This is a genomic window from Myxococcales bacterium, assembly GCA_022184915.1.
Lineage (GTDB): Bacteria > Myxococcota_A > Polyangia > Fen-1088 > Fen-1088 > JAGTJU01.
Window position 1 is genome coordinate 173,015 of sequence record JAGTJU010000003.1, and the last position, 57,671, is coordinate 230,685.

General features: G+C 64.3%; 45 protein-coding genes (1 of these 45 cut by a window edge). 12 read left to right on the plus strand and 33 right to left on the minus strand.

Features of this window, described 5'->3' with window-relative positions:
• The 3 genes from KA712_12205 to KA712_12215 form a co-directional block, all read left to right on the plus strand.
• Nucleotides 1-825, plus strand: the 3' portion of a protein-coding gene (locus tag KA712_12205) for a glycosyltransferase (protein MCG5053716.1). Its footprint begins 162 nt before the window's first position; the window shows 825 of its 987 coding nt (coding positions 163-987); its start codon lies off the left edge, out of view; it ends in the stop codon at nt 823-825.
• 230 nt (nt 826-1,055) lie between these two features.
• Nucleotides 1,056-3,083 (plus strand): bi-domain-containing oxidoreductase, encoded by a 2,028-nt coding sequence (locus KA712_12210; GenBank protein ID MCG5053717.1) that lies wholly within the window; start codon nt 1,056-1,058, stop codon nt 3,081-3,083.
• 240 nt (nt 3,084-3,323) lie between these two features.
• The gene (locus KA712_12215) at nt 3,324-4,067 is read left to right on the plus strand and encodes an FkbM family methyltransferase (GenBank protein ID MCG5053718.1); all 744 of its coding nucleotides are present in this window, start codon (nt 3,324-3,326) and stop codon (nt 4,065-4,067) included.
• Here the strand turns inward: KA712_12215 and KA712_12220 are convergent.
• From KA712_12220 to KA712_12260, 9 genes are all read right to left on the minus strand, one after another.
• On the minus strand, nt 4,008-5,492 hold the full coding sequence (locus KA712_12220; protein MCG5053719.1) for a hypothetical protein: 1,485 nt from the start codon (nt 5,490-5,492) through the stop codon (nt 4,008-4,010). The two genes, KA712_12215 and KA712_12220, sit on opposite strands and share 60 nt — an antisense overlap.
• A 115-nt stretch (nt 5,493-5,607) precedes the next feature.
• Nucleotides 5,608-7,722 (minus strand): polysaccharide biosynthesis tyrosine autokinase, encoded by a 2,115-nt coding sequence (locus KA712_12225; protein ID MCG5053720.1) that lies wholly within the window; start codon nt 7,720-7,722, stop codon nt 5,608-5,610.
• A 580-nt stretch (nt 7,723-8,302) separates the two neighbouring features.
• Nucleotides 8,303-9,091: a DUF268 domain-containing protein gene (locus tag KA712_12230; GenBank protein MCG5053721.1), complete on the minus strand. Its 789-nt coding sequence runs from the start codon at nt 9,089-9,091 to the stop codon at nt 8,303-8,305.
• A gap of 28 nt (nt 9,092-9,119) precedes the next feature.
• A complete protein-coding gene (locus KA712_12235) occupies nt 9,120-9,755 on the minus strand; it encodes an alpha-1,2-fucosyltransferase (GenBank protein MCG5053722.1) in 636 nt (211 codons plus the stop codon).
• A gap of 266 nt (nt 9,756-10,021) precedes the next feature.
• On the minus strand, nt 10,022-11,374 hold the full coding sequence (locus KA712_12240) for a hypothetical protein (GenBank protein ID MCG5053723.1): 1,353 nt from the start codon (nt 11,372-11,374) through the stop codon (nt 10,022-10,024).
• Nucleotides 11,375-11,476: 102 nt separating this feature from the next.
• Entirely contained in the window at nt 11,477-12,385 is a 909-nt protein-coding gene (locus tag KA712_12245) for a glycosyltransferase (protein MCG5053724.1), read from the minus strand.
• Nucleotides 12,386-12,400: 15 nt separating this feature from the next.
• A complete protein-coding gene (locus KA712_12250; GenBank protein MCG5053725.1) occupies nt 12,401-13,336 on the minus strand; it encodes an NAD-dependent epimerase/dehydratase family protein in 936 nt (311 codons plus the stop codon).
• Nucleotides 13,333-13,905 (minus strand): acyltransferase, encoded by a 573-nt coding sequence (locus KA712_12255; GenBank protein ID MCG5053726.1) that lies wholly within the window; start codon nt 13,903-13,905, stop codon nt 13,333-13,335. The genes KA712_12250 and KA712_12255 overlap by 4 nt, the downstream gene beginning before the upstream one ends.
• A complete protein-coding gene (locus KA712_12260; protein ID MCG5053727.1) occupies nt 13,905-15,002 on the minus strand; it encodes a DegT/DnrJ/EryC1/StrS family aminotransferase in 1,098 nt (365 codons plus the stop codon). The genes KA712_12255 and KA712_12260 overlap by 1 nt, the downstream gene beginning before the upstream one ends.
• Before the next feature lie 255 nt (nt 15,003-15,257).
• Here KA712_12260 and KA712_12265 point away from each other — a divergent pair, with 255 nt between their 5' ends.
• Complete coding sequence (locus KA712_12265) at nt 15,258-16,949, plus strand: heparinase II/III-family protein (GenBank protein ID MCG5053728.1); 1,692 nt, start codon at nt 15,258-15,260, stop codon at nt 16,947-16,949.
• On the opposite strand, the gene KA712_12270 is transcribed toward KA712_12265, so the two are convergent.
• Nucleotides 16,946-17,557, minus strand: coding sequence for a hypothetical protein (locus KA712_12270; protein MCG5053729.1), 612 nt, complete (start codon nt 17,555-17,557; stop codon nt 16,946-16,948). The two genes, KA712_12265 and KA712_12270, sit on opposite strands and share 4 nt — an antisense overlap.
• Nucleotides 17,554-17,940 (minus strand): hypothetical protein, encoded by a 387-nt coding sequence (locus KA712_12275; protein MCG5053730.1) that lies wholly within the window; start codon nt 17,938-17,940, stop codon nt 17,554-17,556. Before KA712_12275 ends, KA712_12270 begins: the two co-directional genes overlap by 4 nt.
• 442 nt (nt 17,941-18,382) lie before the next feature.
• Here KA712_12275 and KA712_12280 point away from each other — a divergent pair, with 442 nt between their 5' ends.
• Both KA712_12280 and KA712_12285 read left to right on the plus strand, forming a co-directional pair.
• Entirely contained in the window at nt 18,383-19,615 is a 1,233-nt protein-coding gene (locus KA712_12280; protein ID MCG5053731.1) for a glycosyltransferase family 4 protein, read from the plus strand.
• 158 nt (nt 19,616-19,773) lie between these two features.
• Complete coding sequence (locus KA712_12285; GenBank protein MCG5053732.1) at nt 19,774-21,267, plus strand: undecaprenyl/decaprenyl-phosphate alpha-N-acetylglucosaminyl 1-phosphate transferase; 1,494 nt, start codon at nt 19,774-19,776, stop codon at nt 21,265-21,267.
• Between the two features lie 20 nt (nt 21,268-21,287).
• Here the strand turns inward: KA712_12285 and KA712_12290 are convergent, their stop codons facing one another.
• From KA712_12290 to hisD, 15 genes are all read right to left on the minus strand, one after another.
• The gene (locus tag KA712_12290) at nt 21,288-23,804 is read right to left on the minus strand and encodes an O-antigen ligase family protein (GenBank protein ID MCG5053733.1); all 2,517 of its coding nucleotides are present in this window, start codon (nt 23,802-23,804) and stop codon (nt 21,288-21,290) included.
• A 111-nt stretch (nt 23,805-23,915) separates the two neighbouring features.
• Nucleotides 23,916-24,611 (minus strand): polysaccharide export protein, encoded by a 696-nt coding sequence (locus tag KA712_12295; GenBank protein ID MCG5053734.1) that lies wholly within the window; start codon nt 24,609-24,611, stop codon nt 23,916-23,918.
• A 13-nt stretch (nt 24,612-24,624) separates the two neighbouring features.
• Entirely contained in the window at nt 24,625-25,884 is a 1,260-nt protein-coding gene (locus KA712_12300) for an outer membrane beta-barrel protein (GenBank protein ID MCG5053735.1), read from the minus strand.
• 123 nt (nt 25,885-26,007) lie between these two features.
• On the minus strand, nt 26,008-26,586 hold the full coding sequence (locus KA712_12305) for a hypothetical protein (protein ID MCG5053736.1): 579 nt from the start codon (nt 26,584-26,586) through the stop codon (nt 26,008-26,010).
• A gap of 297 nt (nt 26,587-26,883) precedes the next feature.
• Nucleotides 26,884-28,290, minus strand: coding sequence for an AgmX/PglI C-terminal domain-containing protein (locus KA712_12310; GenBank protein ID MCG5053737.1), 1,407 nt, complete (start codon nt 28,288-28,290; stop codon nt 26,884-26,886).
• A 17-nt stretch (nt 28,291-28,307) separates the two neighbouring features.
• Nucleotides 28,308-28,697 (minus strand): hypothetical protein, encoded by a 390-nt coding sequence (locus KA712_12315; protein ID MCG5053738.1) that lies wholly within the window; start codon nt 28,695-28,697, stop codon nt 28,308-28,310.
• Nucleotides 28,694-29,533, minus strand: a complete 840-nt coding sequence (locus tag KA712_12320; protein ID MCG5053739.1) for a tetratricopeptide repeat protein — start codon at nt 29,531-29,533, stop codon at nt 28,694-28,696. Before KA712_12320 ends, KA712_12315 begins: the two co-directional genes overlap by 4 nt.
• Nucleotides 29,534-29,696: 163 nt before the next feature.
• On the minus strand, nt 29,697-33,350 hold the full coding sequence (locus KA712_12325) for a tetratricopeptide repeat protein (protein ID MCG5053740.1): 3,654 nt from the start codon (nt 33,348-33,350) through the stop codon (nt 29,697-29,699).
• Nucleotides 33,347-34,687: a hypothetical protein gene (locus KA712_12330; protein MCG5053741.1), complete on the minus strand. Its 1,341-nt coding sequence runs from the start codon at nt 34,685-34,687 to the stop codon at nt 33,347-33,349. The genes KA712_12325 and KA712_12330 overlap by 4 nt, the downstream gene beginning before the upstream one ends.
• A complete protein-coding gene (locus KA712_12335) occupies nt 34,681-35,691 on the minus strand; it encodes a tetratricopeptide repeat protein (GenBank protein MCG5053742.1) in 1,011 nt (336 codons plus the stop codon). Before KA712_12335 ends, KA712_12330 begins: the two co-directional genes overlap by 7 nt.
• Nucleotides 35,692-35,755: 64 nt before the next feature.
• On the minus strand, nt 35,756-36,520 hold the full coding sequence (locus KA712_12340; protein MCG5053743.1) for a dihydrolipoamide acetyltransferase: 765 nt from the start codon (nt 36,518-36,520) through the stop codon (nt 35,756-35,758).
• Nucleotides 36,521-36,962: 442 nt separating this feature from the next.
• On the minus strand, nt 36,963-38,108 hold the full coding sequence (gene obgE / locus KA712_12345) for a GTPase ObgE (GenBank protein ID MCG5053744.1): 1,146 nt from the start codon (nt 38,106-38,108) through the stop codon (nt 36,963-36,965).
• A 143-nt stretch (nt 38,109-38,251) separates the two neighbouring features.
• Entirely contained in the window at nt 38,252-38,515 is a 264-nt protein-coding gene (gene rpmA / locus KA712_12350; GenBank protein ID MCG5053745.1) for a 50S ribosomal protein L27, read from the minus strand.
• Nucleotides 38,516-38,532: 17 nt separating this feature from the next.
• A complete protein-coding gene (gene rplU, locus KA712_12355; protein MCG5053746.1) occupies nt 38,533-38,847 on the minus strand; it encodes a 50S ribosomal protein L21 in 315 nt (104 codons plus the stop codon).
• A 142-nt stretch (nt 38,848-38,989) separates the two neighbouring features.
• Nucleotides 38,990-40,273, minus strand: coding sequence for a histidinol dehydrogenase (gene hisD / locus KA712_12360; GenBank protein ID MCG5053747.1), 1,284 nt, complete (start codon nt 40,271-40,273; stop codon nt 38,990-38,992).
• Nucleotides 40,274-40,423: 150 nt separating this feature from the next.
• Here hisD and KA712_12365 point away from each other — a divergent pair, with 150 nt between their 5' ends.
• Entirely contained in the window at nt 40,424-42,463 is a 2,040-nt protein-coding gene (locus tag KA712_12365; GenBank protein MCG5053748.1) for a flagellar biosynthesis protein FlhA, read from the plus strand.
• 62 nt (nt 42,464-42,525) lie between these two features.
• Entirely contained in the window at nt 42,526-43,407 is an 882-nt protein-coding gene (locus KA712_12370) for an isoaspartyl peptidase/L-asparaginase (protein MCG5053749.1), read from the plus strand.
• Here KA712_12370 and KA712_12375 read toward each other — a convergent pair.
• The 7 genes from KA712_12375 to KA712_12405 form a co-directional block, all read right to left on the minus strand.
• Nucleotides 43,404-46,514, minus strand: coding sequence for a CusA/CzcA family heavy metal efflux RND transporter (locus KA712_12375; GenBank protein ID MCG5053750.1), 3,111 nt, complete (start codon nt 46,512-46,514; stop codon nt 43,404-43,406). The genes KA712_12370 and KA712_12375 overlap by 4 nt on opposite strands.
• A gap of 23 nt (nt 46,515-46,537) precedes the next feature.
• Nucleotides 46,538-48,976, minus strand: a complete 2,439-nt coding sequence (locus KA712_12380; protein ID MCG5053751.1) for an efflux RND transporter periplasmic adaptor subunit — start codon at nt 48,974-48,976, stop codon at nt 46,538-46,540.
• Between the two features lie 19 nt (nt 48,977-48,995).
• A complete protein-coding gene (locus KA712_12385) occupies nt 48,996-49,781 on the minus strand; it encodes a hypothetical protein (protein MCG5053752.1) in 786 nt (261 codons plus the stop codon).
• Between the two features lie 13 nt (nt 49,782-49,794).
• On the minus strand, nt 49,795-50,571 hold the full coding sequence (cobA, locus tag KA712_12390) for a uroporphyrinogen-III C-methyltransferase (GenBank protein MCG5053753.1): 777 nt from the start codon (nt 50,569-50,571) through the stop codon (nt 49,795-49,797).
• Entirely contained in the window at nt 50,568-51,188 is a 621-nt protein-coding gene (locus KA712_12395) for a bifunctional precorrin-2 dehydrogenase/sirohydrochlorin ferrochelatase (protein MCG5053754.1), read from the minus strand. Before KA712_12395 ends, cobA begins: the two co-directional genes overlap by 4 nt.
• Nucleotides 51,189-51,248: 60 nt before the next feature.
• Complete coding sequence (locus KA712_12400; protein ID MCG5053755.1) at nt 51,249-52,568, minus strand: NAD-dependent malic enzyme; 1,320 nt, start codon at nt 52,566-52,568, stop codon at nt 51,249-51,251.
• Nucleotides 52,569-52,635: 67 nt separating this feature from the next.
• Nucleotides 52,636-53,004 carry a PilZ domain-containing protein gene (locus KA712_12405; protein ID MCG5053756.1) on the minus strand — a complete coding sequence of 123 codons (369 nt, stop codon included), beginning with the start codon at nt 53,002-53,004 and terminating at the stop codon, nt 52,636-52,638.
• A gap of 184 nt (nt 53,005-53,188) precedes the next feature.
• On the opposite strand from KA712_12405, the gene KA712_12410 reads away from it, so the two are divergent.
• The 4 genes from KA712_12410 (at nt 53,189) to KA712_12425 (ending at nt 57,643) form a co-directional block, all read left to right on the plus strand.
• Nucleotides 53,189-53,920, plus strand: a complete 732-nt coding sequence (locus tag KA712_12410; GenBank protein ID MCG5053757.1) for a bifunctional phosphoribosyl-AMP cyclohydrolase/phosphoribosyl-ATP diphosphatase HisIE — start codon at nt 53,189-53,191, stop codon at nt 53,918-53,920.
• A gap of 62 nt (nt 53,921-53,982) precedes the next feature.
• Nucleotides 53,983-55,998 carry an ATP-dependent DNA helicase gene (locus tag KA712_12415; protein ID MCG5053758.1) on the plus strand — a complete coding sequence of 672 codons (2,016 nt, stop codon included), beginning with the start codon at nt 53,983-53,985 and terminating at the stop codon, nt 55,996-55,998.
• Between the two features lie 57 nt (nt 55,999-56,055).
• Nucleotides 56,056-56,967: an aldo/keto reductase gene (locus KA712_12420; GenBank protein ID MCG5053759.1), complete on the plus strand. Its 912-nt coding sequence runs from the start codon at nt 56,056-56,058 to the stop codon at nt 56,965-56,967.
• 16 nt (nt 56,968-56,983) lie between these two features.
• A complete protein-coding gene (locus tag KA712_12425; GenBank protein MCG5053760.1) occupies nt 56,984-57,643 on the plus strand; it encodes a class II aldolase/adducin family protein in 660 nt (219 codons plus the stop codon).
• The last annotated feature ends 28 nt before the right edge of the window (nt 57,644-57,671 follow it).

Consider the following 57,671-nt stretch of genomic DNA (forward strand, 5'->3'; position numbering starts at 1 on the left):
ACGTGCCTGAGGGAGCAGGACGCGTTACGCAGGGAAGTCCTCGCGGCCAGCCCAGACTTGGTGGTCGTGATCAAGGGGGTAGGCATCCTGGGAAGGACCGTTGCGACGTGGAGGGCCCAAGGTATTCGTGTCGTAAATGTCTTTCCTGACAATCCGTTCGATGCGGCTGGAACCAACCTTGTCGGAAGGACGCTGCTTGGTCAGTTCCGAGAGGTTGATACAGTTTTCGTTCACGATCGCTTTGCAGCCGGACAACTTCGGCAGCTGGGAATTCCGGCAGAGTTCATCGCCTTCGCGAGGGACCCAGAGATTCACTGCATAGATTCAGCACCTCCGTCTTCACCGGCTAATCCAATCGTGTTCATCGGTAACCCAGACTCAGAGCGGATCCGATTTCTCAGGGCGGTTCAGGATCTTGGATTGGGCCTGTACGGGAATTGGCAATGGGCGGGGCTGGCCCCTGACGATCCTCTGATGAGGTGCGTGCAAGGAGGAGTTCAGCTTGGGTCTGACATGGTCCGTGTCATGCGTAGCGCTAGGATGAGCATCAACATCCTGCGAAGGAGCCAGAAGACAGCCCACAACATGCGCACATTCGAGACTCCCGCCTGCGGAGTATGCTCTCTGTCCGAGGACAGCGTAGGCGTCCAAGAGGTGATTGGAAGCGATACCGCAGCGTTCTTCGGAACTCCTGCTGAGCTCAGAGCGGTCGCAATGGATCTGCTCAAGTGCCCCTCCGAGATCGATAGCCTTGCGGAGAGGGGATTGAGTATGGTGGCGAGAGAGACGTACCTTGAACGCGCAAAGTTTATTTTGGACTCTTAGTCGTTCAGGGAGCACAACGACAGGCGACCTGCCGGCCATCGCTGCCACCCGGGACTGTAGGCTCACCCAAAACCCAGCTACTTGATTCGCTGAATATGAAACAGGTTCTCCAATCCTACAAAACCGGCGCCCTTCGGCTTACGAACGTTCCCGCTCCCGGGATAGAGCCTGGTGCCGTTCTGATACGTACCCGCGCTTCCCTCGTTTCCACTGGAACAGAGAGGATGGTCATGGACCTCGCCAAGAAGTCCCTTTGGGGGAAAGCCAAGGCCCGCCCCGACCTGGTTCGTAAGCTTATGGCGAAGGCCTCGCGCGACGGCCTGATAGCCACGGTGGAGGCAGCTCGCCGAAAGCTCGATTCGCCGATCCCGCTGGGATACTCCTGTTCAGGCATCGTGCTGGCCGTAGGAGAAGGCGTGGAAGCCATTCCTGTCGGGGCTCGCGTGGCTTGTGCCGGAGCGAAAGTGGCCAACCATGCCGAGATGAATTTAGTCCCTCAGAACCTTTGTGCACTAATTCCCGCAGAAGCCACGGATGAGGCGGGCGCGTTCGTTACCGTGGGTGCGATTGCTCTGCAGGGGGTTCGGCAGGCCCAACCAACCCTGGGAGAGACCTTTGCCGTAATTGGCTTGGGCCTCATCGGCCAACTTGCGGTGCAGCTGCTGCGGGCAAATGGATGTCGCGTATTGGGCGTCGACCTCGATCCGCGGAAAGTGGCGCTTGCCGAGCGCCTCGGGGCCGAGCGGGCGATGACGCGCAACCAGGATGTCTTGGGCGCCGCTGCGGCCATGACAGGCGGACGGGGCGTCGACGGAGTCGTCATTACGGCAGCCACTTCGTCCAACGACCCCATCCAGCTCGCTGGCGATCTTTGTCGCGACCGCGGCCGAGTCGTGGCAGTGGGCGCCGTAGGCATGGACGTGCCCCGTCGCCCTTACTACGACAAGGAGATTGCGCTTTACCAAAGCCGATCCTACGGGCCTGGGAGATACGATCCGGTCTACGAAGAGCTTGGAATGGACTATCCTATCGGGTACGTCCGCTGGACCGAGAAGCGCAACATGGAGGCCTTCCTCCAGCTTGCAGCCGAGGGCCGAATCGACGTTGAGCCGCTAATCAGCCACAGGTTTCTCATTGGCGATGCTGAGTCGGCCTACGAACTCATCGGCCCCGGACGCCCCGCCGATGTTCCCGAACCGCTCGGCATCCTACTCACCTATCCCATTGAGGAACAGGAGTTCGGGCGCACGATCGAGATGCCCGCCGCAAACGTTCGGAGACGAGGGAATGTCCGCATCGGCTTCGCCGGGGCTGGAAACTTTGCTTCCGGCGTACTGATTCCAGCCCTTGCCGAAACGCCCCACGTAAGCCTTTCGGCGATCGCTTCCGCGCGCGGGTTTACGGCCACGCACCTTGCGGAACACTATGGATTTTCATTCGCCACAACGGACCTCGAGGCTCTCTTGGGCGAAAACACGGATGCTGTGGTGATTTCTACGCGGCACAATTTGCACGCCGCACAGGCCACTGCGGCTCTGAAGGCTGGTAAACACGTTTTTGTCGAGAAGCCACTTGCCCTTGACGAAGACGAGCTCGGGGACGTGCTCGCTGCGCAAAAGGAAACAGGGAAGCTTCTCATGGTGGGGTTCAACCGTCGCTTCTCGCCGCTAGCGGTGCAGATGCAGCAGTCCTTCTTGGGACACCGCGGGCCCCTTGTGATGCACTATCGAGTGAACGCGGGCACATTGCCTGCTGATTCGTGGATCTACGATCCTGCCGTGGGAGGTGGCCGTATCGTTGGAGAAGCCTGCCACTTCATTGATCTGATGTCGTTTATCGCAGGGGCCTCCGTTGTCGAGGTTTATGCCAAAGCCGTGGCCCCGAAGGCTGGGGTTCGCGCCGACGAGAACGTGATCCTCACCATCACGTATGCTGACGGGTCCATCGGCAGCATTCACTACGTGGCCACGGGTGATACCGCAACCGGCAAGGAGCGCCTGGAGGTGATCGGCGAGGGGGCCTGTGCCTACCTCGAGGACTTCCGCTTTCTGGACCTGCACAGAAACGGTAAGTCAAAGTACGTTCGAAAGCTATCTCAGGACAAAGGGCACAAGGCTGAGCTCGCAGCGTTCGTGGAGGCTGTTCGTCAGGGGGGCCCGGCGCCGATTCCCATTGAGTCGCTCTCGGCCACCACACGAGCCACTTTCGCGGCTATGCGGTCTTTGGCCACAGGACTGAGTGTGAGTGTGGCTATCTGATGCATAAAGACAGGCTGAGTCTCAGTCCGAGTAGAGGACTCTTCGAGATGGCGATGCGACCGTGAGCCAATAAATGGTGGACCAGCCGAGATCGCCGAGCGTAGAGTAACCACGATGACTTCAGGGGGATCAGTGAGGCGTCTCTTAGCTCGAGCTTCGCGAAGCACGCCTGCATTTAGGGGCAAGATCCGGCTCTTACGGGGACTTGATTCTCTTTTGATGCGATTTGAACCAGGGGTATTGGTTGAGTCCGTCGATGGGGTCAAGTTCGCGCTTCAGACCCGCGACCTCATCGACTTCAGTGTCCTCTATACGAAGGGGCATCAATCGCAGCTGATTTCTTACCTGTCTTCGAGACTACAGGGCCCGAATCGTGTTTTCTGGGACGTTGGCGCAAATGTAGGGGCAATCTCGCTCCCGGTCGCCGCGCGTGCCCCCAAGGCGAGGGTGTTCTGTTTTGAGCCTTCTCCGGGTGTTTATGGCCGCTTGAAAGAGAACCTCTCCTTAAACCCGACCCTATCGGAACGCATAGCTGCACGAGATTGGGCATTGTCCGACTTGGATGGTGAGACTTGCTTCTTCGTCAGTAACGAGGAGTTCAATAGCGGGGTAGGCGGGCTAGGTACCGCGCCTAACCGGGAGAAGCATGGAACAACCGTACGGGTCTTTCGCGCAGACTCTCTAGTCGAGCGGGCCGATATCGAGCCTCCCGACGTCGTGAAGATTGATGTTGAGGGCTTTGAAATGGAGGTTCTCCGGGGGTTCGGCGAAGCCTTACTAGGACGCGAGGGTATAGAGCTAGTTTTTGAGCACCAAATGTACCGGCTTCTAGAAAGACAACGAGGTCCTGAAGAAGTGACGAACTACCTGCGAATGCGGGGTTTCAAGCTATTCGTTTTAGACCAGACATCAGTTACCTTCTCCTTAAGGACTCTCGTCCCCGACGACTTGGGAAGGGATTGTGACATCGTGGCGCGCAGGTGAGACAAGCAGCTCTCCCATAGGACCGAGCTGCGCATGGGACAAAACCGGACCAACGTGCCCTCCTATGCGCGCTCCACAAGAGGCGCCCTTGTTTGACGGCGTCTTCGCTACAAACGAAATTGCCAGGAACAGGAGGATAGGGTCTCGGGCGTCGAGTATGAGGGTATCGATGCGCGATTCCGCAAGCGCGATAATCGAGAACAGGGCACCGGAGAGAAAGAACGAACGAAAACTCGAGACTCTGGTGAGAGTTCGTTGAACTTGCCGAAGAACAACCCCGTAGACGATAGCCGCAACGGCCAAACCGAGCCAGCCGAACTCGAATACAGCCTGGAGCCAAGGCGTTGGACCGAGGTCTATGCGTGGAAACCGATGGGTATTCCAGAGGGCCTCCTCAATCGTGTACCGGTTCGCGATGTCGTTCTTTTGTGGCCAAATTAAGCTCGGTACCGCACGCACGATTCCTTCGAGGTAGGTACCCGCCATTGCCGGACCAGATTCTAGAAAGTTGCTTACGGCAGCAAAGTACTGCTGTGCGTACCAGTACCGCGTCTCCAGGTTGGTGAGGGTGGCGTCCACAAGCCCCTGATCTCCCTTGATGACAGAGTCGGCCACAATACCAAATCCAAACGCACCTCGTGCCGAAACTTGGTTCCGATAGACAACCACAGTTAGAAGCGAAATGCAGACTAGGCCTCCGATAGCAATGGTCCGCCTAATCGACAGTCGAATGTGAAATACACGAAGTGCAACGAGGCATAGGGCAAGATTACTCAACTGCGCTCGCCGGCTTGCACTAAGGAGCACGAAGGCTGCAAGGGAGAACCCCGCACCGTACGACAACATACGGAGGCTCGGCCATCGGAGAGCAGCGAACAGACAAAGGGCGAGCCCCACTTGGAGCGCGTGCCGGGTCAGTCCGGAGAAAACACTTGCCAAGGAACCTGCCGCAGGCGCGACCGCACCAGCGTAAGGATTCAAGACTCCGATCGTCGCAGAAAAAGCGCATGCGACAATAAACACTGCGACGAGAATCACAAATCCGAGGGGTCCCTCGGGCTCCAATGTCCATGCCGCCTCGGCTGCAACCCTTGTCGAAGCTATGTGCACAACTAGGATCGTGAAGCCAGAAAACAAGAGGTGTCCGACGAATATGCTTTCGTCCGAGAAAATGAATACCATCCGCGAGAGGGGATCGATGACAAGCATGGATGGACACTGAAACAGTAGCCACATCGATATCACTAGAAACACAGGCGTAGGGTAGCCGCCACGCGGCCACTGCCCACGAAGCACAGCGTAGGCAAGCGGAGAAGCGTTTAGGAGCGCCGCTAGAGGAGCCCACCACGTTAGGCCGCCCGATTGGGTCAGCAGTCCGAGCAGGAGGAGCGCTACCGCCGAAGTGAACCAAATCGGTACGATCATGAGAAGAACTACACAACGGGAATGGAATACGAGCTAGGTCAAGCAAGTGCTTGGTTCTAGACCCTACCCTACTCGGTACCCAAGCACCGCAGAACGCACCGCAAGCCTTCGCGCCTCAAGCTTGGTAACTGGAATAGGTTCGGTAGTAGTACGAATACTTGGAGTAACTCCCTCGTTGGAGGTCGACTCGGTTGACGATTGCCCCGAGGATCTTTGCTTTGGCGTCGACGAGCTGCCGCCGCGCAAAAAGTGCCGCATCTTTTCGGGTATGATTTGCCCTCACTACCAACAAGACCCCGTCGGTAAGGTTTCCAATTATGGCGGGATCCGTGACGGCAGAAGTTGGTGGCGAATCGAATATCACAAACTCGAACTGCTGCTTAAGTGCGGAAAGAAGTCCCTTGAACACACTAGAATGGAGAAGCTCAGCGGGGTTCGGTGGAATCGGCCCACAACTAAGGATCGTTAGGTTTGGAACCTCGGTCGACTGAAGAGCTTCCTCTAGTCTGGCTTCGCCGACGATCACAGACGAAATGCCTTTGTTATTCGGAAGTTGGAATGACTTATGTACCCGAGGTCGTCTCATGTCGGTATCGACAAGGACAACTGAGCTTCCCGACTGGGCCATTGTTATCGCAAGGCTAATCGCAGTTGTCGTTTTGCCCTCTTGAGGACCCGGGCTAGTCACTACTAAACACCTAAGCTTGGTTTCGGGAGAAAGAAAGAGGAGGTTTGTTCGGATCGAACGACACGACTCAGCTGCCGACGACCTAGGGTTCAGATGAACACCAAGGTCAACCTCTCTGGTCAACTGTCCTCGACCTTCACCAACCAAAGGCACTATCCCGAGTACGGGTACGCCCAACGTTTCTTCGGTCTGCTCTTGGTCCTTGAGACTCCGGTCGAGGCTATCAACGACGAAGGCAATCACGAACCCTACGAGCGCCCCAGATGCCGCGAATACCAACAGATTCCAAACAACTCTAGGCCGCACCGGGATAGGGTTAGAAACGGCGCGCTCAAGAATGCGGACGTTGTTGGTTCGTATCATCCCCGTGAGGCCAGTCTCCTTTTCCCTCTGAGTCACGAGGTCGAACAGCTTCCGGTTCGTTTCGGTGTCTCGAAGGAGCTGACGGTAGGGGAGTTCCATCTTCGCAAGCTCAATTGCCGACTTCTTTTCCGCTTCCATGTAGCGATTGAGTGCGTGCTCCGTCTCAACCACAGAAAGATACGCCTTTTCTTTGGACTCGAGGACCTGCTTCATTTCTCCGCGGTACTCAGTCTCAAGCGTCTGCAATTGCTCGTTGACTGATGTCACGCGCGGATGCTGCTCGCCGTACTTTGATTGTAATTCGGCCAGCGTCTTCCTCAATTCTATGAATGCCCTCTTTATGTCCTGAACCACTGCATTCTGGCGAATGTCCGGCAGCGCTTCCTGCGCGTCGATAGTCGCCATTGACTGGTTGATTATTTTTCTCTCAGACTCAAGTTCGATCCGGCGGGTTCGTGCGTCTGCAAGTCGATCGTTTAACGCTGACAGGTTCTGATTCGTCATGCCCTGCCGAGCGTCTAAGTCGATATCGAGCAGGTTGTTTTTGGCCCGATACTCGTAAAGCTCTTTTTCGGAGGACTCCAGGGATTGCCTAAGCTTCACGACTTGGTCGCCCAGCCAAATAGACGCCGACTTTGAGCCGTCCAGCTTTAGCTCTAAATTGAAGTCCATATAAGAGTCGGCGATGGCGTTCGCAAAGTCAGCGGCCGACTTTGGGTCCTTGTCTCGAACAGTAATCGTCGCAATCCGAGAATCCTTGATCGGCGTGACGGTCAAACTCCTACTAATTCTCTGAAGTAGCTTGGCTCTCTGGTCTGGACCGTTGAGCGTCCCCGCCAAGCGGTCAACGGCTCTGCCAACCACGTCGTTCGACCGGATAACTCTGTATTGAGTCTCGTAGAATTCCTTGTTCGCCCAGTAGGTGCCGGTGCCGAGTTCGACCACGTCCTTTATACCGCTTAGGACTTGTGGAGCAGACGGGTCAATCACAACGGCACAAGATGCCTCGAAGACCTTAGGTTGGCGGAACGTCCAAAGTGCCCCGACCACAACGGAAACCACAAGCGTGCCTACTATCCAGCGCCATCCGAGCAGCACCAGGCGTAGATAGTGATTGAGTTCCGCCACCATCGAGGGATCGCCTCCAGGTGTCACACCAGACCTGTTTGCCTCTATCACGGGTGGGAGAGTATCCCGGCCGGGCTGGCTGTGCAAAGCGAACGTAGAGCGACAGCGCACTGCATCCATCACTCGTCAGCCGTTTTCATAGACGGCTTGCCCCCACCAAAGGCGGAGCGGCGCGGCGTTTGGAGGTCGCCGCTACGGGGGGGCGACCTCCGTTTGCTTGGGTCGAGAGTGGCGGCAGGAGCCGGAACTCAGTCGCAGTTACCTCGTGACCAGGTCTGTGTATGGCGATTCTGGTCGGCTTGCCGAGGTCTCCTGACTAGCAAGTAAAGCTTGATGCCGTTCCGTTCCCTAAACATGAATCAAGGCCGCCTCGCTAACGTTGACAGGTTCGGGAATGGCCGCCTTCAGGAGTCCACTAGTGGCTGGCAGCGCGTACTCGATCAATCGGAGTCCGTCCCGCGATCATGCCCAAGCAGAAAACGATTTTGCAAAGTGCCGGGAGCCTCCCGTGATTCCCCCGCCTGCGCGAGACCTCAACCGGGGGCGGACCGGCGTACGGACCCATCGAACCAGGGACTCCGACTGGCGATTCGGAACGCCTGCTGGGGCAGACCGCTGGGATCGCCCTGCCTCAGTGCGCCCTCTTAAAAACAAAGATGCCGCACGCGTAAGCAGCTTCCCTAAGCGCCCTTGGGTCTCCACCTTCCGAGAACTCACCATCATCCCCGATTGCTGCGAACGCTGCGAGTTGAAGCGGCGCGAAGGCGGCCAGGATCGTATCCGGCGAAAAGACACGATGGGCATTGAACTCCACTCGCTCTCTCCCGACGGGCGCGGAAAAGTACAGGGTTCCGCCCGGTGCCACTAGACCCTTTAGGGTCTCCACCCCTTTCCTCCAGCCCTCGGGATCTACTGGGTCTCCATACCTGCCCAAACCGAAATGCTCTACCGCATGAAGACTAGACACCGAAAGCGCTCCATTGGGGAAGTGCTCTGCGATGGTCGCACTCTCAGCTTGAACGAAGTTCAAGCCCTCGATACGAACAGGAAGTGGACGTATATCGATCATCGTAAGCGGCATAAACGAGAGAACATGCGCAATGAAACCATCAATGCGAGATCCGATATCGACGTGCTCGGCGGGCCGCGCTTTGTAGATCTGCCTTGCCACCCACAAATCCTGCATGAAGTAGTGCCCTCGCGTCGCGCCGGCCGCTTCATAGAAGTCCGAAAGGATCGGGTATAGCTGGTCAAAACGCAGTGGGAACTGTCCCGACTTGTCCTGGTTTCGGTACTCACGGACATCCCTCAAGAATCGAGGTAAATTCGCGAACCGCTTGAGTCCAATCGGAGAAAAACCCAAAACAGTTTCACTGAGCCTACTCGTCTTCTTGAGCGCTTCCTTAGCCCTTGTAATCATTTCGAGCGATCCTATAAACTGAAATCCGTTACCCAGTCAGCGATGTCCACGACGAAGGGACGGTATCTTGATTGTCCCACCGTTTAGCTTCTGGACAGATTACCATCTTGTCTGGATGTCTACCTAGCCATGCTGCCCACCAGCTGAACGTACTGTTCGAGATTACAAAGTGACGGCATTGGCGCATCATCCAAAAGTCATGAAGCCCACTGGCGGCCACATGATGACGCTGGTCGACTATCGTAAATGGCACCCGCTTTGGCATATTCGCCGCGAACCACTCCGGCGCATCTCCAAAGCAAAAGAAGTGGCAGTTCGGACTCGACTCAAGAATACGCGTGATTGCGTTCTCATAGTATTCCCTCTTGAGGGATCGAGAATCCTCATGCGATAGCGGGTCCGCTCCTTGCCCCTGCGTGAGTGAGTAAAGCCTTCTTGCATGAACCGCGACTGGCGTAGCAGTACTCTCTATCTTTCGGCGAAGCGTCCGATCGTAGCCTCCGGGAGGCTCGATCATTGCTAGTTCGTCTCTGATTTGAGAAGCGCTGCTCTGAAAGTACTTTTCAGACTGCCAATATCCTTCGAGGAAGGTCAGGGGAGCCAGCTGCTCCTTTTCAAGTATCGGAGCATAACGGAGGATGGTCGGTTCCGTGATGTAGTCCACGATTGCATTATTTTTCCATGCCCCTGTCGCCCTCTTGAGAAGATGTCGAGCCAATCTACCCGAAGGGAAGTCAAGTGCCTCCAACCTACCCGCGAATCTTGCATTCAGAGCGAATTGGTTGAGTTCGGGCGCTCTGCCGTACTGGTCGCGACGAAAGCCACTTCGGCAGTCGAGAACTAACCCGACTCGGTGGAGGCGAGCTAGGCTTCGCGCTGCAGCGTATATGAACAGTTGGTTCCCAAGGCCACCGAATACACGTGCGATAATCATTGATTACCACCGCGCAAGTGGATTACTCCACGGACAGAGAAAAACAGACCACCAGCCCCTGAGGCAAGTACTACGACCAAGTGCATTGCCCAGTGAAGAATCGAAAGGTCTCGGGACCTCAAGAGCAGGAGTGCTACACACGCCGGAGAACTTGCGACCATCACGAGCCCCATACGCCTCAGGGGAAGATTCAAGACGAAGTGTCGTCTCATGCATATGCCAAGCGTGAAGAACATACTGAGGGATGCGAGGAGAAGCGCCGGACCAAGGCCATCGATACCCCATAAGCGCCCAAGAACAAACACTCCAACCACCGAGGTAACGGCGCCAGAAACGCCCGCTGGCAACAGAAGGTCGGTTCGCTTCCTGCCGACCGCGGCCAGATGATAGCAGCCACTTGCAATACGGACGCTCTCAGCAGCAGCGGCCCAAGCGATGAGGCGGTAGTCGCTCTGGAAGTCCCGCCCAAGCAGGATCCAAGAAAGTGGCCTGGCACCGCAAATGACCAGGAGTCCAATGAGAACTAGTATCGGAAGCAGGACATCAGCCAGCGACTGTACGGTTTCGCGCTTCTGATCTTCCTCACTGGAAGTCACTCCGCGATAGAAGATAGGCTGGTAGTACTGCTGAAACAGCGCTTCAAATGCCACGAGGATACCCACTCCTGCAGAATAGTTCGCCGCGAAGCTGCCTAGGGTCTCTGGCGAAAGGACATTCTCAACTACAAGACGATTCGCTTGTGTCTGCCCCCAGTACAGGAGGGAGCCTGTCGCCATTGGCCATGTAAATCGGAGAAACTCTGCGAGATCTAGCGGTGCGATGACGACAGACTGCCCCGTTCGTGAACGAAAACATCTGCGGAGGTACAACACCGCCGCCGCGGCAGGAAGCATCGCACCGACTGCTAGACCCAACATCCAGTTGCGAGCGGACGGCCCCAGAAGAATTACCGCAAGAACCGCCAAACCCGGTTTCAGAAACGCGGCTAAAGTCGAGAGCGCAACATAGACGGAGCGCTTTGACAATATGTTGAGGGGAGCGAACGCAACGTTGCTGGCTTCGGTGGCGAAAACGAACGGTACCAAAGCAAAGACCAGAGGGCCCATCTCCACCCCGTAGTGCCACTTGGCCACGTATGCGACAACAGTCCCTACAGTCACAGCAGCGATGGTCAGCCCAACCAGAAACTGACGAAGTCGGTACCAAGCCTCCCCACTCTCCTCCCACGAAAGAAGGTTTCGGAAGTAGTGATTTCCGACAGCTGAAGCTATTGGCGATACGGCAACAGCCAGGATCGCCGCCAGCCAGTAGAAGCGTCCCGCCTCGGCAGGAGACAAGAACGTGGTCAAGCATCGCAACGTAACGACGATTGCCACGACCTGAGACACTCGTCCGATTCCCAGGAGCGCAAGCGCCCTTACTGTCACCGCAAGGCTCCGATTCCTCGCTCGTCACTCGAAGCAAGCTTCGAGTGACGAGCGGCTGAACTCTTCCGCAAGCCATTTCGCAGAAGTATCGTAAGCAGTTTCGATATCCCCATCCGTGCAGGGATTATGGAGTTTGCGGGAGCCCCCCGTGACTCCGTCAGCAACGGTGGAAAGTGCCGACCGCAACGAAAGTCGGGCAAGGCCGACGGTTTCGTCCAGACGGGGAAGTGTCCCGCTAAGGAGATGATGAGACGCTTTGAATGCCACTTCTTCGCGCAACATCCTTCTGCCAAACTTCACAGCATTGCTTTGTGGGTTTTCAAGACGTACGAACAGTGGGGATGCGTACCACACCTGCTTGCAGCGACTTGTAGATAACCGTAACGACAGTTCGGCATCGATGCGCTTGCTACTGGTATTGAAGAGACCAGTCATAGCCAGCGAAGACCGGCGAAACATTAGACCCAGGCCGCACAGGAAAAGCGGCCCCTTCCCCTCTTTCCAGCGCCGAAACGAGACACCATCGTTTCCAGCAGACGGTAAGCTTCGCGAGCCTAGCTGCAGTCCCGCCCCTTGGGACCAGAGAACATCGATTTCGGGATGGTCCTCCATGAATGTCCGGCAGACCCGGATCGCAGGATAATGAAAAACATCATCGTCCGAGATGAGTTTGATCAGGTCTCCCCGGGCGCGGAGCATTCCGCGGTTCCATCCATGCGCTTCTCCCGCATCTTTTTCGGAAGTGAACTGATCGATTCGATGGTCTTTCTGAAGCGATGCAATGAAATCTTGTGTTCCGTCCGAGCTAGATCCGTCGACTACGACAACCTCTTCGTCATCCTCCACTTCGTCTAGGAGACGGGGAAGAGCATGTCTCAGAAAGGGAAGCTTGTTGTAGGTATTGACCAGATACGTCAGACGAGGTGCAGGCATTCGCAGTCCACCCAATCAATAAGGGAACACAGACTCGTAGTACGAAGCAGTCGACGCGATTCCTTCTCGGATCGGAGTGAACTTGAACGCGGGAAAAACCCTGCGAAACAGCTCGTCGTCCATGACCTTTATCGGTGCTCCGTCCGGCTTTGAGCGGTCCCATATGATTTCGCCGGAAAATCCGGTCTCCTCAACGAGAATGTCGACAAGCTCTCTCACGGACAGGCCAGACGCTTGCGCGACGTTGAACGCGGCCGGCAAAGCTAAGTCCTCGCCAAGTACTTCGGCCACAATCCTAGCGAAATCTGGGGCATACAACCACTCCCGTATCGCAATGCCGGTCCCCCAAACCTCAAGTTTTCTTTCGCCCAATCGCTTTGCCTTCACGACCTTACTAACCAGGGCTGACAGCGCATGAGCCTTCGTCGGGTCGGTGGACTCATACGGCCCGTACATGTTGGGGACAAACAAGCTGAGGGATTTAACCCCGTGCTGCATCTCAAAGCATTCGGAAAGGATCATCATCATGCGGCGAGTGCTGCCGTAAGACATCACCGATCGGTGCAGCGGACCACTCCAAAGGTCTCCTTCGGTAAACTTTTCGAGGTGCGCAGGGAAGGCGCAGTTTGCGACAGGGTTGACGATAAGAGTCTCTGGGCTCACCTCCGCAGTCGCCCTATACAGCGCGAGGAGAAGGCGCATGTTGTCTTCGACGACTGTTGCGGCTTGCTCCGTTACATATACGAGACTCCCTACGTGGGCAGCACAGTTGACGATCACTCGACAAGGGGTAGAAGCCAGGAGGCGCTTGACCTGGCCGACATCCCGCAGGTCGCAATCCTTTCTCGAAATGGCCGAAACCTCGAAACCACTTTTCTTAAGTGCGTCCACCACGTGGCGTCCCACGAAACCTGAGGCGCCCAACACCATAAAGTTCTTCTCTGCGGTCATTCTTCGTACCCCATTGCTCGGGCTGCTTGCAGCATCCTATCTCGCGGCCGCTCCCGGACCTTCCGGGCAGGAACCCCGAAATATATAGACCAAGGCTCCGTACTACGGAGGACAAGTGAACAAGAGCCCACCACGCTGCCTTCGCCCAGAGTCACGCCTGGGTGCACCACGACGTTAGTCCCGATGCTGGCGAACCGACGGAAGATGACTGGTGCATAGTTCACACGGTCGCGGAACTCCGGTGGCGACATACCCACAAGACCGTGCCCCAGGAACTCGTCTGACGCACAGAGGATGCGGCTTCCCGCTCCAACGGTGTTGAAGCCCTCCATCCTGAGTGTGGATTTGGCACCACCAATGACGGTGACGTACGGGCCGATGTGCACGTAGTCACCCATCGTCACAGCCGTGGTGCAATAGAACCCGGAGTCTATGGCGATATGCGACCCAAGCTCCACGAGGGCTGGGCGCTTAATCTCGACTCGCGGGCTAATGAAGACGTCCTGCCCTTGAGCCCTCAGCTGAGAGTAATCGTAAGGTGCCGTCTGATCCTCAGACTCTCGCGACATCACCAACCACTCTTGACGCATTCCACGATTCTGTGGACGTCTTCTTCGGTGATTTCTTCGTGGCAAGGAAGGGACAACTGTTGGGCGTCGAAACGTTCCTGTCCGGGGAGCTCGGGTGTGACCCCTCCCAACACACGATTCCGGTCGATTCGGCGGTGCACTACGGAGCACGGGATCCCGTGCTCCTTAAGCTTGCGTACCAAGTTGAGCCGCTGTTCAACGAGGACGGTAAATAGCCACCACGACGGAGAACTGCCCTGGTGGACCGCCGGAAGTGTTAACCCTGGCACCTCAGCAAGGTGATGAAAGTACGCGAGGGCGATGTCTCGCCGGCGGCGCAGTCGTTCGGGAAAGGATGCCAGGTTCCCCATCCCAACCGCCGCAGCTAGGTCGTTCATGTGGTATTTGAACCCCAGATCTGAGAGGTTGTACTGTCGCTCTCCTAGTTCATCGGGGACTGCCGTTGCCCGGTCAATGCCGAACCATCTAAGCCGGCTTACTGTTCTCTCGTCTTGTTCGCTGAGCGAGCAAATCGCTCCTCCGTCGCCAGTAGTGAGGTGTTTGATCGCTTGAAACGAGAAGCACGTGAACCTCGATATCGCACCGACTGGCGTACCTTTGTACAAGGCCCCGAGCGCATGCGCCGCATCCTCCACCACTGCGAGGCCGTGCTGCTGGGCGAGCGATCCGATCTCGTCCATCTCGCAGGGTATACCCGCCCAGTGCACCGGCATGACTGCCTTCGTTCTCTCCGTGATCCTAGACGCAGCAGAACTGACATCTAAGTTGCCGGTCGTGGCATCGATATCGGCAAATACGGGCCGTGCCCCCGCCATGAGCACGGAGAGCCCGCTTGCGACAAATGTTTGGGGCGGAAGAATGACTTCGTCGCCAGGTCCTACCCCCGCCGCGACGAGGGATAGATGGAGAGCAGACGTGCCGCTGTTCACCAAGCGAGGCCTGACGAGGCCTAACGACCGCTCGAGCGCCTGCTCGAAGCTACGAGCGACCGGCCCTTCGCTCAGGCGTCCAGAACGAAGTACATCAACTGCTAGGCGAATGGCCTCGTCGGAAACGTGCGAGTTAAAAAGTTCCATAGGTCAGCCGGGGTATGCGCAGCGCGCCCTCGTTCAGGGAGCGGTAGAGTACCGCCAGGGCCGGCGAAGCGCAAAGGGCCGAAATCAGAATACAAACGCGCGGCACGAACCGGAAATACGCCTCCCCTGGCCCGCCCGGTTTGGTAGGGGGCTCGCGCCACGACGTCGCTACGAGCCCCCCGTCTCGCGGAACCCGAGTGACAGTTTCGTCGAGATAGTATGTGTTGTTGTAGGCAGTCTAAGGTAGCAGCGACCATGTCTCCCAACCTCCCCCGCCTGCTTCGGACCGTCGCTCACCTCACCCCGGGGCAGGTCACCTCCCGCATCGTTCACGTGGCCCGCACGCAAGCCTACCGCCGGCTCGCGCGCTTCCCCATCTCCTGGCTATCCTTCGATGCCCACGCCCGCGGAGCGCTCCGGGAGCCGCTGGAGCTCGAGACCACTTTGCCTGTCGCCGAGATCATTGACCTGTGGCGCCAGGGCCAGGTGAGCTACCACGGCATCAAGGGTCCCAGGGACGACTGGAAGGCCAGCGGCCACACGCGCCTGTGGCAGTACGAAAAGCACTATCACGTCGAAGCGCTCGCGCTCGGCGCCGCGGGTTTGGGAAACACCCCCGAAGCCGCTCGCGCTCGCGACGATCTGGTCACCCTCGTGGCCGGCTGGCAAAAGGCCTGCCCGCCGCTGGCCGGGGCCAGCTGGGAGCCCTACCCCATCGCCCGCCGCGTGCTGCACTGGTCCCTTGCGCTGGCCGCCTGCCCCCAGCTGGGCCCCACCCTGGCCGGACGCCTCGCGCCACAGGTTCGTCACCTGCACCGCCACCTCGAGACGCACCTGCTCGGCAATCACCTGCTTTGTGACCTGTTCGCCGTCGTCGCAGGCTGCGCCGTACTCGAAGCCCCGGGCCTCGACGCCCTGGCCGCCGTGGCCCGCGAGGAGCTCTGCCGCCAGCTTCGCGCCCAAACGCTTCGTGACGGCGGGTACGCCGAGCGCACCGCCCAGTACCACGCCGTGGTGCTTCGCGACCTGCTGTGGACGATAGCGCTCACCAATGCACGAGGCCGGCCCCTGGCGCTCGAAGCTCACGCCACACACATGATGCAGTGGCTCGGGGCTGTGGTGCGCTCCGATGGCAGTTTCCCCTGGATCAACGATGCCGCCCCGGACACCACCCCCGCCTGGCCTGCCCTGCTGCGATTGGCCCACCAGGTGGGACTGAACCCCGAGGAGACCTTGGAGACACCCGTGCCGCGGCCTGCGCCCGAAGGACCGCTGGTGCTCCACGAAACGGGCTGGTTGATCTGGCGTCCAGGGAAGAGCGATCTGCTGTTCGACTTTGGCTTGGTCGGGCCGCCCGAACAGCCGGGCCACGGGCACGCCGACGCCCTGGGCTTCGAACTCATCTGGGAAGGCGAGCCCCTGGTCACCGATACGGGCATCACCACCTACGCCGCGAACGAAACGCGCGCATACGAACGCAGCGCCGCCGCACACGCCACCGTTTCCGTCGACGGGGAAGGCAGTGACGAGGTGTGGGCCTCTTTCCGCGTGGGCGGCCGAGCCGCACCCTACCTGGCCCGCGTCTCCCTCGATGCGCCCGGCGCCCTGGCCGTGCAAGCCGTGTGCAAAAGCTTCCGTGGATGGCGGCACGAACGGCGGCTCGAGTTCACCGCCGGCAAACGCCTGGTCGTGGAAGACCATCTCGAAGGCTCATTCGCCCAGGCCGCGAGCCATGTGCCATTGGCCCCCGGGTGGCAGCTGACGGACGAGGGGGGGGCGCTAAGCCTCGTCAAGGGCAGCCAAACCCTGAGGTTTCGTGTGCTGGCAGGAGGGCCCGCTCGCGTTGCCGCCGGATGGCAGAGCGCAGGCTTCGAGCACAAGGTCCCCCGCCAAGTCATCCACGTGCCCCTGGTCGCGGGGCGCGCCAGCTACGAAATCTGCGCCTAGCGCCCTTCTGGCCGACCAGCGGACTTCGGCCTCGAGCAGGTGGGAACCTCGGCGGCGCCCTCGTCAAGCAGCATGCCTCCCTCGAGGGGTAGCGCGAGCCGCCGCCCCTCACAGGTTTCCAGAACGAACGCATCCTCCCGCAGACCGACATACCATCCCCAGCGACGAACCCCGCTGTAGGAGGGCAAGGCATCGGGGGACTTCAACAACGTCGAAAGCCTCCACTCGCGAGCCTTGCCAGCCCGAGGCACGATTCGGACGAGTACCGGATCCCCATCTTCCGGCTCCAGCATGTCACTTCCGAACACGGACAGCAGAAAGCGCCCATCATTCGAGACGTAAACAATTCTTTCCGGCGTCTCGGCTCTCCAGAGCAAACGGGGGGTGATCTGAAACCAGGAATTCGCCTGCCATACAAGCTCCTGGCCCTCGACGGGGCCGGCCGCATAAACATCCGTTGCTCCACGCTCCCAATCGAGCACGCCGATGTAACGACGATTCTGAGACCATGACACACGAGCCCCATCGACGAGGAGAGGCGCCACCGCCAAGGCCGAGGACGGGGCAAAAAGGAGGAGGCCCGCGACGGCAACTGCGCTCGCCTTCATGAGAGTACGGTGGTGACCCGACAACCGGGAAGCATCGTCTGTACAGACTCGCGAACGAACTCGAGGTGGCGCTCTCGGAGCTTGCGCCCAAGGTTCATCACGCTTTCTTTGTCGCCGAATTCGCCGTCAGCGTCACGATATTCGTCGTTGTTCCCAAGGGTATGGCCGAACTCGTGTGGGGCCACGTAGAAGTTCTTCACAGTCGGGCTCCCCAGCTTGAACGTGGCCTCATGGGGCAAAACGTCGAAGCTAAATAGAAAAATCTGGCGTGTGTGGAACTGCACCTCTGCCCGAGGCCGGGGCGGTGCGTCCAGTGCCTTTGTGACGAGGACTTCCCAGTGCGGATCCGTCTCGACCTTCTGGATGTCGAAAGTCAAGCTCAAGCCTTTGTCCCCGTAACGCTGCAAAACTCTTTGGGCCGCATCAGACGGGCGAGCCCCCTTTTGTTCCTGCACCAAAAACCGAGCCTTTCGACTCCACACGGACCAAACCAGCCGATCGACCGCGCCATGGAATTTGGCCTTCTCGGCAGCCGTCCAGCGACTCAGGCCTGGCTTGGCAGCCCAGGCGTATCGCCACTCCTGTCGAACCAGGACGTTCCCACTTTCGAGATTCAGGTCAAGGGTTGCCCAGGCTTCTTCCCGTATTAGGTTCTTCAGGAGCTTTTCCATGGCGCGAAGCGGTTATTGTCTCGCACATGACGGGCATGAATCAATCAATTTGGAAGACGCAAAGAGCCCTTCCAGGGGGCAACCGGCGGTATCCACTCGAGGGCTTCGCCACGTCAAGGAGCGAGCGATTTGTGATAAGACCTGCCCCGCTCCCGTGAAAATTCTCTACGTAAGCCAGTACTTTCCCCCCGAAATGGGCGCTCCCGCAGCCCGCGTGTACGAACTGTCTCGTGCCTGGGCCGCCCTGGGACACGACGTGACCGTCCTGACTGGATTTCCCAATCACCCCACGGGCGTCATTCCCGCCGAATACCGGGGCGAATACCTCCGCCGGGAAATCGTGGATGGCATCAAGGTGGTGCGGGTTCCGATTTACGCTGCAGCCAACAAGGGTTTGCTCAAGCGGAGCCTGAACTACGCTTCGTTCAGCGCCAGCGCCACTTTGGTGGGGCCCGCCGTCACAAGCCGCCCCGACGTGCTCATCGCCACGTCTCCCCAGTTTTTGTGCGGCGTCGCGGGCCGGCTCGTGGCCTGGGGAAAGCGGGTGCCTTTCGTGTTCGAGGTCCGCGATCTTTGGCCCCGCAGCATCGTCGAGGTGGGTGCCATGAAAGCGAACTCGCCCGCCGTGAAGGTGCTGGAGCTCCTCGAGTGGGCTCTTTACAAAACCGCTGACCACATCGTCGCCGTCACGGAGTCTTTCGTCGACGAGATTGCGGCCACCGGTGTGTCGAAGGACAAGATCTCCGTCGTTACCAACGGCGTGGACCTCGAGCTTTTCCAGCCCGGGGAACGCGCCAGCGCCCGAGCGGCGTTAGGGCTGCCTTCGGATAAGTTCATCGCCACCTACGTTGGCACGCATGGCATGGCTCACGGGCTCGACCTCTTGCTTGACGCCGCCCAAGCCCTGAGGGCCAAGCCCATTCATTTCCTGCTCGTAGGCGAGGGAGCGGAAAAGGCTGCGCTCAAGCAACGCGCCCAAAGCCAAGGGATCAACAACGTAACTTTTTGGGACCAGCGCCCCCGAACAGAGGTCGCCAAGATCCTGAACGCCTCGGACCTATGCCTGGTGCTCCTGCGAGACAAGGGGCTGTTTCGCACCGTGATCCCGTCGAAGATCTTCGAGTTCATGGGGGCGGGGCGCCCCATCCTGACCACTGTCGATGGCGAGTCTCGAACGATCATCGAGACCGCGGGCGCGGGCGTGTTTTCTTCTCCTGGTGACGCGAACGCGCTCGTAGCGACGCTGGAAGCGCTGCTGGGACCGGACGCGGGCCAGCGGCTCGAGGCCATGGGGCGAAGTGGCCGGGCCTACGTGGAGGCGCACTACAGCCGGCCCGCACTGGCCGCAAGGTATCTGGAAGTTCTGCAGCGTGTCGCCGGTGCGTAGGGGAGAATCGCCCCATTTCGCAAGCGCACAACGCCACACCTGCAGGATGCGTGCGTAACCAGCGTGTGTCCTGGTGTATGCGTGCGTTCGTGGATTGGCGTTTTTCTGAGTAGTCGCTACAATTGCGGTCCCTAATGCGAGATATGTGAGGAGTCGGTGTGAGATCAGCAGGTGTCGCATTCTTGCTTTCGTTGGTGGTGGCGGCGTTTCTGACTCCGGTGGCCCGTGGGTTTGCTCTTCGTTTCGGCTGGCTGGACCACGCGCGCGGATCCCGGAAGATTCACGGGAAGCCCATTCCCAGAATCGGGGGCGTGGCCATCATCCTGGGGTTCTTGGCCCCCCTAATCGCTCTGGCGATTTACCAAACCGGAACGGGCAAACTCTTCTATCAAAACGAGCTCCGTGCCTTCGGGCTGATGGCAGCCGGTGTGGTCATCGGCCTTCTGGGCCTGTACGACGACATCAAGGGCGCCAACGCCAAAAAGAAGCTCAGCGTGCAGGGCACCCTGGCCGTGGCCCTCTATCTTTGCGGCTTCAAAATTCAACAACTGGCGACCCCCTTCGGGTTCACCATCGATCTCGGGCAGTTCGCCTTGCCCTTCACCGTCTTCTGGATCGTGGGCGTGATCAACGCCCTCAACCTCATCGACGGACTCGATGGCCTGGCGGGCGGCGTGGCCTTCTTCGCGGTGGGCACCACCTTCGTCATCGCGTTCATGCGAGGTGACGCGCTGATGATGCTTTTCATGGCCTGCCTGGGCGGCGCCGTGTTGGGCTTTTTGTTTTATAACTTCAACCCCGCGTCCATCTTCATGGGGGATACGGGCTCGATGTTTCTGGGCTTGGTGCTGGCTGTGGGCTCGATCCAAACCAGCCAGAAATCCTCCACGGCGGTGGCGATCTTGATCCCCATCATCGTGCTCGGTTTGCCCATCGCCGATACGCTCATGGCCATGGGGCGCCGGGCCTTTCGCGGCCGGCCCATCTTCAGCGCCGACAAGGAGCACATTCACCACCGCTTGTTGGCCCTGGGGCTTTCCCACCGCAAGGCCGTGCTGGTGCTCTATTCGGCCTGTGTGGTGCTGGCTGCCGCAGCGCTGTCTTTGGTGTACGCCAGCAGCCTGCAAACCGTGGTGATTCTCACCTTCCTGGGCGCTTCCTTCGTGGTGGGCATGAGGTCCATCGGCCTGTTCCGCATCGAACACGCCAGCCAAATGGGGAAAAAGCGCCAGCGTAACCGACGCCTGCGGGCGGCGGTGCGCGCCGCTGGTGAGCGTCTCTCCCACGCCGAAAGCCCCGACGACTTGTGGGAGAGCGTGCGGGTGCTGGAAGATGATTTCGAGGCCGCCAGCCTGGGCCTATGTTTGCTTTCGCCGGGCAAAAAAACGGACGTTCACGTGCGCCGCTACACCACCCGCGAGCTGACCGAGGGGACCGCAGCGTTGAGCCGCTCGATCGAGTTTCAGGGCGAGTTCAAGGGCGCCCTTGAGCTGGCCTGGACGGACGGCCGCTTGGAGATCGACCGCGACGACGAAATCGCTGCCGAGGTTCTGTGCGATCACCTCAGCAGCGCCTGGAAGCGGGTTCACGAAACCCTTAGCGACCAGCGGCCGCGCCCCACCACGCGGGGCAACCTCAGCATCGTATCCTGAGGCCACGCCGGCAAGCCCGTTCAGCCCCCGCCGGTGAGAGCGTCTAACCGTGCGCGCTGGCGAAGGGATTCGATGCGAGCCAGGGCTTGGTGTGAGGGCTCGTGCTTCGGATCCAAGCGCAAAACGGCCCGGTAGCCATCCACGGCCTGGGTGTAGAAGCCTCCGGCCTCGGCCGTAGTGGCCAGGTTGTACCAGGCGCCAATGTTGTTGGGGTCGATGCTGGTGGCGGTTTGGTAGTCGCGCAGGGCGCGCGGGGTGTTGCCGCGCTGGCTGTTGGCCTGCGCGGAGAGCATGTAGGCCTCCGCCACGTTGCCCCCGCCACCCTGGAGGGCGCGTTTGAGCCCCTCGAGGCCCCGCTCGAGCTCGCCCCAAGACTCGAGGCGCATGGCCAGGTACACGCGTTGGCGGGCCAGCGCGAGGTCGTTGGGGTTGAAGCCGGCCGCGCGGGTGGCGATCGTGAGGGCCTGTTGCAGGTTGCCCCGGCGCTCTTCCACGACCGAATGCAGGTGAAGCGCGCTCGGCTGCCGCGGCTCCCGCGCCACCAGCGCGGTGACCTGTTTTTCGGCGGCGTCGAGGTCCTTTTCGTTGAGAGCCAGCTGGATGCGCAGCAGGGCCAGTTCGAAGGCATCGGCCTTCAGCGCGTTCGCGTGATCCAGGGCCTGCCGGGGCGGGGCGCCTGTAGCTTGGCGGTGCACGAGGGCCCGGCTGACACCCAGGGCCACGGCGGCCGTTTGCGGGGCCAGACTGGCCACCTGTTCGTGCGTGGCTTTGCGGACGAAGAGCTCGTCCAGGATCGACCACTGGCTTCCGGGGTCCAGATCCATGGCGATCCGATATTCCACCAACGCCTGGTTGGGCCGGCCAAGTTGCCACAGGGTGGTGGCGGTGGCCCGGTGCACGTTCGCGCAGTTGGGACAGAGGCGGGTGGCCCGGTTGAGGGCGGCGAGACGGGGCGAGCGCGTGCCCTCCCGCAGTGGCTCCGCCGTGGATTGGGCCAGCGGGAAGAAATAGTCGGTGGGGTGCACGCGGGCGGCCGCCACGGCCAGCGCACCCCGGGCCGCGGGCTCGACCTCATGCAGGTGCGCGTCGAAGGGTTGCGCGGTCACGAGCGTCACACCGCCCGTCACCAGGCCTGCTACGGCGGCGGCGAGTGGCAGCCAGGTGCGGGTGGGGCCTGCCTGGCTTGGGCGGCGGCCTCCAAGCAGGCGTCCCAGTAGAACGCCCCCCAAGGCGGCAAAAGGCAGGCGCAGGCCCAAGGTCTCGAGGCCAAAATCGAAGACGTTGTGGGCCAGCAACGCCACCAGGGCCGCCAGCAGCGCCGCCTCGACCCGGTCGCGCAGCAAGCGCCGGCGCACGATGGCGATGACGTAGCCACCAGCCCCCAGGAGCAAGGCGAACCCGAGCCAGCCAAGCTCGATGAGGTACTGTAGCGGCTGATTCTCCACGAAGTTCTGTTGCACGGGGCTCGAGAGGGACCGGTACGCGGGGTATACGCGATCGAAGGCCCCACGGCCGATGCCGGCGGGATGAGCCCACAGCACCTTCAAGGCATCGATCCAGACGTCCGTTTTCTCCCCGGGCTGGGCGATGCGGGTGCGGGCCAGCTCGTCGAGAATGGGCAAGGCGCCGAGGGCCACTGCGAGGCCCAGTGTGAGGGCCACCAGCCCCAGGGCTACAGGAACGCCAACCGGGCGGCGGCGGGCCTCTGGGTCGTCGCTCCCCCGGGGCAAGCAGAGCACCAACATGCAGGCGCCCGCGGACAGGCCCACCAGAGAGCCACGCGAGAGCGTGACCAACGCCGCCGCCCCACAGAGCCCGGCAGCCGCCATCCAGCCCAGGCGAAAGAGCCGGTCACTCGTGAGGAAGGCGCAGGCAAGGGCGGAAAACGCCCCCAGCTCGAAGAATTGGGCCGTGTGGTTGGGGTTGATGAAGGGGCCCACCAACGTGGGCGCGCCGCCCAGCCCGAAGGTGCCGTAGACACGGTCGTAGTTGAGCAAGGGATGGCCGATGCCGATGAACACCCCCGCCACGGCCGCCACGGCCACGGCCTTGACGAGGAGAGGCCCCTGGCCACGGCGCCCGGCTGACAGGTTCAAGCTGACAAGGAAAACGAGCAAAGCCAACCCGCTCCGCAGAAGCTCGATACGGGTGGTGACGGGATCCAGGGACAGGGGAAACGAGGTAAAGGGGGGCGGGGGGCCGTTTGTGAGCAGGGCGTTGCCCGCCGGATCCAATCTGCCCCGCAAGCCCCACGGTAGGGGCAGGGTTTGAAGTAGCGGCATCACCACCAGCACCGCCAGGGGCCAGGCGTAGCGGGCCCCGCGCCAGGGCTTTCCCATGCCCTGGTTCGCGATGAGGAGGCTCGCGAGTGCGAGGGCCCCCAGGGCAACTGCCGCGAGCATGGCGGGCTTGTGAACCGTACCCACAGCCAGGGGGGCCCAAAGCAGGAGCAGGCCCATCGCCACCAAACTGGCAAGGTGTGCCGGACCCGCAAGGGCGGCCAGCCGGGATTCCGGTGCGCGGGGGGGAGCCGCCATCCTTAAGGGGGGGTCGAGGAGGGAGAGGAGTGGCGCCGAGGAGGGCCGGAGAGCAGGAGTCGGAGGGAGGAGTCGGAGGAGTCGGAGGAGGAAAGGGTCTGAGCCGCGGCCCTAGAACAGCCGCTCTTCCACCACGAGCACGTCTCCGGGCAAGAGCGGCACGTTGGGGGAGCGGCCTTCGCTGATATCGGCCACGGGAAGCGTTTGGCTCTTTACGGCGCCCTTGGCCTCACGCCTCAGGGTCACTTTGTTCTTCGCTGCGATCGGGGTGAAGCCACCTGCGGCAGCTATCGCGTCTACGATCGTCATGCGGGGGAAGTAGACCACCGAGCCGGGTTTTTGCACCTGACCCAACACCGCAATCTTGCGGCTGTTCCACTCCTTGACCATGACGGAGACCTGCGGGTTTTTCAGGTAGCCGTCTTTCAATTTGTCGGCGATGAGCCTCTGCACCTCGCCGCTGCGCAGCCCCACCACTTGAATGCGTCCGGCGAAGGGATAGTCCACCGTGCCATCATCCGAGATGCGGAACTCCCCGGACAGATCTTCTTCTCCGTAGACCCTGACCACGAAGACATCGTCGATGCCCATGGTCTCGTCCGGCGGTAGCAACTGGGCCAGATCAGGGTTTTGAGCCAGAGGCCGTCCCGATTGGCATGCGCCGGCTAGCAAGGTCGCCCCCAGCAAGAGAAAAAGCCTCATCTGCGCCATGGTCAGTCCGGCATGATGACGCCGGAACGAAAACGAATCAAGAGTTTGCCTGCCCCGGGGAGAGAACACGGAGGCGGGCCGCACGAGCTTCGGCACCCGCCCCTCATCCTCAGTAGGTCACACCCAGGCGCGCAAGAACGAGGTGCTTCGTGTAGTCGAAGCCCGCCGAGTTGGGGAAGAGCTCTTGATAGTTGCTGTCGTTGACCGTGGCGATGTACGAAGCGCCCAGGAAAAACCAGTTGGCCACGAAGAGGTCGGCCTGTGCGCCGGCCTGAACCACGTTGTCTTTCCGCTCTTCGGCACCGGGTACGATCGATCCCCGGTAGCGGCGCGCTTCGTAGCGGGCAAATGCCGTGAGCATCATGCGGGTGGCCACGTTGGCACTGAACGAGACGTAGGGAGAATCCACGTCGAAGAAGTTCGCGATCACCGGCGAGTTACGGAACTCACGCCGGTATCCCACCATCAATTTAGTCAAAGGAGTGGGGGCGTAGCTTAGCTCGGCCACGGCGCCCAGGTTGCTGAGGCCCGAGGTGTTCTGCACGGAGCCCGTGTAAAAGCCATTCAGGTAGCCCACGCCCACGTGGAGGTTCAGCTTGTTGGTGATGAGGCCACGCAAGCCCAGCAAAGTACGCAAGGGATAGGAATCCTGGCGTGCCAGGTTCGCCGGAGCGTCATCGGGATTGAAGTAATCGATGTAGCCTTGCGACGCCTGTACGAACAGCGAGGTCTTGGGCAGCCAGCGCCACGAAAGGTCGAGCGTGAGGTCGTGCCCCATGTGGTTGGCGTACTTGAGGGCCTCGGTCTCGAACACGTTCACCATGTTCGAGTAGCGCAGCATCATCTGCAGGCGGCCGCCGCCCGGTGCGTAGCTCAGCTGCAAGCCCGCCATGTTGTAGATACGGGTGATGTTGCCCGTGCCGGCGCCGTAGGGCGGTTCCTCAAAACGGGCGAACTGGTCGGTGAGCGATACATTCAGAGGAGCGTTCGGGTTGAAATCAACCAGGGCCGAAAGCACGGGGTTGAAGGCCCGCTGTTGCTTGGCGTTGTCGTCGTCCGTCAGGAACTCGCGGTAAAGCAGGGTGGCCGTGAGGTCGTAGTAAAGACCCGTGGGCATGGCCCCACCCCGCTCGCCGTTCGTCAGCTCGAGGAAAGGCACCACACGCAGCACGGGTGCTGCCACGCGGTTGTTGTTCTGGAAAAAGACGTTGGTGTCGTAGCCAGCTTCCAGGCCCACGCCTGCGTGCAGCACCGAGCTTTCGCTCAGTTTGACGCCGCCCATTTGGCCCAAGTTGGCCTTTTGCGGCAGGAAGGCGATGCCCAGGCTCGTGTCATGGCCGAGCTGCTGAAGGCCCTGGGTGCTTTGCATTACACCCTGCGCGTGAGCGACAGAGGCACACAGGGTGAAGGCTAGAGCTATCGCTAGTCTCGAGAAGCGAATCGTCATTGGAGGCGGAGGAGGTTGTGGGTTGCAGGAACCGCCAGGCGGGCCTTAGATGAAGGGGCTCGCGGCAGGAGGTCGCTCGTACACCGGATCGAGAGTGCCCGGCTGGGTGCCGTCGTCCTTGCGGACATCGGGCGAAACTTCCACATCCACTTTCGTTGCCCCCACGAACTGAAGTTCTTCTCCAACACAGCCCTCCGCCTCCGCGCCCAGAATCTGGACCTTCTGATTGACGATCGTGATTCGCGTGTACTCGTGTGTGGCCGCCCCTTGATCGTTGCGGGCCGCGGCGTCTTGCAGGTTCTGCAGCGCCTTTTCGAGAATGTTCATGTTTGCGTTCGACTGCACCACCTTGTCGGTGAGGCAGTTGAGTCGGATGACGTCTTTTTGTTTCCGGGCGTCGTCGACCATCTGATTCAGCCTCTGCGAGGTCTGCATCATGTTGGTGCGGTACATCTGTGACTGGGTGAGCATCTCCTGCGGGGAGATGTCGGCCCGCTGAGGCACGGTGACATCGACGGCGGGCGCGCCCTCGGCCGAGCCCTGCGGTTCTGCAGGCGTTTGGGCCATGGCGATTTGGCTGAAGAAGGTCGCCCCAACCAGGATTTTGAGCACCCGAGACATCATTCGACCTCTTTCTTAAGAAAACGAACCCGCCTGGGAAGGCGAATCCGATCTGACGCAATATACGAGCAGGTTTAGCGTTGTGTCAACTCTTGTCAGAGTAGGCATCTAGCCTACATCTGGTTGATTTTATGTGGTTCGTGGTGAGTTTGTAACGTCGGTAACTTGTCATGTTGCCGGATGTTACGAGGCCCTCTTTCCGAATCGGACGTTTGGGCAATGATCTCGAGGGGGCCTTCAACGAAAGCGACCGGCGGGCCGATCGAAACCAGCCGCCGGTCGAATGTCAGGTGATGCGATTTAGGACGACGCCTGGAACACGAAGGGGAACGACACCTCGACGCTGCCGCCCGAGGGACGGGTGAAACGCCAGTTCTGAATGTTCTTCTTGATGCACTGTGCGACTTCGGAATCGCCCATGGTGTCTTGTTCGATGGTGATGCCTGTCACGGTGCCTTCGGGAGTGATGGTCCAGAACACCACGATCTTGCCGCTCAGGCTGGGGTTGCGCTTGAGGGACTTTTCGTAGCAGACCTTTACGGCGCCCAGGCGCAGCTTGACCTCCTTGGCCACCACGCTCGGGTCGAGCTCGCCGTCCACGGAGGGGGCCGCGCTGCTCACCACCGCCTTGACGGATTTTTCGCCGCCCACGCTGCCGGTGCTGGCGCCTTCGATGCTGCCGCCGCCGCGCAGGCCGCTGATGCTGGCCACCTTGCCGCTGCCTCCCGCGCCGGCCTTCACGCCCCGCAGGCTGTCGTCGCCCGTGGCCACGGACAGGCCGCCCACGCCCTCGAAGGCCTTTTCTTGGTCGCGATCCACGTCGCCCTTGCCCAGCACGTCGGCGATGGCGCCTTCACCGTCGGCGCGGGCGCCGAGCAGCTTCAGGATGCCCGTGTTTTGCACTTGTTCGGCGATCTTGGCACGGCGCTCGGCCTCGGCCCGGGCGCGCTCTTCGGCGATCTTCTGCTTTTCGGCCTCGGTGAGCGCCTTTTTCGGCTCGGCCGATTCGGTGGGCTTCTTGGGAGCCTCTTTTTTGACGATCTCTTCCTTTTTCTCTTCAGGCTTGGTGTCGTCGACCTTCTTGACCTCTTCGGGGGGAGGCTCGGGCTTTTTCTTCACCACCATCTGCACGAAGCGGTCGGGTATCTCTTCGATGTCGGGCTTTTTCGGCCAGTCGACGCTGCGCAGATAGATGATCATGCACAGGTGAACCACGAACGAAGCCGACGCGATCGAGGTGAAGAACCAGTCGAGATCGCCCGAGAGGCTTCCGCGCACCGAGGCGGGCAGCTGGGGCCGGGGCTGAGGCGGGGGCGGGGTGACGAACTGAAAGAGGATGGTGAGGTCGCCCACGGTGATCTTGCCGCGGGCCCGCTCGTCGAGCGGCAGATCCCAGCCCTGCCCGCTTTTTTGGATCTTGCCGTTTTGTTTGAGCTGGGCGAGCGAGATGATCTCCTGCCCCACGGCGATGCGGGCGTCCATGCCATCGGCGAAGTGGGCCATGTAGCCCTTGGGGCCAGCCTCGAAGAGCATCCAGGTGCGGGGCAGAGCGTCCGAGGGCACCACGAACATGTTCTTCGCGGACTGGCCCACGCTGATGTTCTCGCGCTTGCGCACCAGCCGCTCTTCGACGATGCGCCCCCCCTGAATGATGCCGATCCGGAGAATGCGCGGCTTTGCCGCCCCCTCAGCTGCCTGCGTCGCCATGTTCATCCTCTCCGGTCTCAAAACGGTGCCCGCGAGACACTGTCAAGAATCTTCGGCAGGAAGTCCTGTTTCAGGTCTTGCCAATCGTAGTTGATGCTCGATTTTTGGAGCACGTAGAAGGCCTCGGGCTTTTGAATCTTCCCCTCTATTCGGATCTCCTCTTCAATCCTGTAGACCTTCTTTCCGCCCTTTCCGCGCTCGACCCGTACTTTGGGGGCTTCGTCCCCCGCAGCGGCAGCGGCGGGCAGGGGTTTGTCCTGCGCGTGGGCGCTGCGCACGCCGGGAACGAGGCCCATGAAAAGGGCAAGGGCGCCCACGAAGGCACTTGGGATGATCACACCTTTCACGAGCTGTCGCATGGTGCTGGGCCTGGGCTTCCGGGTGTCTTGGGCGAGGGACGAGGTCATTGTGCGGCTCCCGCGCCCACGGCCGGTTGCTCCGCTTTTGCGGCGTCCTCGGGGACCTTCTTCGCGGCACGGGCGGCTTCGCGTTCGAGGCGCTTCTTTTCTCGTTCGATCCGCTTTTCTTCCTTCGAGATCTTCTCCTGGGCCTCGGCGATGTAGGGGTCGGAGAGATCGTCTTTGGGCAGGCGGGCGCCCAGCATCTGCTTGTAGCGCTGAAGGTACGAGATGGCCGTGTTCATCTGGGCGATCACGTCCTGGCCAGGCATCTTGTCGGCGTCCAGGTAGAGAATGCCCAGGTTGAAGACCACGTCGGCGTAGTTCGAGAAGAGCTGCAGCGCCCGGTCGTACGCAGACTTGGCCTTGGCGTAGTCTTTGTTGCCCCGGTAAGCGCTGCCCAGGTTCATGAAGGCTTTGGCGAAGGTGGGCTGTAGCTGCGTGGCCCGCTCGAGCGCAGGCACGGCTTCGCGGAAATTCTTGGCGGTGAGGTAAAGGCCACCCAGGTTGTTCCAGGTCAGGGCGTTTTCGGGCCGGGCCGATACCGCTTGCTTCAGGAGCTCGATGGCGCCGGGGATGTTCTCCTTTTCCACCTCCATGAAGGCCAAGAGCTGGTACACCTCGGCCTGTTCGGCGGGCGAGGCGTTGTTTTTCTGCATGGTCTCCCAGAGCGTGCGCACCCACTCGTACTTGCCGAGTTTGTAAAACGCCTTCGCCATCACGAGCATGGCGGGCGTGTAGCGCTCGTTGCGGTTGAGCGCGGCCTTGGCCAGCTGGACCGCGTCGTTGTAGTGGCCGGCCTGGTACTGCTTTTGTGCGGCCAAGGTCTCTTCCGTGGGGATCACCGCGGGGGGCGGCTCGCGGCGCTTCTTCTTGGCACCCTGCGGCGGGGGCGGTGCCCCCGGGGGTTTCCTGCGCCGCGGCCTCGGGAGCCGGCCAAGGCCAGGCCCAAGGCTAGGCCCAAGGCCAGGGGCGACGAGACGCTGCGTTTGAGAGATGGACGCATGATTACGGGTACTCCAGGCCGATCCGCTCGTCTTTCACGAACGGGAATTCGTCGGGTAGATACTTCGACAGGTTCTCGCGGGCCTTCTTGACGTATTGATTCGTCACGCCCAGCTGCGAGGCCCGGTCGAGGGTGCTGCGCCATTGGGTCTTGGCTTCGTCCTCGATGGGGGTGACGAACTGAAAGACGGCGTCTTTGTATTGGGTCTCGACCATGCCGCAGTCGTCGGGGTTCGACTTGCAGACCTTCTTTTCCAGGCTCTTGACGTCGGCCGGGGGGTTTTCGGCCTGGAAGATGAGCTTCTGAGCGAATTCGTAGAACACATCACCGCGGCGCAGGAACGAGGCGAGGGTCCAGTTGGCGTCTTTGTAGGCCCAGACCTTTTCGTATTCGTCGCGCAGCTCCTTGGCTTCTTGCGTGAAGGTATCGAAGGCCTTTTTCACCTGCTCGGGCTTCGACGAGAACACCAGCTTCTTGGCCTGGAAGGCCTTGAACTTCTCCTCGAGCAAGAGGAACTCGGCCTTGGCGGCGGCGGCAGCGGCCGGGGTGGCGGGGGCCAGGCCGCGCGCCTGGAATTCGTCGCGCACCTTCTTGTAGGCGTCGAGCGTGGCCCGACGGTCTTTGCCTTGCTCGGCGATGACGGCCAGATCCATGTAGGCATTGACGACATAGTCGCCAGCCTCGGCCTCGCCCTTGAAGCGCTTGAGCAGGTTGCTCAGGCACTTTTGGTGACGGCTCGTGTCCTTGAGTTTGCGGTAGGCGTTGCAGGCAAACGAGTAGGCCTGCGCGGCGTCGCCCGGCTTTTCGGCCGCGGTGTCGGCAAACTTCAGGTACATGGTGGCGGCGCGATCGTACTGCTGGTCGTTGTCGAGCAGCTGCGCGGCGATGCCCAGCGCGTCCTTGCGGTGCTCGAAGTCGGCGAACTTCGGGTCCTGGGCGATCTTCACGTAGTAGCCGACAGCCTGGTCGAAGTTGAAGAAGCGGCGGTGGTTACGGGCTGCGTTCCAGACGGCGTCACGCGCCAGGGCGGAATCGGGGTAGTCCCGCGCCAGGCGCTCGTAACATTTCGTGGCCTCGTTGAACTGGTAGAGCCGCTCGTAGATGACGCAGGCGTTGTTGAGGTTCGTGGGCGCGTCCTGATCCTTGGGATCGCCGTTGACCAGCTCGATGAGGTCGAGGGCCAGGCCCACATCGATCTCGGTGCTCACACCGCCGCGGCCGGCGCCGCCTGCCGCAGCAGGTTTTCCAGGATCGGCCGCTCCGGGGCCGCCCGTGACCAAAGCGATACCGCCGGCCCCTTCTTCGCACATGGTGAGCTTGCGGTCCGTGCCCTGCTCTTCGTTGTCGATGGCGAGCTTCACACGGTCAGCGATGACCTTCGATTTGACGGAGCGCCGGATCTGGTCGATGCGGGTCAGGTATTCCTTGGCGCTCGGGTCTCGGCCGCAAGGCGATTCGACGAAATCGTCGGCCACCTGAAGCAGACGCCCGAGGGCGCAGTCTTTTTGCTTTTCGTCCTCGACCCCGTAGTCGATGAAGTAGGTCTTGAGGATGGCGTCGTAGGCCTTGAAACCGAGTTCGCTCTTCGTGCCACAGAACTGTTTGGCGATCTGGGTCAGGCGCCCGCGCGCTTCCGGCCAGTTGCGGTAGCGCAGAAGCTCGACGGCGGCTGCGTACTTGAGCTCGTCGACTTTCTCGGTTTGCAGGTTGTTGGTGTACCAGTCGATTGCGGACACATACTTCTGCACCGCCTCGGACATGGGCAGGGGGCTGACCGGCGCCTTGGTGTTGGTCTCGTCCGGGATGGGGGGCGTTTCGTACTGCCCGGCCTTGGTCATCCGGTCCATGAGCTCTTCATAGGACTTGATGATGCGGAAGGCGGCGTCTTCCTGGTACTTGTTGTCCTGCTCGCTGTCGCGAACCAGGGTGTACGCGTTGACGGCCCGTTCGAGCTGGCCCGAGTAATAGAGTGCGTCGGCGTAGTAGGCCGAGAACTCGTACGCCCGCTTCGAGTCTGGGTAGACCTGCAGGTACTTTTCGTAAAGATCAGCCGCGGCGGCATACATCTGCCGGCAATTGTCGAGATCGGCCTGGGTGGGTGTGCCCTGAATCTGGCCTTTGCAGGCCTGGGCGGCGGCGTGAACGCCCGTGGCGGCAGAGAGCAACGCATCTTCCGAGAGCTGCTGGGCGGCGGCGAGTGCGTCGGGGTTGTCCTTGTTTTGCTCGTACCAGGCAGAGCCCTTGCTGTAGTTGCGGCCGAGAGCTTCCCGCTCTTTGGCGGCGGCCACCAAGTTGCGGTCGCGCTCGTAGGCGCGCACGATCTTGTCCTGAACCTGGGGCGCTTCGGGACTGTAGGGCCAAAGTTCGAGCACGGTCTTGAACACCTCGATGGCCTCAACGTACTTCGTGGTGTCGAAGTACATGTCGCCCAGACGCTGGTAGACCTCGCGCACGTGGGGCTCGGTCTCGCGGCCCTTGTAGTATTTGCGGGCCCTCTGCAATCCCGTTTCGGGATCGGGCAGGGTGTCACCGTCCCAGTCGGGCTCGGAGAAGCTGATGGCGAGGTATTGCACCGCCTCGGGACGCAGATCGGAGCCGAAGGTCTCGCCCTTGGCCTTTTTCACGTCGGCGAACTTTACGAGCTCGTCGAAGGACTCGATGGCCTTTTGGAAGCGGTTGTCGCGGTAGTACGACCAGGCCAGCTTGTAGAGGGCCTTGTCGTAGTAGTTCGAGTCTTTGAACGCCAGCACGCGGCTGTAGGCGGACACGGCCCCTTCGAGCTCGCCGTTGTCGAAGTGGATTTCGCCCACGCGGGTCCAGCCTTCGGGCAGGAACTTGGAGTCAGCCCGCACGGGCTTGCAATCGGCGTAGATGTCTTCGAGGGGGCGCCCTGCGGAGCTCTCGCTGTCGGCCACGGGCGTGGGGGGATCCAGCGGGCGGAACTTGTTGGCGCAGGTGAGCGCCAGCAGCACCTGCTTGGCTTCGGGCTCTTGGCCCATTTCACTGTGGCAAAAGCCCAGGAGGTAATAGGCCGCATCGAGTAGACGGTAGTTGGGGAAATCCACCAGCATGCGCCGGTAGAGGTCGATGGTGCGGCTGTAGTTCGCGAGCGGCGGCGCGTCGGTGGGCGGCGTGCTGGAATCGAGGGCCTTTTGGTAGGCCTCGGTGGCCGTCAGGAATTCCTCCGACGACTTTTCGTAGTAAAGCTCGGCCAGCCGGAACATGGCATCCGGCGTCCAGCGTTTGTCGCTGGGGTATTTGCGCAAAAACGCCTCGAACATGGCGATGGCGTCCATGCGGCGTTGTTTTTCTTCCTGCTCGTTGAGCGCGATCTGAGGCTCGTACTTGCCGCGGATCTGGGCCATGCGGCGCTGATGCGTTTGCTGGATGACGGCGCTTGCGGCTTCCCGGTAGCCCTTCACCGCTTCGGCGTAGCGAGCTGCGTCCTGGGCGAACTCTTCGAGCTGCTTGGGATCGATGGGACGTGCGGGAGGGCCCGCGAGCGAGGTGCCCCCAGGTACCGCCAAAGTGGCCGAGGCCAGGGTGGCCCAGGCGAGGACGACCGCGCCCAGGCGTTTGCGGCTGCTTCCCATGCGACGCCCCTTTGCCACGGCCCCCTGCCCTGCGGGTTGCCCACTGATGCTCGTGTTGCTCATTGTTCCTGCTCGAGGATGTCTCGGAAGTCCTCATCCAGCGCCTTGAGCTCGTTCTTTTGCTGGGTGATGAGCTTCGAAAGTTTGTCCGTCTTGTCGTCTTTGAGACCCCAGGCGACGTCGATGAGCCCCACGTCGGATTGAACCACCACGTCGTAGAAGCGTTCTTTCACGCGGCCCACGATGGTCTGAGCCAGCCCCCCCCCGACGTCTTGCGATTCGGTGGTGAGCGCCGTGAGCTTTTCCTCGGCGGACTTGAGGTTGCCACGCTCGGCTTCGAGCCCCTCCCTCAGGGTGGCAAGGCGCACCTCGGCGGCCTTGTCGACCCGATCGTCGAAGGTGGCGACGTTGCGCTGCACTTCGTCGGCGCGGGCCAGGATCGTGATCATGCGATCGAAGTTCTGCTGGTCGCCGGGGGGCATCTTGTCGCGGGCGTTGCGCATGATCTCCGCCTCTTCCTTTATGAGGTCGGAGAGGCGAATCACCGCGTAGCGCTCGCCTTCGCCGGCGGCGCCCGCGGCGGTGTTCTGGCGGGCCGCGTCTTCCACCTGGCCGCGCAGCACGTCGCTTTTGGCCCGCAGCTCGGAGATCGTCCGGCGCACCTCGTCCGCCTGGCGCTTGACGTCCGCTGGCGTGACCTTTTGCTCGGTCTTCGAGTGCCGGTAGTACTGCTCGATCGCCACGAGCTCGGCCTCGAGCCCCTGGATGAGGACGTTGATCTCGGAGACCCGGCCATCGAGGGTGTTGAGCTGCCCCTTTGTGCCGCGATCCCGCTTCTTCAGCGCTTCGGCGGTGAGCGGAAGGTCTTTGAGCTGGGTTTCGAGCGTGCCGCGCTCGTCATCGTTGCGGGCCAGGGCTGCTTTGTCTTCAGCGCCGAGGTAAGGCCCAGCCATCGTGCGCAGCTTGGCGACGAAGCGGCGGCGCAGGTCCAAGGTCGTGTTCAGGACCTCGGAGGATTCCGTGCGCACTTCGGCGAGGTCGGGGAAGATGCCCACCTTGCCCTGCCCGGTGATGGCGGCGTCGAGCCGGCGCATGAGTTCTTCCGATTCGTCGATGCCACGCTTGATCTCGCCCACGTCGGAGGCAAGCACCAGCACCCGCTCGACCTCGGGTTCACCCCGGACCCACTTGACCGCGCCTTCGGGCACGAAGATCGAGATGTCGAACTTGCCGAGGTCTTGACCCACCAGGTTCTGGAAAAAGGCGGGGTCGTTGGCGGAGCGATCGAGCTGGGTGACCAGCTCGCGGTAGATCGGCTCGAACTCTTCGCGCGTTTTGCCGAAGGTGTCGCTGGCCACGTAGAAGTTCGACAGGCGCAGGTTCAGGTTGCCCATCAACAAGCCGCAGCTCCGGAGCGCGGGGGCTGTCGGGGTCCTGCAAGAAGAAGCAGGTCGAGCGCGCGGTAGGCGGTTTTGTAGTCGCCCGACTTGATCGCCGTCCACGCTGATTCGTACATCGCGTCGCCGAAGTGCTTCGACGTGCGATCCACCGAGACGTACATGGCCTTGGCCTGGTCGAGCTGCCCGCGGTCGAAGTAGATGCGGCCAAGCGCGATGCGTGCCAGCTCTTGCACCTCTTGGTCGTTGGCGCCCTTGGGTTCGAGCTTGAGCACGTTGTCGAAGCCCGTGGCGGCGGCGGCCAGATCGCCCTTTTTCACGTAGGCGGTGGCCAGCAGGTAGCGCGACTGCAGGTAGTAGGGGTTCGCCGGCGCAAGCGCGTTGAACACCGCGATGGCCTCGTCGGGCTTGTCGCGCAGGAAGAGATACTTGCCGCGCACGTAGGGCACGGACGGCTCGAGCACGCTGGCGGGGATGTTCGCGAGGCGCTCGAGGTACGTGTCGATGCCCTGGAGGTTGCCCGTTTTGAGGGCGATCTCGACCAGGCGCTGCAGGGCCTGCTGCTCGGAACGCGAGGCGGTCTTTTTCTCGAGGGCCTTCTCGAAATAGCGCTGCGCCCCGAGGAGGTCACGCGAGGCGAAGAGGGACTCGCCCATCAGCACGAGGGCTTCATCGTAGACCCGCGTGTTCGGGAAGCGCTCGATGACGTCGAAGAGCAGCGTGGCCGCTTCGCTGTAGTTACGCAGCTCGAACTGGGTCTGCGCATCCACCAGGCGCCGTTCGGCGAGGTGGGACTCGGGCGGGGAGGTTTCGTGAAAGTTGTTCGAGAGCGTGCGGACACGGGTCTCGAGGTCAATCAGGCTCGAGTTGGCCTTGTCGAGTTCGTCGGCACGGGCCTGCCGGACACCGAGGTGGGGCGCCGATGCAAGGGACAGCAGGCCCCAAAAGGGAACGGCGTTGAGAACCAGAAGTCCCACGAGGGAGCGTTTGCGGGCGAAGCGTTTCATTCAGCGTCCCTTTTCGGCGTTCGGTGGACCCGGAGAGCCTCGGGCCCACCTCTGGGCAGACAGGTCATTTCTTGGTTTCGGTGGTCCCCGACGCCGTGGCCGATTTCGGGGCGCCTTCGGGCGCGATGAGGTTCACGCGGAACTCGACGGCGGGCTTGTCTTCCATGTTGGTGGTGAGACCACCCTTTTCGTAGCCCACCACGCTGACGACCGTGGCCTTGCCCTCGCCCGCCACGAAGGTGTGGCTGGACTTGACGTTGAACTTGTAGCTCTTGAGGTAGCTGAACACCCCGAAGCCCGAGCCCTGGTAGACGAGCTGCACGCTGAGGGTGTGCGAGCCGGGCTGGATGGCGCCGTTGTACACGTCGAACTCGCCCATGTCGGACATGCGCCCGGAGTCGTCGGCTTTGTTCAGGATCTGAACACCGTCGAGCGCGTACACCGCTTTGATGAGGCGAAAGGACGAGCCCATCTCGTTTTTGTGCTTGATGACCGCGCGTGAGGCGCCAATGGTGCCGCCGAGCACGGTCTCTTTGAGCAGGTTGAGCCGGCGCTTCGTCATGAAGACCTGCTCTTTGAGCTCGTTGACGTTGCGTTCGAGAGAGCGGAGGCGAACGGTGTAGGCGCCCCCATCGGCAGGCACCGCCGACGCGGGCATGGCCGCCTGGGCCCCAGCGGCTGCGGTTTCGGCCGGTGCTCCCTCGGCCGGCGCACCCTCTGCAGGCGCAGCCGCGGCCGGCGCCTGCGCCCTGGCGCCCGGCGAACCCCAAGCGAGGGCCCCGGCCAGGAACACCCCAAAAACAACCCCACGTGAAGGAACGATCTTCATTCTAACTGGCCCTCTTGTTTGGCAGTGGGCACCCGTACGGCCCACGATCGGACATCAAGGTTCCGGACATCAAGGTTCCCCTTATGTACCAGGAGTCGCGAGATGGCGTCAAAGTTGTCTCCCTACACACACGGCACCCCCGCCCTGTCCACTGCTCCGTCATATCCTCGACCCCGGGCCGGCCGATGATACCAGATGACGTTTCGCCCCGCGCCGGTGAAAATGTCTCTGTTCAATCCGATGTTTGGACCCCTGCCTCCGGGGTCCAAGGCAGCGGCAGCGTGACCACCTGATTGTTTCGGGCGCGCGGGAGCGGCTGTGTGGCGAATCGTAAGCCGTGAGCGGGCCGCGAGCTTACGTGGGGCAACCCACGAAGTGGCAGCCGCACCCACGGCACCCGTTCTCGACCCACAAGCCGTACGAAGGGACAACGCCCTTCGGCTCAGGGTGTTTCGTCGAACGTGTCCGCGGCGTCGTCGAGCTCGTCCCTCTCTTCAGACGCGGGCTCGTGTTCCGGGGTCGTATCGGGTTCCGCCTCGACGGATTCCTCGACGCTGTCTGCGACGGTCTCGAAGACCAGGGGCGGCGCCGCCTTGAGCGCGTGCCACAGGGCCTCGAGCAGAGGGTTCACGCCGTGCCCCGTGACGGCGCTGATGGCATGGAACGCAACGCCGAGGGCCTCGAAGTGCGCGGCGAGGTCGTCGTTCACCGCCTGCGTGTCGGGCAGGTCCATCTTGTTGAGCGCCACCAAACGCGGACGCGCCGCCAAGCCGGGGTCGTAAAGCTCGAGCTCGCGGGAGAGGGTGGCGTAATCCTCGAGGGGATGACGGGCGGGATCGGGGGAGACGTCGAGCAGAAAGAGCAAAACGCGGGTGCGCTCGAGGTGGCGCAAAAAGCGGTGACCGAGGCCCGCGCCCTCGTGGGCGCCCTCGATGAGGCCAGGCACGTCCGCCAGCACGAAGCTGCGTTCACCGGAAAGACCCACCATGCCCAGGTTCGGGGTGAGGGTGGTGAAGGGATAATCGGCGATCTTGGGGCGCGCGGCGGAGACCCGCGAGATGAAGGACGACTTTCCCGCGTTGGGAAAGCCCACGAGACCCACGTCGGCCAAGAGCTTGAGCTCGAGTTTGGCGGCGCGTTCTTGACCGGGGGTCCCGGGCGCCGCCCGGCGGGGGGCGCGGTTCGTGGAGGTGGCGAAGTGGATATTGCCCCACCCTCCTCGGCCCCCTTTGGCCAGCACGAAGCGCTGCCCGTGTGTGCGCATGTCGGCGATGAGGGCCCCGTCTTCCTCGGCCCGTACCTGCGTACCGCCGGGCACCCGCAGGATGAGATCCTGGCCGCGGCGGCCGTACATGTCCTTGGTGGCGCCGGGTTTGCCGTCTTCGGCCCGGTAGTTGTGCTTGAAGCGGTAGTCGAGCAGCGTGGACATGCCTTCGTCGACTTCCAGGATCACGTCGCCGCCGTGACCTCCGTCGCCGCCCGAGGGTCCCCCCTTGGGAACGAACTTTTCGCGGCGAAACGCCACCGCGCCGTCTCCGCCGTCGCCGGCTTTGACCTGAATGCGGACCTCGTCGATGAAGTTGCCCATGATGTCGTTTGCTTGCCCCTGCGTTGCCCTGCGCAGGCGGGGGCAAGGCGCACCCGTAAACGCAAAACAGGGCTGCCACCGCCCGCATGGGCGGCCCGACAGCCCCGTGGGTCACGAACGCCGCGTGGGCGTACGTGCCGTGTTCAGCTCGCGGCCGCGACGGGCTCGACGTTCACCACGCGCCGGTCGCGCGAGGTGCCGAAGTTCACCGTGCCATCGACGAGCGCGAAGAGCGTGAAGTCACGCCCGATGCCCACGTTTTTACCGGGGTGGAACTGGGTGCCGAGCTGGCGCACCAAAATGTTTCCGGAGATGACCGACTCGCCCCCGAAGCGCTTCACGCCGCGGCGTTGAGCGTTCGAGTCGCGACCGTTCTTCGAGCTACCTTGACCTTTTTTATGAGCCATAGCGCTTTCTTCCTTTATCAGGCGGCCGAGATGGACGTGATCTTGAGAGCCGTAAAGGGCTGACGATGGCCCTGCTTGCGGCGGTAGTTTTTGCGGCGGCGGTACTTGAAGATGATGATCTTCTGTCCGAGGCCTTGCTCCACCACTTCCGCTTCCACGGCGGCACCGGCCACGAGGGGCTGGCCCACCTGGACGGCGCCGGCGTCGTCGGCCAGCAGCAGAGGCTGGAAGGTGAATTTATCACCCGGGGACGCGGCGAGTTTTTCAACCCGCAGGGTCTCACCCTGGGCTACCCGGTATTGCTTACCACCAGTTTCGATGACGGCGTACATGACGTTGCTCCGAAGAGGATTGCGGAATTTAACTGGAAGTCTCGACCTGTCAAGCGAAAGGCGCGAGGGTGAGGCGGTGGGGGACCGGACCGTGGCGGGCCTCCGGGCTGCGAGCCGAAGGATCCCGCGGGCTTGTCCCCTGTTAGTCCCCCCGGCGGGTTTCGTGGCGAATCGTCACGGCGCGGCCGTGCGCCTCGAGGCCTTCCACCTCGGTGAGGCGCTCGATGTGGGCGGACTGGGCCGCGAGGGCGGCGGCGCTGTACTCGATGAAGGAGCTGCGCTTGATGAAGTCGCCCACCCCGAGGGGTGAGGAGAACCGGGCGCTGCCCCCGGTGGGCAACACGTGGCTCGGCCCGGCGATGTAGTCCCCCACGGACTCGGGGGTGTGGCTGCCCACGAACACGGCGCCCGCCCGCGTGACCTCGGGCGCCAGGGCCCGGGCGTCGGCGAGGGCGAGCTCGGCGTGCTCGGGAGCGAGCAGGTTCACGACGGCGATGGCTTCGGCCGCCGAATCGACCACGATGGCGAGCCCCCAGTCCTTGATGGCCTGCGCCGCGATGGCTCTCCGGGGCAGCGCAGGAAGCTGGCGGGCCAGCTCGGCGCACACGGCTTCGGCCACCTCCCGGCCCACGGCTACGAGGATGGGGGCGGCCAGCACGTCGTGCTCGGCCTGGGCGAGCAGGTCGGCGGCCACCCAGGAGGCGGGCACCGAGGCGTCGGCGGCGACGACGATCTCGGTCGGGCCGGCGATCGCGTCGATGCCCACGTCACCAAATACCAGACGCTTGGCCGCCGTGACGTAGGCGTTGCCGGGGCCCACGATCTTGTCGACGCGGGGCACGGATTCCGTGCCGTAGGCCAGCGCGGCGATCGCCTGGGCGCCGCCGATGTGAAAGATGCGATCCACGCCGGCCACCTGCGCAGCAGCCAGGGCCTCGTTCGACGGTCCGGGGGTCACCATGATGACCTCGCGTACGCCGGCCACGCGGGCGGGGATGGCCGTCATGAGCACGGTCGAGGGGTAAAGCGCGGTGCCGCCCGGGACGTAGATGCCCGCGCGCTCCATCGGGATGTAGCGGCAGCCAAGGCGCACGCCGCCCTCCTCGAAGGAGAACGAGGTGTAGCGCTCGTGGGCGTGGTAGGCGCGAATGCGCGCGGCGGCCTCCTCGAGGGCGGCCCGGACGGGGGCAGCGACCTCGGCGGCGGCGGCATGCCAGGCCTGGCGCGGCAGCTCGAGGACGTCGAGGGTGCGCGCCTCGAACTTCGCCGTGAGGGCCCGCAAGGCGGCGTCGCCTCCGGCCCGGACCTGGGCCACGATGTCCCGGGCGGCGGCTTCCACCGCCGGGGGCATGGCGGAGGTGCGCCGACCGAGCGCCGCCAGGCGGGCGCGGTAATCGGGGTCGCGCGGAGAGATGAGGCTCAACATGGGGAAAAAACTATAGCGGACCCGCCGTGCGCACGCCGGGGCAGCTCCGTGGGGGGCGGGCGCGACGAGCCGGTCCCCCCCCCGCAGACCCCGGCATTTCCTGCTCCCGCTCTTGACCTTACGTTCGTTTGGGCAGGATCATCCGCGGCGATGTCGAAGGCCACCTCGTGGGGCGTTGGATTCGGCGCCCCGGGGCGCGACGGGGCGGGTGCGCGGTGGGGGCGCGGCGCCGACGTGGCCCTGGCCGTGGTGGTGGTGGCCACGGTGGGCATGATGATCGTGCCGCTGCCCACGGCGCTCCTGGACGTGCTGATCACGGCCAACATCGCCGCGGCGGTGACGTTGCTGCTGGTGTCCCTCTACGTGGGCGAGGCGCTCAAGATCGCCACCTTCCCCACCTTGCTGTTGCTCACGACCCTGTTCCGTGTGGCGATCGAGGTGTCGGCCACGCGCCTCATCCTGGTGCACGCGGACGCGGGCGAGGTCATCGAGGCGTTTGGGCGCTTCGTGGTCGCGGGCAATCTGGTCGTGGGGGTGGTGGTGTTCCTCATCCTCACGCTGGTGCAGTTCGTGGTGGTGGCCAAGGGCGCTGAACGTGTGGCGGAAGTGGGCGCCCGGTTCACGCTGGACGCGATGCCGGGCAAACAACTCGCGATCGACGCGGCTTTGCGGGCGGGGCACATCGATCGAGACGAGGCCGAGCGGCGGCGCACACGCCTGCACCGCGAGTCGCAGTTCTTCGGGGCGATGGACGGCGCCATGAAGTTCGTGAAGGGCGATGCTCTGGCGGGGGTGCTGATCCTGGCCGTGAACCTGGTGGGCGGGATGGTGATCGGCGTGTTCCAGCGGCAGATGTCGTTCGGGGCGGCGGCGCGCGCCTATACGATCTTGACGATCGGGGAAGGACTGGTGGCGCAGATCCCCGCCCTGATCCTGTCCACCGCTGCGGGCGTGTTGGTGACGCGGGTTTCGTCGGAGGACCAGGCCACGGCGCTCGGCAGCGAGATCGGGCGGCAGATCCGCGCGCAGCCGAAGGCGCTCGGGTTCGCAGCAGGGCTTTTGGCGGTGATGGCGCTCATCCCGGGCCTGCCCGCAGTGCCGTTCCTGGTGCTGGCGGGGGGATTGGGCTTTGTGGCCCAGCGGCTGATGCGGGCCGAGCCGCCCGTCGTGCCGCCCACGCCCCGGGCGCGGCAACGTCCGGACCTGACGCTGCCCGCGGCGGTCTCGGTGAAGATGGGCGCGGAGCTTGCGGACGAGCTCGTGGGGCTGGGCGACGAGCTGTCCGCGTGCACCGAGGCGTTCGCGCACACGCGGGGTATCCGCGTCTCTTCGGTGGCGCTGCACACGGACGACAGCTTGGCGCCGCGGGATTTCGTGGTGGCGCTGCACGACGTGGCGGTGGCCCAGGGCACCTGCCCCGTGGACAGCCTGCTGGCGCTCACCGAGGCCAACCGGCTCACGCCCCGGGGGGTGCCTGCCGTGCCGGCTCGCCTTCCGGACGGGCGTTCGGCGTGCTGGATCCCGGCGGCGCTCGAAGCCGACCTCGCCGCCCAGGGCACCGTGTGCTGGCCGGCAGAGACCGTGGTTGCGGAGCACGTGCGCGCGGTGCTGGAGGAGCACGGACACGAGCTGGTAGGGCTCGACGAAGCGCAGGCGTTGCTGGCGACACTGGAAAAGGATCACGGCGCACTCGTGGCCGAAACGGTGCCGAAGGCGATCTCGCTGGCCACGTTGGCGGAGGTGCTACGGCGGCTCGCGGAGGAGAAGCTATCGCTGCGGCACTTGCGCGCGGTTTTGGAGGTGGTGGCCCGCGCCCAAACGCCCGACGAGCGGCGCCCCGACGCGCTTGCCGAGACGAGCCGCGTGGCGCTCAGGCGGGCGATCAGCCGGGCCCACACGAACGGTGACGGCCATATGGCGGCCTTCGCGCTCGACCCCGTGGTCGAAGAGACGCTGCGGGAAGCCGAGGGCCGTTCGGGTCTGGCGCCCGCCCTGGCGCGCGACGTGATCGCAGGCGCGCGGCGCGCGTTCGGCGCCGTGGAGCGCCCTTTGGTGCTGACCTCGGGACGCGTGCGACGGCAAACGTTCAGTCTGCTTTACACCGAGTTTCCTTCGGTCACCGTGCTGTCCTACGACGAGCTCTTGCCCGATGTGGCCGTGGAGATTCTGGGACGCATCGGCCCGGGTTGACGACGGCGACGCGGGCACAGGCAACCGAGGCGCCGCACACCGGGCTGCCGTAAGCTCTGCGCGTGACGACAGCGATGGCCCCTCGCCTTTTGATCCACGGTGGTGCCGGCAACCTCGACCCCGCCACCGCCCGTGCCGACGAGGCGCGGCCCGCGTTGGCGGCGGCCCTGCGGGCGGGGTTCGCGGTGCTGGAGCGAGGCGGCCGCGCGCTCGATGCGGTGCAGACCGCCGTGGTGGTGCTGGAAGACAGCGGCCTCTTCAGCGCGGGCAAGGGCGCCTGCGAGGACGCGGCGGGCGACGTGACGCTGGACGCGGCGATCATGGACGGCGTGAGCCGCGCGGGCGGCGCCGTGGCCAGCGTGGCGGGCGTGCGGAACGCCATCGTGGGGGCGCGCAGGGTCCTCGAGCACACGCCTCACGTGTTGCTCGTGGGGGCAGGTGCCGAGTCGTTTTTGCGGGAGCACCAGGTGCCGTTCGCGCCGCGGAGCTACTTTCAGCCAGCTTACGCCGCCGCGGCCCCACGCCACGGGACGGTGGGCGCCGTGGCCCTCGATGCCCAGGGCCATCTGGCGGCCGCCACGTCGACAGGAGGCATCCTGGGCAAACGGCCGGGGCGCGTGGGCGACTCTCCGATCCTCGGGGCGGGCACCTACGCCGACGAGACCTGCGCCGTATCGGCCACGGGGCAAGGCGAGTTCTTCCTGCGCAGCGTGTTTGCGTTCCGGGTGGCGAGGGACGTGGCGGCGGGACGGGACGTGGGCGAGGCGCTCCGTGCGGGGCTGGCCGACGTGCAGACGCTGGGCGGCCGCGGGGGCGCCCTGGTGCTGGCCGCCGATGGGCGCTGGGGCATGCACCTCACCACGCCGGGCATGTTCCGCGGGGTGCTGGGCGCTGGGCAGGCCCCGCAGGTGGCGGTCTGGGACGAGGCGCTCGGCCCTGTCTAGGCACCGCCCGCGGCGCCCTCCGGTCGGCGGCGGGCGGCTCCGAAGCGCACGTGCAGGGTGGGCAGCACCAAGAGCGTAAGCAGCGTGGACGTGACCAGGCCTCCGATGACCACGGTGGCCAGGGGGCGTTGCACTTCGGCGCCGGCGCCCGAGGCAACCGCCATGGGCAAAAAGCCAAGCGAAGCCACGAGGGCCGTGGTGAGCACGGGCCGCAGGCGGCGCAGGGCACCCTCGCGGGCTGCGGTGTGAGGGTCGTGCCCCGTGTCGCTTTGGTGGCGTATCTGCGACACGAGCACCAGGCCGTTGAGCACCGCCACGCCGAAGAGCGCGATGAAACCCACCCCGGCCGAAATCGAGAACGGCAGGCCCACGAGGGCCAGCGCGAAGATCCCCCCCACCGCCGCGAAGGGCACGTTGATGAAGATGAGCGCCGCGGGCCGCACGGCGCCGAAGGTGGCGTAAAGCAGGCCAAAGATGAGCACGAGCGCCAGGGGAACCACGATGGCCAGTCGGGCCTTCGCACGCCGCAAGTTATCGAATTGGCCGCCGAGCTCGATGTGATAACCGGGCGGCAGCGAGAGGGACGCGGCCAGCTGGGCCTGCGCTTCGTCGGCGAAGCCCCCGAGGTCGCGGCCCCGCACGTTGGCCTGGACGACGAGGCGGCGCTGGTTGCCTTCTCGGTTGACCAGCAGGGGCTCGTCGGTGATTTCCACGCTGGCCAGCTCCTCGAGCAGAGCAAAGCCTCCCCCGGGGGTGCGGATGGGCAGGCGGCGAAGGGCGTCGAGGTCGTTGCGGGCCTCGGGCGCGAGCCGTACCCGCAAGGCGAAGCGCCGGCGCCCTTCGAGCACGAAGCCCACCGTTGTGCCGCCGACGATTTGCACGGCGGCCATCACGTCATCGGCGTCGACCCCGCGGCGGGCGATGGCTTCGCGATCCACCGTGACCTCGAGCGCGGGCAGACCGGCCACCCGATCCACCCGCACGTCGGCCGCGCCTTCGAGCCCGGAGAGGAGGCGGCCGATCTGGGCACCGAAGCGGCCGAGGACACTCAGGTCTTCGCCGTAGAGCTTGACCGCGAAGTCCGAGCGCACCCCCGAGATGAGCTCGTTCGTGCGCATCTCGATGGGCTGCGAAAATCCCATGGCGGCGCCGGGGGCCGCCTCGCGGAGAGCCGCTTCGACCTCCGTCACGAGATCTTCGCGGGAGCGGGCGCGGGGCCATTCGTCGCGCGGCCTCAACATCACGAACACATCGGATTGTTCGACGCCCATCGGATCGTTGGCGATCTCGGGCCGCCCGGTCTTAGTGACCACGGTCTGCACCTCGGGGAACGTGGCCAGGGCGGCCTCGATGAGCAGGCCCTGGCGGATCGACTCCTCGAGCGAGGTGGACGGCAGGCGGTTGACCTCGATGACGAGCGCGCCTTCGTCGAGCGTCGGCACGAATTCGGTGCCGAGACCTCGCGCGACGAAGACCCCCACGACGAGAGCGGCCGCCGCCACGCCCCCCACCCGTACGGGGTGGTCGAGCGTGCGCGTGAGCGCGGGGGCGTAGAGCTTGCGTGCCGCCTCCACGACGGGGCTCGGCTTGTCGTGTTCGTGTCGCCCCAGCAGCAAAGCGGCAAGCGCCGGCACGAAGGTGAGCGAGAGCACGAACGCCCCCGCCAGGGCGAAAAGCACGGTGAGCGCCATGGGCGCGAAGAGCTTGCCCTCCACACCCTCGAGCGCGAGGATGGGCACGTACACGAGCGCGATGATGAGCTCACCGAAGAGCGTGGCCGAGCGCACCTCGACGGCGGCTTGCTGCACGATCTCGTCACGTTCGGCGCGCGTCAAGCTGCGGCCGAGGCGCTGGGTGGCCTCGGACAGGTGCAGCACGGCGTTTTCGAGCAGGATGATCCCGCCATCCACCACCAGACCAAAGTCGATGGCGCCCAGGGACATGAGATTGCCCGAGAGGCCCATCTGCCGCATGCCGATGAACGCGGCCAACATCGACAGCGGGATCATGGCGGCCGCGATGAGGCCCGCGCGCAGGTTCCGCAGCATGATGAAGAGCAGCGCCACCACGAGCAGGCCCCCTTCGATGAGGTTGCGGGCCACCGTGCGGATGGTCTGGTTGACGAGCGCCGTGCGATCGTAGAAGGCCTCGAGGCGAATGCCTGCGGGCAGGGTCTGGTTTATCCGCGCGACCTCGGCCGCCACGGCCCGCGCCACCACGCGTGAGTTTTCTCCCTGGAGCATCATGGCGGTTCCCGCCACGATCTCGCCCCGCGCATCCCGTGTGGTGGCGCCCTGCCTCAACATGGGCGCGAGGCGCACGGTGCCCAGCTGGTCGACGGTGACAGGGATACCTTTGCGGTGGGCCACGAGGATGCGCCCCATCTCCTGGGTGGATTGGACGAGCGCATCGCCCCGGACGAGCAGCCCTTCGGGCCCGCGCAGGATGGCCCCGCCCCCCACGCTGCGGTTGTTGCGCGTGAGCGCCGAGAGGAGATCCTGCAGAGACACGCCGAAGACCACCAGGCGATCGGGATCCACGGACACCTCGTAGGTCTTGAGCTCGCCCCCGGAGGTGTTCACCTCCACCACGCCAGGAACCATGCGCAAACGGGGCGCGATCGTCCAGTCGAGCAGGGCACGCAGCTCCATCGCCGAGGTGCCCGTGCCGCGCAGCTCGAACTGATAGATCTCGCCGAGCCCGGTGGTCATGGGGCCGAGCTCGGGCGTGCCGTAGGCCGAGGGCACGTTGTCCCGCATGCGCGGCAGCCTCTCGCTCACGAGCTGACGGGCGAAGAAGGGATCGGTGTCGTCGTCGAACACCACCGTGACGGCCGAGGTGCCGAAGCGAGAAAGGCTGCGAATCTCCTGCACCCGCGGCATGCCCGTGAGCGCCTGCTCCACGGGCACGGTGACCAGGCGCTCGACGTCGAGCGGCGCGAGCGACGGGGCGCTCGTGAGCACCTGGACCTGCACGTTGGTGAGATCGGGCACGGCGTCGATCGGTAAGCGGGAGAAGGCCCGCAGGCCCAGGGCCACGAACACCGCCGTGAAGGCCAAGATGACGAAGCGCCGGCGAATGCTGAAAGCCACGAGGGCGTTCAGCACCCGCGTGGACAGACGGGGGTCGCTCATCCTTCGTCCATGATCAGGGCACGTTCGAGCTCACCCCGCAGCGCAAACGCGCCGGCCGTCACCACCAGGTCACCAGGCTTCACACCGGACAGCAGGCGTCGGAACCCTCCTTGCGGGGGGGAGGCTTCGACGGCCCGGGGCTCGTAGGTGCCGCTCTTCGTGCGCAGGAAGACGGAGGCACGGCCCATGACGACTTGAACGGCGGCTTCGGGCACCCACAGGGCCTCGGGATCCGTGGGCAGGGCCACCCAGGCGGTGGCCGAGGTGCCGGGGCGCAGACGCCCCTCGGCGTTGTCGAGCGGCACGCGGACCTCGGTGGTGCGGGTCAGCGGATCCACCAGATCGCTGACGAAGTCGATGCGGCCCTCGTAGGTGCGGCCGGGCTGGCTGGCCACCTGCACCTCGACCTTGTGACCTTTGTCGATGAAGCGCAGGTCCCGCTCGTAGGCGCGCAGGCTCGCCCAGATCCGCTTCGTGTCCGCGACGGTGAGGACCGCCTCGCTTCCGGTGAGCACTTGCCCCACGGAGACGTCGAGCTGGGTGACACGGCCGCTGATCGGGGCACGAACCGTACCGGCGTGCGCGGCGCTGGCTTCGTGGTCCACGAGGTCACGGACGGACTTTGGGCTCAAGCCCAAAAAACGCAGGTGCTCCTCGGCTTCGTCGACCGCCGCTTTGACCGCGGCGAAATCGGCCTGGGCGCGGCGCAGCTCGGCTTCGGGCCCCACGCCTTCGTCGACGAGCAAGCGCTGCCGCGCGAGCGCGTCTTCGGCGGCCCCGAGCCGCGCCGTGGCCGTGAGGTACTTGAGGGTGGCTTCGTGGATGTCGATGCTCTCGATGTCGAGCAGGGGCTGGCCCTTGCGAACCTCGTCGCCGAGCGCCACCCGAATCGCCACCACGCGCCCGGGCACGCGCGCGCCCACCTGCGCGATGAAACGGGGGTCTCCCACCACGGTGGCCGCCAGCGCGAGCCGCGGGGAGAACGCCTGCGGGGCCAAAGCGGTGACCTCGATGCCTGCGTTCTGCGCGGCCTTTGCGCTGAGGGTGACGGCGGTGGGCTCGGAGGCGGGCGGGGGGGGCGCCGGAGCGGGCGGCGGCTCGCGGCATGCCAGCATGAGCAGGACGGCGAGCCCGAGGACGTGGTGACGGTGAACGATCATGGAGCTCCTGCGGCCGCGGGATAGGCGGCCTGTTCGAGCGCGAGGCGGGCGCGGGCGGCTTCGGTGAGGGCCAAAAGCGTGGCCTCGCGGACGGCGCTCCCCTCCCGCCGCGCGAGCAACACCTCCGCCAGGGGCGCTTGCCCGAGTTCGTAGGCACGGGTGGTGAGGGCAACGGCCTCGCTCGAGATCCTCGCGCGCGCCCGCAAGATCATCGTACGCGGCCTTGGACGCTTGCCAGCGCGCGTGGGCGCCCCGCACGCTCGCTTCGGCTTCGGCGTGCAGCGCCCCCTGCTCGGCCGCGCCCGTGGCGAGCCGCGCGGCCACGAGCGCGCGGGCGGTTTGGTTGCGCTGGAAGGGCAAGGGCAGCGTGAGCCCCACGTGGGTAAAACGATCGTTGGCTTCCTGGGCAGCCTCTGCGAACACGCGGGGCACGGGAATGGCCAGCTGGGACTGCAGCGCCTGCTCGGCCTGCAGCACGTCTTGCGCCACCTGCAGGCGCACCACGTCGGGGCGGCGGGACAGGGGCGCGAGCAGCACGGGCAGCGGGGGTGCATCCGGCAGGGGTAACGTGCCCGAAAACGCCACGTCGAGCGTGGGACGTCCCAGGCGGCCGAGCAGCGCGCCCCGCTGGGACGCCAAGGCCGCTTCGGCCAGGCCCAGGGCGGCGCGGGCTTCGGCCACCACGGCCCGGGCCAGGGCCACTTCGGCTTCGCCCACCACCCCGGCCCGGCGGCGCACCTCGGCCACCTCCAACAGGCGTGCGTCGAGCGCAAGCCGGGTCTGCGCGAGCGCGATCCGGGCCACGGCCGCCTCGGCCTGCAACCACACGTCGAGCGTGCCGTAGCGGTACTGCCACAGGGCCTCGGCGGCCTGGGCCTCGGCCAGGCGCACGCCCGCCTCTGCGAGGCGCACCCGCCGGCTGCGGGCAAACGAGACGCTGACCGGCACAGAGAGCGCAAGGCCCACGTCGGTGCCCTGCCCCGCGCCCCCGAGGTCGCGGGGGCCGAAGTAGCCTTCGAGTTCGGGGTTCTGGGTGAGCCAGAGCCCCTGGCCTATGCGCGCGGCCCGGGCTTCGCCCACGGCCGTCTCGATGACGAAGGCCGCGGGCGAGGTGGCCACGAGCCGCTCCACGGCGTCCCGATCGAGCACCGGCGTTTCGGCCCGCGCGGGCGGGCTTGGCAGCAGGCTGCCCAAGAACGTGCCGCACGCCAAGCCGAAGACGACGCGCGGGCGCCCGAGGGACCAGGAGCGGAGACGATGAGGCGACGGGGACAACCTCAGGCAGCTTACGGACTTAAGCCACCGGTAGCCAGTTGTCCTCGAGCCAGAGGAGGGACGACGAGGCGGCTCGTAGCTGCGCGTCCACGTGGGCGATGGCCTCGCCCGTCTTCGGCGCTGCCTGGCCATAGGCGCGCCCGTAAAGCACCCAGTTCGACAGCTGGTAGTGATGGAGCAAAGCCGCGAAGCGATGTCCTTCGTGGGCTTCCAACACCTCTTGCGCAGCCGCGGCTCCCGTGGTGGCGTGCAGCGCCCGCGTGACGTCGAAGAGCAAGGTGCGCAGATCCTCGAATGCAGCTTCGGGATCACCCACGACGCTTTCGAGCATACGGGTAAAGCCATCTTCGGGAAGACCTGCCTCGGCCGCGGCTTCGGTCATGATGGGCACCTGCGTGGTGATGAAGTCGCAGCCGGGCGCCGTGCGCAGCAGCTTGCCCACGAGGTAGAGATCGAACGCCGACGCGATCGCTTCGCCGAAGAACATGGCCTCGGCCGAAGCGGGTTCTCCCGCCGCATGCCGCGCGAGCTGGTGCGCCGCCACCTGGTGCCAGGCCACGTGGGCGACGACGTCGGCCGAGATGTGTTTTTCCACCAGCACGTCGGCGCCCGCAGGCCCAGCCCAGAAGGTGAGGTTCAAAAACGCCGCCCGGTCCCACGACACGTGGGTGTCGTAGGTGGGCACGAGGAAGGGGTAGCCGCTGGCAAGGAGCGCCGCCTTGAGGCGCTGGTACACGGGCAAAGTCGAAAAGGCGCGTTCGTCTTCGATGGTCAGCTCGGCAAGCGAGGTCGGGCAGAGCGGCATGGCGATCTCCAGGTCAATCGGTCACAGGTGAGGACGGCGCAAAGGTTTCGGCGAGCCCCACGACGGGGCCTATCACGAGAATCCCTGGCGCCCGCGGCAGCAAGCCGTACCCAGGCGGCGCCGGAGGGGGCTCGGGCAGCTCCACCGCGGGCAGCGAGACGAGCGGGCCCGTCCACCGCCAAGCCGCGGGCGTCGTAGCCCCCACGAGCACCGCGGCCGGGGTGTGCGCCGGCCACCCCCGGGCCAGCAGTCGCCGCGTGATCTCGGCCCGGGCGGCAAGGCCCATGAGCACGATCACGGTGGCCGCCTCGGGAGCCAAGCTATCCAGGATGCCCGCGTAGGCCGCTTCGGCGTGGCCTGAAACCACGACGAAGCCCGGGGCGAGGCCCCTGTGCGTCACGGGGATGCCGGCAAGCTCCGGCGCCGCGATCGCGCTTGTCACACCGGGCACCACCTCGAAGGGAATACCCGCCGCGATGAGCGCCAGCACCTCTTCACCCCCACGCCCGAGCACGAAGGGATCGCCGCTTTTGAGGCGCACCACGTGACGTCCCCGCTGGGCCTCACGCACGATCAGGCGGTTGATGGTGTCCTGGCCCATGGAATGCCGCCCCGCCCGTTTGCCCACGAAGAACCAGCGTGCCTCCGGCGCCAGCTGCCGCGCCTCGGGCGACGACAGCGCATCGTAAAGCACCAAATCGGCTTCGGCGAGCCGCTTGACGGCACGCACGGTGAGCAATTCGGGATCGCCCGGGCCCGCCCCCACCAGGGTGACCCGCCCCACGCTCACGGGGTGTCCTCATCGGCGGCGGCCGCCGCCCGCGCCTCGTAAAGCGCGTTCAGGGCTTGCAACAAGCGGGGGCGGCGCTGATCGAGCGGCAGCCCCTCTTGCCGCCACACGGGCCGCTGCCGCTTGGCCTCTTGCACCCAGGCGCCGAGATCGTCCGGCACCAGGGCCTCGAGCCCTTCGCGCAGCAGGCCCGCGAGCGCGGGAGCCGCGCCTCCCGTGGAAAACGCGATGGTGGCCTCACCCCGGCGCATCAGGGCCGCGGCAAAGGCGGTGGCCGAGGCCAGATCGTCCACGGCGTTCACGAACAGACACCGGGCCTCGGCCGCGTCCGTCACGCTGCGGTTGACTTCGGGCGGTGCGGCCGCGACCACGTAGTACACCCCGTCGAGATCGGCAGGCTCGAAGGGCCGCAGACGCAGCTCGGCACCGTCGAGACCCACCGCGCGAAAGGCCTCGCTGATCTCGGGCGCCACCACGCGCACCACGGCGCCCGCTTCCCTGATGGCCGCATACTTTTGCGCGGCCACAGGGCCGGCCCCCACGACCAGGACCCGCCGCCCACCCAGTTTCAAAAACACGGGGTAAAGCGGCGCGGGGGCGGGGCCAGCGACAGACATGTCCGGTCGGTTTAGGCGGGGGCGGCGCGGGCGTCAAGCACGCCAGGGCCCGGCGCCCCGTCAAATGCCCGCATCACCCAGCACGAGCCCCAACGCGGATTCCTTGACGGCTGAGGCCACGTGCTTGTGCACCTCCCGATCCAGCGGATCGGGCACGAGGGCGTCGCCCTGGGACAAGTTGGCCAAGGTCTCGGCCGCTGCAATCAGCATGGCGTCCGTGATGCGACGAGCGTTGGCGTCGAGCGCCCCGCGGAAGACGCCCGGGAAGCCGAGCACGTTGTTCACCACCTTGCCGTCGGTGGCAAAGCGGGCTCCGGCCGCCAAGGCTTTTTCCGGTTCGATCTCGGGCTCGGGGTTCGAGAGCGCCAAGATCACCTGGCCGGGGCGCACCATGCTGGGCTTGATGAGGCCCTTGACCCCCGTGGTCGCCACCACGACGTCCGCACCGGCCATGACGCCCGCAAGATCCGTGGGCCGCCCGCCCATGGTCGCGAGGCGCTGCTTCGCGGCCTCGTTGAGGTCCGAACCCAGCATGCCCTTCACGCCGTACTTGATCAGCAAGTCGCAAATGCCGAGCCCCGCCGCGCCGAGCCCGATCTGCCCCACCACGCTTTCGCTGAGCGCAATGCCCGCGCGCCGGGTGGCGCCGAGCAAGGCCGCCAGCACCACGATCGCCGTGCCGTGCTGGTCATCGTGCATCACCGGGCGATCCAACCGTTCGATGAGCGCCTCCTCGACCTCGAAGCATTCAGGGGCCCGGATGTCCTCGAGCTGGATGGCGCCGAACGAGGGCGCTATGGCCGCAATGATCTCCACGAGCTTCTTCGGATCTTTTTCGTTGATCAGGATGGGCACCGCCGAGATGCCCGCCAGCTCGGCAAACAGAGCGGCTTTGCCCTCCATGACGGGCATGCCGGCCACGGGCCCGATGTCACCCAAGCCCAGGATGGCGGTGCCGTTCGTGACCACCGCCACGCTGTTGGCAAGGCCCGTGTACGCGCGCGCCAGCGCCGGATCCTCGTGGATCGCCAGACACACGCGCGCCACACCGGGCGTGTAGAGATCGCGCAGGCGTTCGAGGCTGCTGATCGCCATGCGGGACTTCATTTCGATTTTGCCGCCCCGGTGGCGATCGAAAACGCGGTCGGAGCGCCCCAGGACCTTGGCGTTCGGCAGCGCATCGATCGCGGCGAGCACCTCGTCCGTCTCGCGCGGGTCGTCGGGCTCGATCGTGATCTCCCAGGTGGTGGACATATAGTCCCGCCGCACCTGACGGAGGCCTTCCACCACCAAACCCGCCTCGCCGATGACGCCCAGGATGCGCGACAAGCTGCCGGGTTTGTGTTGGCTGCGGATGAGGAGGATCTCGGGGATTTTCATGGGGCTTGCCGCTTTCGCCCCTACGTTACCCAAGCGGGTGAACCGCTGCGAGGGGCCCCCAGGGGATTCACGCCGAAAAGTCGGTCTGGCTGTCTCTCAGCGTCTCGCGGCGCAGGCGGTAGCAGAAACGGCGCACGAGCTCGGCGTGCCGCTGGGCCATCGCCGTGAACCTCACGCCCTGCCCGAGGAAATAGGCGTCTTCCGTGCCGTAGCAGAGGGTTCCTGCGGCCCAGATCGTCTCGGGAACCCCTGGCAGACTGAGCTCGAGGCCCATGACCATCGTGGGGCGGGCGAGGCTGTCGGGCAGCGTGTTGAGGTAAAGCCCCGTCTCGCTGATGTTCACGGTGAAGCCCCGCACCGGCCGGTCTTCCATGTACGCGGTGAGGTACGTCTCGAACGGGATGCGCGGGTCGAAGCGGCGGTCGAGCTGGGTCATGAGGTCCTCCTGGCGGCAGGCAGATGAGTAAGCAAAAGTACGGATATGTAGGACAAATGTATACCCATGCCCCCGGTTGTCAAATCAAGGGCCTGCGGGCCGTGCCCCCGCCGCGGCGACGAGGTCGAAAAATCGGGCGCCAGGGTTGCGCCCGGCGTGCATTTCAGGGAAACCACGGGCCGTCATGACCCGCTTGCCCTCGAAGACCCCTCCCCTGCTCTCGCCCCCGGGCGCTGACGCCCTGGTGAACGCCGTGCGCTTCGACGCACAGGGATTGGTGGTGGTCACCGCCCAGGACGGCACGACGGGCCTTGTCTGCATGCAGGCCTACGCAAACGCAGAAGCCCTGCGCCACACGGCGCGGACGGGGCGCGCCACCTTCTTCAGCCGCTCGCGGCAAGAGCTCTGGGAAAAGGGGCTGACCTCGGGCAACGGCCTGCCGGTACGCGAGATCCGCCTCGACTGCGACGGCGACGCCGTGTTGTACGTGGTGTCCCCCGAGGGCCCTTCGTGCCACACGGGCGCGCCCTCGTGCTTTTTCCGCACGGCGCGAGACGAGGGTCTGGTCGACACGTCGGAGACAGTCGAAGCCCCCGCGGCGGTGCTTGCGCGCGTGGCCGACGTGATTCGCGCCCGCCGGGCGGCCACCGCCGAAAAATCCTACGTGGCATCGCTGCTCACGAAGGGCTTGCCGAAGATCATCGAGAAGATTTACGAAGAAGCGGGTGAGCTGGCCGAGTCTTTGCCCACGGACGACCGCGCGCATACGGCCCACGAAGCCGCTGACCTCATCTTTCACGTGATGGTGGGGCTGGAAGCGGCCGGCGTGCCGATCGACGATGTGTTTAGCGAGCTGCGACGCCGCTTTGGCACCTCCGGGCACGTGGAAAAAGCCAGCCGCCCCCCGAAGGCGTAACGTTCGGTGCCGCAAGCGGTTCGTGCGGCAGATGCGGCCTGCTGCTAACGTGGCCGGCGCGCATGCTAGCGGATGTGGCGGCCTTCACCCTGGGTCCGAGCGGCCCCTTGGCCGACGAGTTGCCGGGTTACGAACCCCGCCCTGGCCAGGTGGCGATGGCCCGCAGGGTGGCTCACGCGCTCGAGTTCGACGAACGTTTGCTGTGCGAAGCCGGTACGGGCACGGGCAAGACCCTGGCTTATCTGGTGCCCGCGATCCTCTCGGGCCGCAAGGTGGTGATCGCCACCGGAACCAAGACGCTGCAAGACCAGATCGCCCGCATCGATCTGCCGCGCCTGGCGCGCACGCTGCCCGATCGGTTTTCGTTTGCCGTGATGAAGGGGCTTTCGAATTACGTGTGCCTGCGGCGCTTTTACGACCATGAACGGCAGGCCCTGCTGCCGGGCACCGTGGACCCCCTGGTGGCGAGGCTTGGCACCTTCATCACCGAGACCGAGACCGGCGATCGCGCCGACCTCGACGGCGTGGCGGATGACGCCCCGATCTGGCGGGAGGTGACCGCGACCCCCGAAACGCGGCTGGGCTCGCGCTGCCGCTACTACGATTCCTGCTTCGTCACCCGCATGCGCGATCGCGCCACGGGGGCACAGATCGTGCTCACCAACCATCACCTGTTCTTCGCCGACCTGGCGCTGCGCAGCCGCTGGCCGGATGCCCAAGTGCTGCCGCCCTACGAGGCCGTGATCTTCGATGAAGCTCACCAGATCGAGGAGGTGGCCACGGAGTTCTTCGGCTTGCACGTGTCCACATCGCGCCTCGCAGCCCTGGCCCGCGATCTCGGGCGGGCCAAGGCCCCCGCGGCCGCTGCCGACCGGCTGGCCCGCTTGGCGCATCACCTGGCGATGGGCGCCGACGATTTCGCCACGGCGATGCGGCGCCGCCTGCCCGCGCCGAAGACCGGCGGCGACGAGGTGCGGGTGCCCTTGCCCGACGATCTCTTTTCCGCCCGTGACGAGGCGGGTCCCTATGGACGGTACCTGGCTCTCGACACCGTGCTCGAAGAAGCCGCCGCGCTCCTGACCCGGGTGTCCGAATACGGTGTGCCGGAAGCCGACGGCATCTCCCGCCCGCCCAGCGCCGACGTGGCCGCCGCACTCGGCGGGCTTTCGCGCCGGGCCGTGAGCGCCCGCGACGAGCTGAGCGCGCTGGTGGACACGCAGGCCAAGGATCGCATCCGGTGGGTCACCGCTTCGTCCCGCAATGTGGCGCTGCGGGCCTCGCCCATCGACGTGGCGCCCGTGTTGAGCCGCTTTTTCGACAGCCACCCGGGCCCTCTCGTGTTCACGTCCGCCACCCTCTCCGTCGGCCAGGACTTCACGTACGTGCAGCGGCGGCTCGGCCTGTCCGACACAGCCGATGAAGCCATGTTCCCGTCGCCGTTCCGCTACCACGAACAGGCGCTCGTCTACCTGCCTGCCGATCTGCCGGACCCGATCGCCGCGAGCTACACGCAGGCCGCAGCCGAACGTATGTTGGCGCTCTGCGAGGCCGCGCGCGGGCGGGCCTTGCTGCTCTTCACCAGCTTTCGCAGCTTGCGCGCCACCGAGGCTCTCTTTCGCGCGCACGGAGGGTTTCCCCTGCTGGTGCAGGGGGAGCGCCCCCGGCACGCCCTGCTCGACGCGCTAAGAACGAACGTGGGCTCCGTGCTGCTGGCCACCCAGGGGTTCTGGGAAGGCGTGGACGTGCCGGGCGAGGCGCTGTCGCTCGTGGTGATCGATAGGCTGCCCTTCGCCGTGCCCGACGACCCGCTCACGGCCGCACGCATCGAACGGATCCGCGAGGAACACGGCGATCCCTTCGCGTCGTACCAGCTGCCGCGCGCTGCGCTCTCCTTGCGCCAGGGCTTTGGACGCCTCATTCGCACGGGCGCCGATCGGGGCGTGGTGGCCATCCTCGACGGCCGCATCACCCGCAAGAGCTACGGGGCCACGCTGCTGGGCAGTTTGCCGCCCGAGTGCCCGCGGACGGAGGAGCTCGAGGATGTTTACGCGTTCTTCGGCACACCCTTTCCCCGCTGAAGAAGCGCGCGCCGACGGGCGTTGCGCGGCCCCTCCCCGATCGGGCAGCATGCACAGATGATCCCTCACGTCACCCTGGCCCCGGGCGGCCCCACCGTGTCACGCATCGTCTACGGCACCTGGCGCTTGCTCGCCGAGCCCGCGCTGGCCACACCGCAGGCCATCGCCGCGCGCCTGGCCCTGTGCGCCGAGGTTGGCATGACCACCCTCGACACCGCCGAGGTCTACGGCGGCTACACGGTGGAGGAACGCCTCGGCGAGGCGCTCAAGCTGGTGCCGCAGCTCAAAAGCAGATTCCAGATCGTCACCAAGTTTGGCATCTACGTGCCGAACGAGCGCCACCCAGAGCGGAAAACCGCATTTTACAATGCCTCGGCCGAGCGCATCGAAAAGAGCGTGGACAAGTCGCTGCGGCTGCTCGGCGTCGAGAGCCTCGAGCTCGTGCTCGTGCATCGCCCCGATTGGTTCACGGCCGCGGAGGACACCGCGCGGGGGCTCGAAAAGGTGGTGGCGGCGGGCAAGGTCAAACACGTGGGGGTCTCCAACTACACGACGTCACAATTCGACCTCCTGCAGTCCCGGCTCGCTTTGCCGCTGGTTACGCACCAGATCGAGTTCAACCCCTTTCGCATGGATGCGCTTTACGACGGCACCCTCGACCAGTGCCAGCAGCGGGGCATCAGGCCCATGGCCTGGTCGCCGCTCGGCGGCGGGCGGCTCTTCACCGACGAATCTGCGGCTCTGCGCGTGCGCGAGGTCTGCGCCGCTTTGTCAGAGACCTATGCCGGCGCCTCCGTCTCGGCACTGGTGCATGCGTGGGTCATGAGCCACCCCGCGGGCGCCGTGCCCGTGATCGGCACCAACAAGGCCGAGCGCATCCGCGATCTGGCGGGCGCTGCCGCCCTCAAGCTCGACCGGCGCGATTGGTACGCCGTGTGGCAAGCCGCCGAGGGACGCCGCATTCCCTGACGACGAAAAAACTCCCATGGAACACGCCGAACTTCGAAACGAAATCGTCTCCGTTTGCCTGAAGCTGACCCCGTCGGGCCTCTCCCGCGGCACGAGCGGCAACGTCAGCGCCCGCGCCACCCACGAGGGGCGCGACGGCTACTGGATCACGCCCTCGGGCGTTCCCTACGAGGCGCTCACCCCCCAAAGCCTTCTGTGGCTCGCGCTCGAGGACACGCCCGACGAAGACGCGTTTCCCCGCCCGAGCAGCGAATGGCGCTTTCACCGCGACATCTACCGGGCCCGTCCCGATGCGCAGGCGGTGGTGCACGCGCACCCGCCGTTTGCCACGGCACTGGCCTGCGGGCGGCGCGCGATCCCGGCGTTTCACTACATGGTGGCGGCCGCCGGTGGCCACGATCTGCGCTGCGCCGACTACGCCACCTTTGGCACCCAGGAGCTGTCGGACGCGATCCTCCGCGCGCTCGCAGGGCGCACGGCCTGCCTCATCGGCAACCACGGCATCGTGGCGCTGGGCGCGCATCTACAGGCGGCGTTCAACCTGGCCGTGACCGTGGAGGACCTGGCCGAGCAGTACGTACGCGTGCTGCAGATGGGAGAGCCGGTGCTGCTGCCGGACGACGAGATGGACCGGGTGCTCGAAAAGTTCAAGACCTACGGCCGCAAAAAAGTCTGAGGCGAGGTTGAGGGCAGACGCGAGCGGG

Bases quoted from the DNA above. Each gene is read 5' to 3' on its own strand.
- KA712_12210 (MCG5053717.1), top strand. From the start codon at position 1,056: ATGGACCTCGCCAAGAAGTCCCTTTGGGGGAAAGCCAAGGCCCGCCCC.
- KA712_12220 (MCG5053719.1), bottom strand. From the start codon at position 5,492: ATGATCGTACCGATTTGGTTCACTTCGGCGGTAGCGCTCCTCCTGCTC.
- KA712_12230 (MCG5053721.1), bottom strand. From the start codon at position 9,091: ATGATTACAAGGGCTAAGGAAGCGCTCAAGAAGACGAGTAGGCTCAGT.
- KA712_12245 (MCG5053724.1), bottom strand. From the start codon at position 12,385: ATGCCTGCACCTCGTCTGACGTATCTGGTCAATACCTACAACAAGCTT.
- KA712_12250 (MCG5053725.1), bottom strand. From the start codon at position 13,336: ATGACCGCAGAGAAGAACTTTATGGTGTTGGGCGCCTCAGGTTTCGTG.
- KA712_12255 (MCG5053726.1), bottom strand. From the start codon at position 13,905: ATGTCGCGAGAGTCTGAGGATCAGACGGCACCTTACGATTACTCTCAG.
- KA712_12260 (MCG5053727.1), bottom strand. From the start codon at position 15,002: ATGGAACTTTTTAACTCGCACGTTTCCGACGAGGCCATTCGCCTAGCA.
- KA712_12265 (MCG5053728.1), top strand. From the start codon at position 15,258: ATGTCTCCCAACCTCCCCCGCCTGCTTCGGACCGTCGCTCACCTCACC.
- KA712_12270 (MCG5053729.1), bottom strand. From the start codon at position 17,557: ATGAAGGCGAGCGCAGTTGCCGTCGCGGGCCTCCTCCTTTTTGCCCCG.
- KA712_12290 (MCG5053733.1), bottom strand. From the start codon at position 23,804: ATGGCGGCTCCCCCCCGCGCACCGGAATCCCGGCTGGCCGCCCTTGCG.
- KA712_12300 (MCG5053735.1), bottom strand. From the start codon at position 25,884: ATGCAAAGCACCCAGGGCCTTCAGCAGCTCGGCCATGACACGAGCCTG.
- KA712_12305 (MCG5053736.1), bottom strand. From the start codon at position 26,586: ATGATGTCTCGGGTGCTCAAAATCCTGGTTGGGGCGACCTTCTTCAGC.
- KA712_12310 (MCG5053737.1), bottom strand. From the start codon at position 28,290: ATGGCGACGCAGGCAGCTGAGGGGGCGGCAAAGCCGCGCATTCTCCGG.
- KA712_12315 (MCG5053738.1), bottom strand. From the start codon at position 28,697: ATGACCTCGTCCCTCGCCCAAGACACCCGGAAGCCCAGGCCCAGCACC.
- KA712_12325 (MCG5053740.1), bottom strand. From the start codon at position 33,350: ATGAGCAACACGAGCATCAGTGGGCAACCCGCAGGGCAGGGGGCCGTG.
- KA712_12335 (MCG5053742.1), bottom strand. From the start codon at position 35,691: ATGAAACGCTTCGCCCGCAAACGCTCCCTCGTGGGACTTCTGGTTCTC.
- KA712_12340 (MCG5053743.1), bottom strand. From the start codon at position 36,520: ATGAAGATCGTTCCTTCACGTGGGGTTGTTTTTGGGGTGTTCCTGGCC.
- obgE (MCG5053744.1), bottom strand. From the start codon at position 38,108: ATGGGCAACTTCATCGACGAGGTCCGCATTCAGGTCAAAGCCGGCGAC.
- rpmA (MCG5053745.1), bottom strand. From the start codon at position 38,515: ATGGCTCATAAAAAAGGTCAAGGTAGCTCGAAGAACGGTCGCGACTCG.
- rplU (MCG5053746.1), bottom strand. From the start codon at position 38,847: ATGTACGCCGTCATCGAAACTGGTGGTAAGCAATACCGGGTAGCCCAG.
- hisD (MCG5053747.1), bottom strand. From the start codon at position 40,273: ATGTTGAGCCTCATCTCTCCGCGCGACCCCGATTACCGCGCCCGCCTG.
- KA712_12365 (MCG5053748.1), top strand. From the start codon at position 40,424: ATGTCGAAGGCCACCTCGTGGGGCGTTGGATTCGGCGCCCCGGGGCGC.
- KA712_12385 (MCG5053752.1), bottom strand. From the start codon at position 49,781: ATGCCGCTCTGCCCGACCTCGCTTGCCGAGCTGACCATCGAAGACGAA.
- KA712_12395 (MCG5053754.1), bottom strand. From the start codon at position 51,188: ATGTCTGTCGCTGGCCCCGCCCCCGCGCCGCTTTACCCCGTGTTTTTG.
- KA712_12400 (MCG5053755.1), bottom strand. From the start codon at position 52,568: ATGAAAATCCCCGAGATCCTCCTCATCCGCAGCCAACACAAACCCGGC.
- KA712_12405 (MCG5053756.1), bottom strand. From the start codon at position 53,004: ATGACCCAGCTCGACCGCCGCTTCGACCCGCGCATCCCGTTCGAGACG.
- KA712_12410 (MCG5053757.1), top strand. From the start codon at position 53,189: ATGACCCGCTTGCCCTCGAAGACCCCTCCCCTGCTCTCGCCCCCGGGC.
- KA712_12415 (MCG5053758.1), top strand. From the start codon at position 53,983: ATGCTAGCGGATGTGGCGGCCTTCACCCTGGGTCCGAGCGGCCCCTTG.
- KA712_12420 (MCG5053759.1), top strand. From the start codon at position 56,056: ATGATCCCTCACGTCACCCTGGCCCCGGGCGGCCCCACCGTGTCACGC.
- KA712_12425 (MCG5053760.1), top strand. From the start codon at position 56,984: ATGGAACACGCCGAACTTCGAAACGAAATCGTCTCCGTTTGCCTGAAG.